Genomic DNA, 57,671 nt, shown 5'->3' on the forward strand with positions numbered 1-57,671 from the left:
CTTCTTTCAGATTCCACCTCGCGATGGACACCCTTGCTGTTCGGCTATGTGCTTCGTCGTTGCCTACGCGCACTCGGGACTTTCACCCGTTAGAGAACGCCCATGCTGGGCAAACAAAAAGTGTCTGCGGCGGCTCCCCCTAGAGCGCAGCAGACACTTGCTTTGATCTCCCATGGCGGCAGAGCCGGCGGCCCTGCACAGCCCTACCGCTCCCGCATAACCGCCGTCAATATTGTTATATCATCTTGCTTTCCGGTCCGCTGCCCCGTATACTGCCTGAGAGCAGCCTGAATTCCGTCTGCCAGCTGCTGTGGATCCTCCTCCTCACTTGCCAAAAGCCACCGTTTTAGCACAAGCTCTGCCTCGCGGCTATTGGGCGTCTGATCCAGAACTCCGTCCGATATCATGACCAAAACATCACCCGGCTGCAGATCCTCCTCATAGACTTCCACATCCACATTTTCCATGATTCCAATCGGCAGCATATCCGAGTGATAAATCCGAACTCGGTCTTGGCTTTTTAGGAAGGTAACAGCGCCGCCGGATTTGGCAAGGTGCATGTGTCCGCTGATAAGATCGATTAGGCCCAGGTCCAGGGTTGTGAACGTCTCGTCCCGGCTGTGGAGAACTAAAACGGAATTTAGAAGCCGTATAGCGTCCACTTCCTCCATGCCCATGTTCAACAATTTTTCTAGAAGATCCAAAGCCAAGGCGCTTTCTTCTTTTGCGTCTTCTCCCGTTCCCATGCCGTCGCTCAGCGCTAGGAGATAGCGTCCATACCGAAGTGGACCACATACGTAGCTGTCCCCATTCACCTCCATCTTTCCAATGCTGACGAGGCCGCAATCAATCTTATATGCAAGCCTCTCCCGCAATCTCCATTTCCAGAGTCCCCTGCCACTGGGGCGAATCTCCATGATCTCCATCTCTCGCTCTGCTAAGTGGGAGATCAGATGCTGCACATCCCCCCTTCGTTTTCCCGCCAGTTCCTGCTCTAAGCACAGCGTGATGTCCATTCGATCATGACAGGTGTCGAAGAGCGCGGATACCTCCGATACCCTGATCCCGCGGCGTATGAGTTCATCCTCGATTCTATGCTCCAGTCTCGCGTCACAGTGGATCTGCCTCGTCATATACTGTTCCATTGAACGCATCTGTCTGGAAATTTCCCTCAGCTGATCCTGGGCTAAATTGACACTTTTTCCCAACCGATTTTCCCAACTTAAGTTCAAGCGGTACACCTCAAAGTGGCGGTTCACCATTCGAACAAATTCTTCCCCTTTTTTACAAAATTGTAAAAACTCGGGCGATACGTCGCCGCGCTCGATTTTTCCCTTGGTCTGTGCTGCATTCACAACGTCAAAAATCGTCTGATACGTACCGTAAAAATTGCTTCCCCAGCAATATGCGTGGTGTTCGCATTCCTGACACGTCCTCCTCGCAATATCCTCAAACAGCTGCGCCATATCTTTCTCTGTCAGCGCCCTTTGCTCCGCTTCTCCCAGGGCTGCGGCGACCATATCGAAGGTCTCCGCCGTGTCCCTCATCTGCCGGCTGATATAGCGCTGGATGCGGCGAGCCTGTCCCGCTTCCTCCTTTCGCCGGCTTCTGAGGCGTCCCCGCGCTGGCAACAGCTTGTCCGGCAACAGAAAAAACGCCGCGCCTCCTATCGCCAGGGCCAATACTTCCGTCGTAACATAGCCGTTGCCCATAAACAGCAATAAAAACAGCAACCCACCCGCAAAGGAGGCGACAAAGGAGCTTACCTTTCCCAACTCCCGAAAAATACCACACAGCAGAACTTCCAGGCAACATACCATCATGATGCTCTCGCCTCCAGCTCCGCTAAGCCTCAAGATCACCATGGCTGGTACGCTGAATAAAAGTCCTCCGGCCGCTCCATATCCATAGGCAAAAAATAGGGAGCCGAAAACCAACGCCGTCTGATAGAGGGAGAACATCCCCCAGTGAAATGGCGCGATGGCCGCCAAAAGCGTGCCGAGGGTTACTGACATACCACCCAACCGTTCTTCTGATAGCCGTCCTCGGAAGCCCCCTTCCTCATACAGCGCGCTGAAACACCGCTCGTATAATATGATAAATCCGTAAAAAATAGCTGTCTCCAGCAAAACCATTACAAAGCTGTAACTCTTTGTGATGCCGATCAGATTGAGCAGGATCGTAGAAAGAGGCAGAACGGCACAGTACCCTACACTCCGCAGCGCAAATGACTTGCCGGCGGTTACCGGCATCGTGTCCCACACAAAATCAGCGACTAACAGTAAGAGCAACAATGCGCCATATTTCCACTGTAGCGATGGCATGTCCAATAAAAAGAGTCCACAGCCTGCCATGAAGGCGCTGATGAATCCGCATCTTTTTCGCTTCATCATAGCGCAGACATACGCCGGCCCAATGACATAGAGATTGACAAAAATCGGCAGCCTCACCAGGAACAGAGCCGGAACCGCCAGCGCTATATCCATCCAAAGGGATTTGTTTATATACGAATGCAGTTTTTTACCCGCGCTTGCTCTCGATAGGTTAACATGTATGTCAGCATTAGAACCTTGCATGGTATCCCTCCTATGTTCCAGGCTTTTTCATTCGAAAGGTTCTTCTATTATACCCCATGCAAAGTTGAAATTTTGTCAGTTCCTGGCACCAAAATGGTAAAATTTTCCTATTTTTTTCTACAAAATAAGCCGCATCATGACATACGGTCATGACACGGCTTATTCCCCGAATACATACAGGCGCTCACCCGGTTTGATCAGATTGAACTTCTCGCGGGCCAACTGCTCTTTGTACTCATCGGATTGGTAGTACTCCTGCATTGTCTTTTCATCCAATTGTCTCTCTTTCTCATCCAGCAGCTGCTGCTCCAGCGCGGTGATCGACTCGTCCAGCCTGGCCGATTCGGCGGACAAGGACTGCAGCTTGAGTAGGCACACGCCACTGAAAACCACAAAAAAGAGTAAGAAAAACATTCTGCGGATAACCCGTATACCCCAGTTTTCTTTTATCGGATGATCATCGGAGTACACCTTCGGCCTGCTCACCCTGCGTCTTAAAAGACTCGTTCTCTTTTTGTGCGCCATCGGCTGCCTCCTGATATTGGACTTATTTTTATTGTACTCCTTCTGCGGGGGATCGTCAATGCGTTTTTTTCTTTTTCCTGAATATTTTTCTGATTTTCTGGATCATCATGCCAATCCCCTTCCAGGGCAACGCCAGGATTCTGATCAAAGTCCGCAGTAGAACTGACAATCCCTTCACGAAGAACCGTCCCAGAGTACAACCATACACCAGAGCGCCAAGCCCCAAGCCTAGCAGACAGAATCCCCTGATTTCACCGTAATTGCTGGAAAACATGAGCCAGTAGCTGGCCGCCCCCACGCCGAGCCAGAATATAATATCTTCCAGCTGAATAATAAACAGCGCATGTGGCACTGCACGGCGGACAGCCCGCAGTGTATCGTACACGACAGCAAAAAGGATTCCAAACAATACCGTATACAGAAATAACCACGCCTGCTGAGCAATCATACTGGCTCCTACCCTTTAAAGAGCTTATTCATCAGGCCGCCGCCTTTGCCCTTTGGCGCCGCCTTCTGCGAATCATCATAAAAAATTTCACCGATATCGCCCTCCAGGGCTATCTGTCCTTTGTCTAGACTCAGGTTGCTCATGTGCAGATCCATCCCGCGTATACTCAATATTCCCTGGGACGTATCGAGAACGATCTCATTCTCATCAAAAATCAACAGATCGATAACGCCTGTGACTTCAACCCGGCCCCGCTCCTCCATGATTACACGATGTCCCGTCATGCTGGAATCCATGTGTCCCCCTCCTTACTTTTCTTTAGAATCCGGGATCGCCTCCAATCCCATCTCTTTATTCAGTATATGAGAGGGCTTATCTACAGTATTCCTATTCCTGAAAAAAAGTGTATGGATTTTATAGAAGCCGGTACATGTCGGACGCTTCCTCTTTTTTGGCATGATCTGCCACGCTGGTTACCTCCGCGCGGACTGTGCTCGAGCCAAATTGGATTTCGATGACATCTCCCACCTTCACATTGGCGCCAGCTTTCGCCACCTTGCCATTGATCAGGACACGGCCTGCGTCGCAGGCGTCATTGGCCACCGTCCTTCGCTTAATCAGACGCGATACTTTTAGATACTTGTCTAGCCGCATTGTTGCGTCCTCCCTCTTCCCTTCCACGTGTTAAAGGCTGCGCCTGGGCACAATGCTCCTGGCGGATTGCCTCTCGGCGGATTTCCCCATAGGATAAGAAAGATCTACACCTGTGTCTTCAGGCGTAGATCTCCATATCCCGTCCACAGCAGCACAGCTGCTGAGAAAAATAGTCAAACTTATTCGTTCACGGCATCCTTCAGCGCCTTGCCAGCTTTGAAGCGGGGAGCTTTGGAAGCAGAAATCTCGATGGGTTTTTTCGTCTGAGGATTGATTCCTGTTCTGGCAGGTCTCTCTGCTACCTCAAATGTGCCAAAACCTACTAACTGGATCTTTTCGCCCTTAATCAATTCTGCGGTAATCACATCCTCGAAAGCCTTCAGGAATTTCTCAGAATCTTTCTTCGTCATACCGGCCTGCTCAGCAATGGCTGCTACCAACTGCGCCTTGTTCATTGTTGTTAGTCCTCCTCGTGAATAAGATAGTAATTTAGGAGTGCTTGGTCTCTTCCCACAGCACGTCCATCTCCGCGAGAGTCAAATCTGCGAGAGACAGTCCTTGCAGCTGGCTCTTACACTCAACTGCCCTAAATCTATTTATAAACTTTTCTATGGCATTTGTCAAGACAATTTCAGGATTTAATGCAAAAAACCTTGAAAAATTGGATAAAACCAGCATCAGATCCCCCAATTCCTCCGAAATTTTGCCATTGTTTCCATTATCTTCCTCATCCTGACAATAGACCTCTGCTTCCAGCTCCTGTGTCTCCTCTTTTATCTTGTCCAACATGGCAGCGGCGTCAGGCCAGTCGAAACCCACCTTTGCCGCTTTTGCCTGTACTTTATAGGCGCGCAGCAAAGCCGGCATACTCGCCGGCACGGATTCCATCTGCTCTGTGATGGATTTGTACTGCTTTTCCTTCTGTTTTTGAGCCTCCCATGTGTCAGGGACCTGTTCTTTTGTCAAAGTCTCCTCGTCCGATCCAAATACATGGGGATGGCGGAACAGCATCTTCTTAACGACTCCGTCGCAGACGTCGTCCATAGTGAAGGCGCCCTGTTCCGCCGCTATCTGCGCCAAAAATACAATTTGAATGCAGAGATCCCCCAACTCCTCCTGCAAACCCGCCATGTCTTGCTTTCGGATGGCGTCTATGACCTCATAGGCTTCCTCCATGACGTATTGTATCAAGTCTTCCTTCGTCTGCGCCCGGTCCCAGGCGCACCCCTGCGGGGAACGCAGATCCGCCACGATCTGACACAAATCCTGAAAATCGTAGGCATTCTTTTGTGGAAATTTCATCTCGACCCTCATCCCTCTCGTGTACGGGCTAGTCCTCCATCTGCCGGCCGAGAAACCCAGCCGCAGTGAGCGCTAGCTTCTTTTCCGTCTCTCCTAATTTTTTATTTTCAGAGCCCAGCAGAAGAACAGCCCCAATGGCATCTCCCTCGCTGATAATCGGCGTAATAATCTCCGATAAGAATACGCTCTCTGTTTTATCTTGCGTCACCTGTATAAAATCGCGCTCGTCCTTGGACGCAACGATGGTCATCCTGTCCGATATTCTGTGCTCCAGCTCTTTACTGATCTCTTTGTCCAGTATCTCCCTCTTTCCGTTTCCTGAAGCGGCAATGAACATATCCTTATCACAGATACAGACGGTCAGCCCTGTGTTTTGCGCCAACACCTCCGCATACTGTTTCGCAAAGGTTCCCAATTCGCCGATAGGAGAATATTTCTTTAATATGATTTGTCCTTCCCGATCCGTAAAAATCTCCAATGGTTCCCCCTCCCGAACGCGCAGCGTACGGCGGATCTCCTTCGGAATTACGACACGGCCCAGATCGTCAATTCTTCGAACTATACCTGTTGCTTTCATGAAGTTGTTTCCTCCTGTTTACTAGAATCATTCTTCCAAATTATGTTTCTAGTATCTACGTTCGAAGAAAATTTATGCCAGCAGAAACAACTTTTTGCCAAAATAATCTGTCCGGTCCCGTTGACGCTGACGGCCTCTCACGGCGCAAAAAAATCGGAAACCGCTTTTGTCCAGAGCTCCTCGTCAATGCTGATGGGCGTTCTCTGCTCAATTTGTTCATATAAATCATTAAATCCTTGAAGTTGAAACCCCGACATGAGATCCTCGCGGTATTGTTTTTTCGCTGTCTCCAGCTGCGACGTGTATTGCCGCCTATCCAGGCCAGCGGTCTCCGGGTACTCCAGGACAAACAGGATGATGAACCCATATTTGACAGAGATAATATCTGTGTGTTCGTTGGCCGGTATTCGGAAGATGCGCTCCGCCAGGTCCGGCTGAATCTGACCTCGGTAGAATACCGTCCCGTCGCCGGCAGCGCGGATTATTCCCTCATTTAACAGCGGGTTATCCGATGGCGATGCATCCTCCCCAAATTGGGCGGCCACTGTCTGAAAATCTTCTCCCTCTTCCAGTCTGCCATAGGCTTCCTCTATCTTCGCCTGCTGTTTTTCCTTTCGCTCCTCTGGATACTCCACCCATGTCCCGTCCGCCCATTCTCCTGTATAGACCATGAGCGGCAGAAGGCGGACTTTTTGAAGGTACGCCTCCACGTCCGTATTATCATACCAAGCGAAAGCCTCATCCACCTTATTCTGCAATTCCTCTTGATCTGTGGTAAACTGCTGCGAGGTTTGATACCGGTCGGCAAAAAAGCTTTCGCGAAGGACTCTCTCCAGGACATCCTCCGTGATCTTCCACTGCTTACAGAATTCCTTTCCCAGCGCTTCCTCCAACTGCCCCCGCATCTCCTCAAGCTCCCGCTGCTCTTCCTGTGTTACATCGCCAGCCCCCTCTCTTGCGAGAACTTTTGTTCGGACAAGGGATTGCAAAGCTCTTTCCCCGACGGTTTGCACCGCATCTTGGCCCGTCAAACTGATTTTCCATATGTCCTGCCCGCCCAGCGCCTCGAAATCCTCTGCCGCCAGCTTCAGATAGATCATGCCTTCCCCCAGCGGAACCTCCTCATTCTCGATCGTCATGAGAATGTCCTCTTTTTTTTCACAGCCGGTGAGCACACCGGTGACGCAGAGGAGCAATAGCAAGATTCTGATTCCTCTCATTGGCCTTCCCCCTGTTGGTCATCCCCACGCAGAGCCATAACATTTTTCAATGCCGCTTTTACATGCTGTAGCAGCTCCCGCTCCTTTTGATAGGGGGGAAGCTGAATCGTCATTTTAACGCCCTTCCCGTTGGATTGTATTTTGGCTGTCTTTTTATACTGGAGCATAAATTCAGCGATCTTAGCTGAATCCAGCGGAGCATCCTGCCGGAAAGAGAGCAACAGCGCTCCCTGCTTGACCTCAATATTCTCAATGCCGGACTGATTTCCCATAGCCTTGATCAGAGAAATCTCCAACAGATTATTGACACTCTGCGGCATGTCGGAATACCGGTCTGTCAGTTCTTCCTGCATGTCGTAGTATTCTTCCTCATTGGCAATCCCTGCAATTTTTTTGTAAACTTCTAATTTCTGCGATTCATTTCCAATGTAGGAGGAGGGGATGAAGGCGTCAACTTTGATGTACACGCCAGTTTCAAACCTTTGCGCCACCGGACGGTTCCGGACTGTGTCCATGGCTTCCTCCAACAGTTTACAATACAGATCATACCCGACGGCGCCCATATGGCCGTGCTGCTCTGGTCCCAATATATTTCCGGCACCGCGGATTTCCAGGTCCCGCATGGCGATCTTGAAGCCAGAGCCAAACTCTGTGAACTCTCCGATGGCCTCCAGCCGCTTCTGCGCAACCTCCTGCAGAACTTTCCCGCGCTTATACAGAAAATATGCGTATGCGACGCGGTTCGAGCGGCCCACGCGGCCCCTCAACTGATATAGCTGCGCCAGGCCCATGGCGTCCGCGTTTTGAATCAGGATTGTGTTGACATTGGAGATATCCAGCCCCGTCTCGATGATGGTCGTGCAGACGAGGACATCGACTTCCCCCTCAACAAAGCGGAACATCACATCCTCCAGTTCCCGCTCCGACATCTGTCCATGGGCAAAGGCGACTCTGGCCTCCGGGACAAGCCGTGACACCATGGCCGCAACCTGTTCGATATTCCGCACTCGATTGTGAAGAAAAAATACTTGTCCTCCGCGCCCCAGTTCCCGGTAGATCGCCTCTCGGATTAATTCCTCTTCTTCCTCCATCACGAAGGTCTGGATTGGGTGTCGCTGCTGCGGAGGCTCCTCCAACACGCTCATGTCGCGGATCCCTGTCAGGCTCATATGGAGCGTGCGCGGAATCGGCGTCGCGGTTAAGGTTAAAACATCCACGTTTTCTTTCAGCCCTTTCATCTTCTCCTTGTGGGCCACACCAAAGCGCTGCTCCTCATCGACCACCAGAAGTCCCAGATCCTTGAACACCACATCCTGACTTAGGATCCGGTGTGTGCCGATCAAAATATCCACCGCTCCTTTTCTCGTCTCTTTGAGAGCTGCCTCAATTTCTTTTTTCGTTCGAAACCGCGACAGCAGCTCAATGCGAATGGGATAGTCCCGCATACGGCTTATAAATGTTTTATAGTGCTGCTGTGCCAGGATGGTGGTGGGAGCTAGGAATGCAACCTGCTTCCCATCCTGTACCGCCTTGAAGGCTGCCCGGATGGCAATCTCCGTCTTGCCGTACCCCACGTCCCCGCATATGAGGCGGTCCATGATTTTTGTGCTTTCCATATCCTGTTTCGTATCCTCGATGGCCGCCAGCTGATCATCCGTCTCCTCGTACGGAAATAGCTCTTCAAATTCCTTCTGCCACACCGTGTCCGCGGAAAAGGCGTACCCCTTTTTCGCTTCCCTGGCTGCGTACAGGGCCACCAGATCCTGCGCCAGCTTGGCGACGCCCTCGCGAACTTTGTTCTTGGTTTTGCTCCATTCCGCGCCGCCCAGCTTATTTAGCTTAGGTTTCGCATCCTCCCCCGCCACATACTTCTGTAGCATGTCCAGGGAGGTCGTCGGAACATACAGAGTCCCGCCATCCTTGTATACGATTTTGAAATAATCGCGCTTGGAATCCTCATCCTCCATCTGGACGATCCCGTGATAGATTCCAACGCCATGATTTTCATGGACAACATAATCCCCCACAGACAGCTCGCCAAAACTGGTAATCTGCTTTCCCTTATATTTCCTGCGCTTTTTTCGCCCTTTCGAAGCACCGCTGCCGTTCAGTTCCTTTTGGGATACCACGGCAAAGCCCGCTTCCGGATACACAAAGCCGCGGCTTAAGCCGCCCCGCGCCACGGCAACGCTGCCCTTGACCAGAGATTGCTGCCAGTCGGTATGTTCATACGCCGGGATGCCCTCCTCCATCAGGCGGGATGCCAACCGCTTTACTCGCGTCTGGCTTTCTGTCAACATCAGAGTCTGGTAGCGCATGGCGGTATACCCTCGCAGCTCATCCAGCAATAGATTTTCTTCCCCTTGCAGGACATTGATAGAGCGGCTTGAGACACTGACCAGCTCCTTTATGGGAAATACATTCTGATTGCCCCCCAGAAGGCTGCACAGATAGAGCTTGGCGAATCCGTCAAACCCTCTGCTGATTTCATCAAAATCCGGAAACATCCGCCCCTGATCCGGAAGCAGATATCCCTTTTGCAACCGGCTCTGTACGCTGTGTCGCAGTTCATCCTGCAATACCCGCACTTTCTCTCGAATCCTGGCCGGCTCTTGAAAAAACAGAACGGCATCCTCCGGCACGTAGTCCAGAATCGTAACGGGATTCTCATAGAAAAAAGGGATATAACTCTCCAGCCCGCGGTACCGATTCTGGGACAGCCGGTATAAAAAAGAATCCGTAATCTCGGCAAGCCTTTGCGCTTCTTCTTCCAATCCCTGCTCTCTCAAAGCCGCACTGGCGGTTTTCTGCTGCTGTTGGATTCTGCTGAGTCCCCCCTCGATATCCTTCTGGCTGAGCGGCACCTCTGTAACGGGATATACACAGATCCACTCGATGTGCTCCACAGAGCGCTGCGTCTCCACATCCAGCGTCTTGATGGTATCGATCTCATCCCCCCACATCTCAAGGCGATATGCCATCACCTCATCGATGGGAAAAATATCGACGATTCCTCCCCGGATGGAAAACTGCCCTGAGTGCTCGATCTGATCCCGCCGCTCAAATCCCATCCGGACCATCCGCTCGGCAAATTCATCCAGTGGCATACGATCCCCAACGCGCTTGCGCAAAATAAAACCGGAGAAGACATCCTTCGGCGCCAAACGGTCGTACAGCGCTTCTACCGAAAAAATCAAGACCTTAGGGGCCTCCTCCAGCAGGGCTTTAAACACACGGATCCGTTCCTCCTCAATGGCGAGGCCCCTCACGTCGGCACTGTAAAATAGGGGATCCTTAGCCGGAAAAAACATCGCCTGCCCGGGAAAATAAAATTTCATATCCTCCCAGACTTCCTTTGCCTTCGTCTCATTGGCCGTTATAACGACCCCCATCGTCCCAAGCCGCTCAGTCAGCGCCGCCGATATATGATTCTGTACCGGATCGCCGGCGCCTGAAACCAAGACCGCCTCCCGCTTTTGCACCCGCTGCACCATGGTGTTGTAGGCCGGCAGACTCTCAAGCGGTTTAAATATCCCTCTTACTTCCATCATGCCCTCCTTGTGGCGCTTTCAAGTTAAAACGATTCATCGCTCTGTCCAACCCCTGGGAGACAATACAGGCGGCCGCCTGAGCTGCCTGATGGATTGTCTCCCCGATAACCGGGATCTCATCCTTTGAAAAATTCGACAGCACATACTCCGCCAAATCCCATCCGGGCGGCTTTTCACCGACGCCAATCCGCACTCTAGGAAAGTCCTGGGACCCCACATGGGCGATAACACTCTTCATCCCATTATGTCCGCCGGCGGACCCGCCCCCTCGGAGCCGGAGCGCGCCGAAGGGGATGCTGATATCGTCATAGATGACAATCAGGCCGTCCACCGAAATCTTATAAAAGTCCATTATCTCCCGGACCGCGACGCCGCTATTGTTCATATAGGTCTGCGGACGGCAGAGAAGGCAGGGTGTGCCCTCAATATCCCCCTGGGCAAGCAGGGCGTGAAATTTTTTCTTTTCCCCTTTAATGTGATATGCCTCGAGAAGGCAGGCAACGGCTTCAAATCCGACGTTATGCCTTGTGGATGCGTACTTCAAATCTGGATTCCCGAGGCCGACGATCAAAATCATATGGGTAGTCCTCTCTATCTTTTTTACAAACAGCACATGCCCTGATTCTAAAATCAGGGCTCACAGCTCGTGTCGCGTCCATCGTAGGGACCATATTGAATCAGGCAAGCAGGCCCGTCCTATCGCTTTCCTCTCTTCTGGACCCAGTCTTCCTTATTGACCTGTCTGGCTCTTGCGATCCCGAGAGCATCCGGCGGAACATCTGAGGTAATGGTGGAGCCCGCGGCGATAAATGCGCCCTCTCCCACGCGCACAGGCGATACTAGATTGGTATTACAGCCAATGAAGGCATGGTCTTCGATCACGCTTCGGTGTTTTTCCTTTCCGTCGTAATTAACCAGCACCGTGCCACACCCAAAATTGATGTTCTTTCCCACATCCGCATCCCCCACATAGGTCAAATGGGAGATCTTCGTACCCTCTCCGATGACAGAATTCTTGATCTCCACAAAGTCGCCAACCTTGACGGAGGGGCCGATAACGCTTCCAGGCCGCACATAGGCGAAGGGACCCACATTGACAAAATCCTGTATCGTGCTGTCCAGCAGCGTGGAATTTTGAATGGTGACATGGTCTCCGATGGTACAATCCACAATGCGGCTGTTGGGACCGATGACGCAGTGTTCTCCAATATGCGTATTCCCCTCGAGAAAAGTGCCCGGATACAGGACCGTATCCCTGCCGATCCTCACGTGGGGAGAGACATAGGTATTCTCCATGGATAGAAGGGTTACCCCCTCCGCCATTAAGCGGCGATTGATTCGCTTTTGCATAATCTGGGTGGCCTCCAGCAGCTGCATCCGGTCGTTCACTCCCAGGATCACGGCGGAGTCCTCACAGATGGCCGCCTCCGCCCTCCCGCCTGCTTCCATAATTTTGGGGACCGCATCGGGAAGATAGTACTCTCCCTGGCTATTTTGATTATCAATCTTCGCCAGCGCCTCCAAGAGCGCCTCGCTCTGGAAACAGTACATGCCTGAATTGACTTCCTGAATTTTTCTTTGCGCTTCCGTGGCATCCCGTTGCTCCACACTATACAAAAAGTTTCCGCCGGCATCCCGCACGATTCTGCCATACCCCGTTGGATTTTCCACTATGGTCGATAAGACTGTCACTGCATTTTTTTCCATCTGATGGACCTGCAACAGCCTCTCCAGGACTTCTCCCTGGACTAAAGGCGTGTCCCCGCATAGAACCAGCACATCGCTGGGCTCTCCCTCGATAAACTTGCTGGCCTGCATAACGGCATGTCCTGTGCCGAGCTGCTCCTTTTGCTGGACAAAGGTGATGCCTGGCGTATCCTGTAAGGCTTCCATAACCATTTCGCCTTTATGTCCGATGACGACGCAGATTTCCTCACAGCCAACTTTTTTCGATGCTTCAATAATATAGTGAAGCATTGGGTAACCTAATATTTCATGGAGGCATTTCGGTTTTTCTGATTTCATCCGTGTTCCCATACCGGCGGCTAAGATCACGGTCTTGACCTTACGGTTCACTAAACGCACATCCTTTCACACTAAACTAGATTGATTATATACTGAAATGATACCCCGGTCAAGTCTAATGCTATACGTTTTATTAAAAAGTTCTCGTTCAGCGAAAACTTACTTTATGCCAATTCTTATAAAATATCCACTGAAAATCATTGTACTTCGAACCTGCGGATGTCCGCCTGTTTTGCAGGGGTTCACCCTTTACATTTCTCTAAAGTATGGTAAAATATAGGTAAGGAAAAAGTCTGTTTGGACAGACAGAAGGGAGCATTATGAAAAAAGTTCATTTTATTGGCATTGGCGGCGTCAGCATGAGCGGCCTTGCGCAGATTATGCTGGCTAGAGGCTATGAAGTCAGCGGTTCTGACCAAAAATCGACTGAAATGACAAAGCATCTGGAGGATCTGGGGATTCGTGTGTATATCGGCCAGAAAGCCTCCAACATCGCAGATGACCTTTCTTTGATCGTATATACCGCCGCTATCCATGAGGACAATCCAGAGCTGGCGGCAGCTCGCGCCAGCGGGGCTACGGTGATCGAGCGCGCTGTGTTGCTTGGGCAGCTCATGGACGAATACCCTGTCTCCATCGCAATCGCCGGAACCCACGGAAAGACCAGCACAAGCAGCATGGCGTCCTACATTTTTATGGAGGCTGGCCTGGACCCGACGGTTACCGTGGGGGGGATTTTGCACAATCTGCAGAGTAATTTTCGAATCGGCAATTCGCAGTACTTTATCGCGGAGGCCTGCGAGTACTCCGACAGCTTCCTCCACTTTCACCCAAAGGTCAGCGTGATTACCAATATTGAGGCGGAGCATCTGGACTACTTTAAGGATCTGGACGCCATCCACGCCTCCTTTCAAAAATTTGTCGCCGGGATGAAGCCAGACGGGACATTGATTCTAGAGAAAGAGCTATTGCCGCTATTCCAATGGTTTTCTGGAACGATCCTCACCGTCTCCTTAGATGGCGATGCGGACGTAACCTGTTCTCAGATTGAGCACCACAGAGAGGGTCTGGGATCTTCCTTTCACATTGTATATCACGGTCAGGATCTGGGCGCTGTGGATCTGTTTGTGCCTGGATGCCACAATATCTTTGACGCTCTCTGCGCCGCGGGAACCGCACTGTGTCAGGGCGTCCCCTTTGACTCTATCCGCCAGGGGCTTTCCCAGTATAAAAGTACAAAAAAACGCTTTGAGTATAAGGGGACCGTCGGCGGCGTTACGATCATCGACGACTACGCCCACCACCCCTCTGAGATTCGCGCGACGCTGCTCGCCGCGAGTGAGGTTCCTCACCGCGAGCTCTATGTTGTCTTTCAACCCCATACCTATAGCCGCACCAAGGCTTTCCTGAAGGAGTTCGCCCAGGCCCTATCCCTCGCCGACCATGTGGTGCTGGCCGACATCTACTCCGCCAGGGAAAAGGATTTGGGGGAGATTCATTCCTCCGACCTCTGCCGGGAACTCCGCAAGCTCGACAAGGATTGTCACTACTTTGGTACTTTCGACGAAATTGAAAATTTTCTCCTAAAAAATTGTTCCCCAAAGGATTTGTTGATAACTATGGGGGCGGGAGATATAGTAATAATCGCAGAAGACCTCCTTGGAAAATAGATATCCACATTATCCACACACTTATACACAGATTGCAATTTTTATTTTGTGAATAAGTCATGCATAAACTGTGGATAACTTCAACCTCTGAATCCAGCTATTTATCCAACTTTCATCCCTTACCAAATATTTGTTCCCAGACTTATCCACCATACGGTGGATAAGTCTCACATCCAGTCTGGTGAATATCGTCCCCCTTCACAAATCAAAAATCTTGTAGTATAATAGCAAGCATCAGACGGCAGGGACGCATTTGTAGACTCCGCTTGCCCTGCCAGCCAGCACCACACGCACGTTCGCTTGTACAACATCGATTTTGCCAGAAAGAGGGGACCCACGTCATGCCGGACATATCATTTCTCAAACAGAATCACAGATCCTGCACACCGATTCCGGATGATTTTATCTTGCGCCACATGCCAGCCGCCAACGGCGCCTATGTGAAAGTGTATCTCTACATATATTACCACTTTTTGAACGCCTCCCAGGATTTTACCACCAAATCGGCCTCCCAGGCGCTGAATCTCATCGAATCCGATGTGCTGGAAGCCCTTTACTATTGGGCCTCCGAGGGGGTGCTCAAACTTGACGCTGAGGATGATCAGCTGACAGTCAGCTTTCCATCCCTCACGTCCCCTGAGCCGAATCCCCCGGCGCCCAAAAAGGAGGAGCCGGAGACACCCCCTGTCAGCAAAGTCGTGCGCGTGGAGCATAAACCCTCCTACACCCCTGAGGAACTGGCTATCTATCAAAACAATCCACAGATCCAGCGTCTTTTCTCCATGGCTTCCGAGGCCCTGGGCGAGATTTTGAGTTTCCCCAATCTGTCGCTGCTGTACAGCTTCTATGACTACTATCGCTTGCCCACGGACGTGATCGAATACTTGGTGGCGTACTGCGTCAGCAATGGAAATCGCAGCCTTCGCTATATGGAAAAGGTCGCGCAGGATTGGGCCGACCGCGGAATTACGTCCCTGGAAAAGGCGCAGGAGCACACAAAGCGCTTTCAAGTGTACCGTCCCATCATGAAAGCACTGGGAATCACCGGGCGCAATCCGTCGGAGACAGATATCCGCACCATGGACCGCTGGGTCGAACAATATCGCCTCCCCATGGAGTTGATCCTGGAGGCCTGCCGCCGCACGGTGGCAAAGACGGGACAAGCCAGCTTTCACTACGCGGAGGGAATACTGGCAGACTGGCACAGCAAACAGATCCACACCCTGGAGGACGTGGCGCGTTCCGATGAGGCTTTCGCGCAAAAGCGCGCCGCCACACAGGAATCCGCTGGTTCCGGGCCGGCCCGGAAGGCATCCGCCAAGAATACCTTCCATTCCTATCCGCAGCGGGATGACTGGGACTACGATGGACTGGAGAAAATGGCGCGAGAACAGCTCTATTCCGGGGAAAGGAAATAAGCGATGCCCGTATCGGATCAAGACTTCAAAAAAATCCTGTTGGAGTACGACGAGCGCAGAGCGCAAGCCGCCGCTGAACAGAGAGCCCATGTCGAGGAGGTTCACCGCAGGCTGCCCCAGGTTCGCGCTATCGACGCTGAATTGGAAAGCTTCGGCATACGGGCGATGAAGGAATACCTTCAGACCCGCCAGGATCCCCGCCGGCTCATCGACGGCGTGCGCCTCCACGTGCAGTCTCTGGTGACGGAAAAGGAAGCCCTGCTGCGGGAGGCCGGATTTCCCGCCGATTATTTGGAGCTCCATTACCTGTGCCCGGAGTGCAGGGATACCGGTTTTGTCCAGCATCAGCGATGCCGCTGTCTCACCCAAAGGCTCATCGATCTGGCCTACTCTCAGTCCAACATCAAAAACTTGCTTGCCCTTGAGAATTTCCAGACCTTTGACATCAGCCTCTTCTCCCCCTCATCCTTTGGAAATGAGCCTGCAACGCCCCGGGAGAATATGCAGCACATTCAGGATACGGTCATGAAGTATATCTGGCATTTCTCCGACACCACAGACGCCAACTTTTTATTTTACGGCTCCACCGGCACAGGCAAGACCTTTCTGTGTAACTGCATCGCCAAAGAAATTCTGGATCAAGGCTATACAGTGCTCTATGAGACCGCCTACGAGCTGTGCAGCCTGTTGGAAAAGCAGCGCTTTCGGGATCGCAGCCGTGAGCGCACTCGCGAGGAGGATCTGGACCTGCCTGACATGATCCTGGACAGTGACCTCCTGATCATCGACGATCTGGGAACGGAGTTTGCCACCAGCCTTTCCGTGGCCGATCTGTTCCACTGCATCAACCATCGATTGCTCCACAGCAAATCCACTATCATATCCACCAACCTGGCGCTCAGCCAGCTGAAAAAGCAGTATTCAGACCGAATGTTTTCCCGGCTTCTGGGAAGCTATCAGCTTGTGAAGTTTTACGGGGACGACATCCGGACAAAGAAAAAGTTCACCCGCCCTGTGCGGGAGGCTTAGGTTCGGCCAACTTTTCGATTGTAAATGTTCGTCTTCGCGGACTCAGAACTAGGTCCTATGGGACAAGGCAAGGGACTGCCCTAACAGATGCATCGCGTTTAGGACAGTCCCTCTATATTGTTGTGTGCTCTCCTGCCGCCGGCTCAGCCTTCGACGGTCAGAGGCTGCCCTGGCACAATGGGGATCCGGCTTTCCCCCAACACCAGTGTTCCACCCTCTGCGTCGGTGGTCACTTGCACCCTTGCGCCCTCCACCTGTACCGTCACGGACTTTCCGTCGGGCAGCGGCACTGTTCCGCGCATAGACGCAAGCCCTCCAAGTTGAGGACGAACCTGAAATTCCGCATAGCCAACCTTGGTTGGCTCCACCCCGAGGAAATAGCGCCCCAACAGATAGATGGGGCTGGCTCCCCATGCATGGCAAAAACTTTTGTCGAAAGGCTGGTTATACATGGCGCACTGCTCTACGCCCGTTAAGGTCGGATCATACTCTTCCCAGAAGGTCGTGGCGCCCTCCTCCAGCATACCGCCCCAATAGGACTCCATCTGGGCCAAAACTGTACGGTACTCTCCCATTTTGCAGAGCGCTTCCAACTCATAAAATTTGAAGTACGGCGTGGTGATGGGCGGCACCTCCTCATTGAGAATCACCGAGGTTTTGATTCGCTGCGCCATCTCCTCGCTGGCGAAGCCAAAGATAATGGCAAAGAGATTGGCGTGCCGTCGAATCTGTTGGGAAGGCTGTAAATCCCGGCATGTGGTCACGAAAGCTCCCCGCTCCTCATTCCAGTATAGCCGAAGGATCTTCCCCCGAACAGTGCTTGCCAGGTTCCCGTATCGCTCCTGATCCTCTTGAAAGTCCAGCAGCGCCGCGCACTGGCTCATGGACTCCAGCGCCTTGCAATACAGCATCTGCATGGCGCACAGGGCGCCATCCTTTTCCATGTCCGCCCAATCGATAAAGACCCAGTCTCCTTGTCCCTCGATCAAGCCATCCTTATTTCCACGGCCGATACAGTATTCCATGAGACTCTTCATCCTGGGATAGATCTGGCTCACGAATTCCCCGTCGCCTGTATGATGATAGTAGTCCCAGACGGAGATCAGCCAGTAAAAGGAGTAATCCACAATGGTGTTGATGTGGGAGGGAATCGGATCTTTTCCGCGCAAGGCCAGCATTGTCCGCTTGATGATGTCCTGATCAAAGAAACTATAGTAATCCAGGAAATAACTCTGATACGCATCTCCCGACCAGACCCAGCGGTCCCGCTTGATTCCGTCTAAGAAAAAGAGCCTGCTGCACAGTTCCAGCGTGTACAGTGACACGTCGTAAATGGTATTCAGTGTCTCATTAGGGCATTGAAAGGCGCCCCGCTTCTCCAGTGGAAGATATTCATAGAGTCCTGACAGCGTACCTGGCTCCCCCTCGCTCTCCACATAGACATAGCGAAAAGCCCTGGCGGGCAAAATATGCTGAGGTTCCTGAATTGTTACACAGTCTCGAATGACTGTCTTTTCTTTGTGTAGAGCTTCTTCCCTGCTTTCGCCGTAATAAATTCGGAGGACAGCTCCGGGTTCCCCGCCGTCAATCACAAGTTTGCTGAAGGTCTCTTTTCCAAAGTCATACAGTTCCCCCTGCTCGACTTTCATCCGCCCCACCGGCTGGACCGGCTTGCAGGGCAGTGAGAATTTTGAGGGCGGAACCGCAGGGTCATCCAAGTTCCAGCATCCCACGGGACTCTTATCTCCGGCCAAACTGTCGGCTGACCAGGTTTCATCGCTGATGATGGTATGGCCCTGAACAAACACGCTTGGCAGCCCTGTGGCATTTCCCACTATGACTGTCAGCACATAGTCGCCAGCCTTGACCAAATGCCGGTTGCCCTCCCGTACCGGCTGGCGTAGCCCGTTGATGGACACATAGCCGACGCCATCCATGGTCACCGCGATGGTCTCATCTTTCTCCAGATGGCCCTTCTTTGTAAATCGGATGAGCCGGTTGCAGTCAAATAGTTTCCAGAAGGCCGGCACAATATTGCCCCGCTCCTCCCTCTGCAGCCCCATCAGCATATGCTGGTGAATTTCAAAATCTCCGTAGTACCAGATCCAAGTCGGTTTCGTCCGTCTAGTTTTCATTTCCATCCTCCCCTTCCATAAGATTGATTCTCCTCTGGTGCCGTTCCTCCCCTGAAAATGGAGTGTGCAGGAATATATCCGCGATCTTGACCGCCAACCCCGGCCCGACGACACGGCCTCCCATGGCAAGAATATTGGCGTCATTGTGCAGTCTCGTCGCCTCCGCGGAAAAGCAGTCGTGGCACAGAGCGCAGCGCACGCCTTTCACCTTATTGGCGGCCATGGAAATTCCGATGCCGGTTCCACAGATGAGAATTCCCTTTTCCGCCTTTCCCTCTGCGACTTCCTTGGCCACAGCTTTTGCATAGAGGGGATAGTCGCACGCCGCTTCCCCGTAGCATCCAAAATCCTTATAGGGAATCTTCTGTTCCTGCAAATAGCGGAGTATCTCCTGCTTCAACCCATATCCGCCGTGATCACATCCGATTGCTATCACTCTTCCTCATCCTTTCCTGTCGCAGTATCAACATGTAAAATCCGTCCCGCCGCTGCTTTGCACAGACGGTTCATAATGGCCTCGCCCACCCCATCCCGGGGCAGCGCCTCGCCGTATATAGCCTGACAGCCGCCCTCATCAAACCTTCGGAGCGCTCTAAATAGATTGGCGGCTATCTGATCCGGCTGCTTCCGGCTTCCGAGGATCTCAACCTGCACGGCAGCCGGTATGTGCCCCTGAAAGTATTGCGCCTGCATCTCCGCCGTGATGAGCAGACCTGTCTTGTATCCCTTTCCTATAGACTCGGCTACCTTTTCCTCCATCATGGCTCTGACTCGCTCCAACGGACCCTCCAGCAAAATCAGCTCCCCCTTGGGTGCGTAATGCTTATACTTCATACCCGGCGCCTTGGGGACTGCGGAGGATTTCAAGGCGATCCCCGGATCCATCCTCACATCCCCGATAACCTGCTGGAGCATCTCCCTCGTCACCGCCCCCGGCCGCAGGATCATAGGCTTGTCCGACGTGACATCCAAAACAGTGGACTCCAATCCGATGGCGCAAGGTCCGCCATCCAGGATTAGAGGAATGCGCCCCGCCATGTCCTCCTTCACATGCTGCGCCGTAGTCGGACTCGGCCTCCCAGAAGTGTTGGCGCTCGGGGCCACAACGGGAAGCCGGCACGCCTCAAGCAGCGCCTTTGCCACTGGATGGGAGGGCATACGAATCGCTACGGTGTCGAGGCCTCCTGTGATAGCCTTTGAGATCAAAGGCCCCTTTGGAAAAATAAGGGTGAGCGGGCCTGGCCAGAAACGCTCCATCAAAGCTTCTGCGCAGGCCGGTATCTCGGATATCAGTCCCTCCAGGGTAGCACCTGGCCAGATATGCACGATTAACGGGTTGTCGGCCGGCCGGCCCTTTGCCTCATAGATCCTGGTGATTCCCTCCTCCGACATGGCCCAGGCTCCTAGACCGTACACCGTTTCCGTTGGAAATGCAACGATCTGCCCACCTCGCAGCAGGGCGGTCGCCTCGTCAAAGACTGTGGCCTCCAACCGCCCTTCCTCAACTTTCGTGACCTTTGTGTCCCACATCGTATGTTGATTCCTTCTCTCTTTTGAACTAGGGGGTACGATTACGGAGATGACGACTCCTCCCCACTGGGGCAGTTTCCCGCCTCTATATTAAAGTATGCCGCAATGCCCGCGTAGATCCCCCACGCCACCTTTTTCTGGTAGCTCTCATCATTTAAGCTTTCTTCTTCCTTCGAATTCGTGAGAAATCCACACTCCACCAATACCGCGGGAATCTCGCTCTGTTTTAAGATATAATAGCTGTCGTTCTGCTTGATCACCCTGGTATTGTCCGGGGATGTAAAGGAATTCAGCTGGTCCTGGATTTCCGTCGCCAGGCGTTTTGCCTCTTCTGAATTCTCCTGGTAAAATACCTGCGGTCCCCAGTATTGGCTTTCGGGAAAACTGTTTTGATGGATGCTGACCATGAGGTCTGCACCGCTCTCATTGATCATGTCCCGGCGCTTCTGCATGTCCGCGCGTTTTTTATTCTGGTCCTGCTCCGTATATAATCCTTCATCTTCCAAACGGGTGACAACGACCTGCGCTCCCCCGATCTCTAAGTACGCCTGCAATTTCAGAGCGATGGCCAGATTGATGTCTTTCTCGTCAGCGCCGTTGGTTCCCGGCTTTCCAGGATCCATGCCGCCATGACCGGCATCCAGGTAGATCAGCTTGCCGGCCAAGGGCAGTCCCCGGGTGCTGATGACCGTGTGCGCATAGGATATGGTCAGCGCGCTCAGACATACGACTAGCACCGGGATTACAATTCGATATACTGTTATGGTTTTTCTGGACATGGTCCCATCCCCTTTTTTTCCTATTCTATTCGGGGATACCTCTGTCCTATGCCTGGACCTGAAAGGCTCCAACCATAGACGCATATTTTTTCTTCGTCCGGACTCGAAGAAAAATCCCGTCCTCCCGGAATTCCTCCTCCAAAATCTGTCCCTTTCTTCGGATCATATCGTGGAGCCGTCCCTCTGAATAGGGCAACAAAACGGAGATCTCCATCTGCTGAGCGTCCAAAATTCGATCCACCGCCTCCAACACGGCGTGCCGGTCTTCATCGGAAAAGGCCGATATCTTTAAGATTTCCTCCGAGGCATAGGGGACATGCACCGCCATCTCACTGGCGCCAGCTTTATCCTGCTTATTTAGAAGCGTCACAACGGGCTTATCCCCTGCTCCCAAGTCCTCCATCGCTTTCGTGGTAACCGTCATGTTGAGCTGCGCCTTCTCATCCGATGCGTCCACCACGTGCAATAGGATATCGGCATATACAACCTCCTCCAACGTCGCGCGAAAGGCTTTGACTAACTGGTGCGGGAGCTTATGGATGAAGCCTACCGTGTCCGTCAATAGCGCTTCCCGGCCGCTGGGCAGCAGGATCTTCCGCGTTGTCGTGTCCAGTGTCGCAAACAGCTTATCCTCTTCCAGCACGCCGGCGTTGGTAAACCGGTTGAAGAGTGTAGATTTTCCCGCGTTGGTGTATCCCACCAGCGCCAACACCGGAATCTCATTCTCCGTTCGCTGGGAGCGCAACAGTCCCCGCTGCTGCTCCATGTCCTTCAGCTGCCGGTTGAGCATATCGATCCTGCGCCGGATATGCCGACGGTCTAGCTCTAGCTTCGTCTCCCCCGCGCCTCGAGTGTGGGTCCCCACCGCGGCGCCCTGCCTGGACAGTTCCGTCCCAAGCCCCGTCAGCCGCGTCAACCTATAGTTTAGCTGTGCCAGCTCAACCTGCATCATGCCTTCTTTTGTCACAGCGCGCTGAGAAAAGATATCCAGGATCAACAGCGTGCGGTCTACAACCTTGACGCCAAGCTGATCTGTCAGAGCTTTCAATTGAACCGGAGTCAGTTCATCGTCGGTAATGACCCCATCAGCCCCCGTCTCGGCAATCTTTTCCTTAACTTCCGCGATCTTGCCTGTACCGAGATAGGTCTTAGGGTGCGGCGAGTCCAGCTTCTGTATTATACGGCCCACACTGACGGCCCCCGCCGTCTCCAGCAATTCTTCCAGCTCATGTAACGATTTCTCCGCCTCGATTGGCGCGGCGTCTCCCTCGACAGCCAACAATACAAACCGTTGAACTTTTTCCTGTGTCTCGACTGCCCGTTTATCCGTTTCCATATGGCCTCCTTACTGCACATACTCTTGAAATTCTCTCCACACGCTGGCTCGCTCCAAACCGATCTTCCAAGCGGCCACGCCGGCTAATCCATTCTCTTTTGCCATGTCAAGCCGTATTTGGGTGGAGCGTTCTTCCTCTAACCAAATTTGACATAGATTGTTTCCCATTTTATATTCAACGTAATACTGGCCTATCTCATCCCGCCAGACCATCTCGCCACCGTTCTCCTCCGCCAAATCTAAGGCCCTCTCCATGCCCATGGCTTCTGTCTCGAGGGTGGTTGACCCATCTTGGCTTTCCACCGTCGTCCAGAGCCTTGTAAAAAATGGCACCCCTAACACGGTCTTCTCCGCCGGTACCTGGGCCAGCGTGTCTGCGATGCCGTCCGCGACAAAGGTTTTTGAGGCCACACTTCCCGCTTCCTCAGAGCCTGCATAATGTTCATCGTATCCCATGATGATCACATAATCCGCCACTCTCCCCAAAATATCCCGCCGGTAGTGTTCTGTCCACGGTTTCGGCACATAGCAGTCCACAGATAGGGAATACCCCGCAGGCCGCAGTACCGCTGACAGCTCGCGCATGAATTGGACGAAAAAAGGTCCTGTCTGTGTGGAGATACCCTCAAAGTCCACATTGATTCCGTCAAAGCCATACTCCTGACACAGTGCGGCCAGCTCTCGGGCCAGGGCCTGCCTCTTCTCGGTATCCTGTAAAACCGCCATCGTCTTCTCATCCTCGAAATCATTGTCAAATAAAGGCCATACCTGATATCCCTCCCCGTGTGCCCAATCGATATAGTCCCTATTGGCCAGGCATTGAACCTCTCCGTTATCCTGAAATTTCAGCCATGTGGGTGAAATGACATTGGCGATTCCGGAAGCATTGGAAAATAGCTCCGCTGTGGAAGCATCAAATCTCCCCGTATAATCCTGATGCCAGGCCATCACGATCTTGCCTTGTACCCGTCTCTCTTCTGGAATTTCAACTTCCGGCTGCGCGGGAACCTCCATCGAGTACTCCTGCCACTCCTGGACGGCATCTTCTTGAATGTATCCCACAAGCCCGTCCTGAGTCAGGACCTGTGCATACCCGCCAGCTTCCCCGAGCCGATACAGCGTCTCCCCAAGTGCAATCTGCCGGTAATACTGAAACCCTTCTCTGTGTCCCATAATGGAGTCTATGAAGTCACCGCTTTGGGGATATGCTTTCAGATAGGTGCCCTCGACAGCACAGACCCCCTTTTGTCCCTGCAGCGCCTGAACGCTGATTATATTATACTCCTTATTTTCAATCCAGTCCAGCCCAAACATGTCTCTCGCCTCATCCATTCTCATGTAGATCCGCTGGCCCTGGCGGACAAACCATACCTCCCCCTCCATCTGCACTCCATTTTTTACCATACCCGTCTCCCCGCAGGTAAAATTTAGGATTGTGTTGGCGTTGGTATAGATGACCTCTTCGCCGCCGTCCTGGTAAAAAAAGGCCTCGCCGGCAAAATTTTCGTTGATGAAGGTAAGGTCAATATAGTACTGTCCATCCCGCAGTAAAATCGAATCCTCTGCATCCATCTCCCCGCAGTATTGCAAGAGGGAGAAGCCCTCCGAGACGGCTGGATATACTTCTTGCGGTGTTATCTTTTTCATGGCAGTCAATGCGGTATACCCCCATAGACTCCCTAGTATGATGGCGAAAAGGATAAAAAAAATAAGTAGAATCAAGATCGATTGCGTCTTTTTCTTCATACGGCGTCCTCTCTCTTCAACTGTACTGCGCGGCCGGCGCATATAATCGCTAACGCGATTATTATACCATAGTTTTTTCATGGAAAATCTTACATTTCTCTGACTTTCCACTTGATGTGGCGTGTGTCACTGCTGATTTGTGATGCGCTGCTTGCTACCGCTGTGGAAAAGCTCACATCCCTTTGACTTTCCCCTGGGAGTGCGGTATACTTAGGGTACCGTGGACTGGATTTTGTTGATTTGGAAGGGGCGATCTCTGTGTTTGATATCAAGGAGGAACTAAAAAAACTGCCAGAACAGCCAGGCGTCTATATTATGAAGGAGGGCGACACGATTCTGTACGTGGGAAAAGCGGTCAATTTGAAGAATCGTGTCCGTCAGTATTTCCAGAGTCCGAAAAATAAGACAGCCAAGATTCTGCGCATGATCAGCCGCATCGAATATTTTGAATATATCGTGACGGATACGGAGATGGAAGCGCTGATCCTGGAAAACAACCTGATCAAGGAACACCGTCCACCGTACAATACCCTGTTAAAGGATGACAAGCAGTATCCCTATATCAAGGCGACAGTCTATGAGGCATTTCCCCGCATCTTTATCACCCGTAAGGTGGCAAAGGATAAAGCCCGCTATTTTGGCCCATACACCAGCATGTTTGCCGTGCGCCAGACTTTGGATCTGATGCAGCAGATCTGGCCCCTGCGCCATTGCAATCGCGCGCTGCCCAAAGATATTGGAAAGGAACGCCCCTGCCTCAATTACCACATCGGCCGCTGCATCGGTCCCTGTACCGGCAAGGTTACTCAGGAGGAATATCATGCGATCTTGGAAAAAGCCATGGATTTTCTGAGCGGGCATCATCAGGAGGTTATCCAGGACTTAAAAGCGAAAATGATGGACGCATCGGAGGCGTTAGATTTTGAGCGGGCCGCAAGGCTGCGCGATCAGATCAAAAGCGTCGAGTTTCTCTCCCAGCGCCAGAAAATCGATGACGCCGGCTCCGATGAGAACCGGGACGTGATCGCCTATGCCACAGCTGGCGATGATGTGATCGTCCAATCATTTTTCATACGAAATGGCCGTCTGATCGGGCAAGAACATTTCTTTATGGACGGCGCTGAAAATCAGGAGGCGGGGGAAATTCTGGCCGCCTTTATCCAACAATTTTACGCTGGAACCCCCTATATTCCCAAGGAGCTTGTGGTCATGGCGGCCCCCGATAACTCCCCTATTCTGGAGGAATGGCTGACCTCGCGGAAGGGGCAAAAAGTCCATATCACCGTTCCCCTTCGAGGTGAAAAGGCCAAGCTTATAGGATTGGCGAGGCAGAATGCCCAGCTCTATCTCTCCCGCTTTGGAGAAAAGATGAAGCAGGAAGAGAAAAAAACGCGGGGGGCTGTGCGGCAGCTCGAACAGATTCTGGGGGCCGACCCTGACGAATCCTACGAGCGAATTGAAGCCTACGATATCTCCAATACCTTTGGCTTCCAGTCCGTTGGCTCCATGGTGGTTTTTGAGGGCGGAAAACCCAAAAATCCGGACTATCGAAAATTTCGGATTCAGACTGTACAGGGGGCCAACGACTACGCCAGCATGGCAGAAATGCTTCGCCGCCGTTTTCGGCACGCGTTCTCCGAAATTCGGGAGCTGGATGAGAAGGATGTGGATCTCTCTCTCGGCCGGTTTACCCGTCTTCCGGATCTGATTCTCATGGATGGGGGGCGTGGTCAGGTTCATGTGGCGCAATCCGTTTTATCGGAGTTTAACCTGGACATCCCCGTTGCCGGCATGGTAAAGGATGACCGGCATCGGACGCGGGCGCTGTACTACCAAGATCGGGAGCTTACCGTGGATCCCCACTCCGATGCCTTTCACCTGATCACGCGAATCCAGGATGAGGCCCACCGCTTCGCGATCACCTACCATAAAAAATTGCGCTGGGATTCCCAGATCCAATCCCTGCTGGATCAAATTCCAGGAATCGGCCCGAAGCGAAGAGCGTCCCTCCTTCAAACCTTTGGCTCTGTAGAAAAAATACGCAGTCTCTCCTCCGAGGAATTGATGAAGGCGGATGGGATCAACCAGAAGGCGGCTGACGCTATCTTTCAGTTTTTTCACCAGCCCTCAGACCCACCAGCTGCCTCTGAAATCCCGGATAATCAATAGTTGCTTTTTTGCCGTTCCTGTAGTATAGTAGAATCAATTGAAAGAATCTTGTACCATTAGAAAGGAAGACGACGTTGATTACTGATCCGAATGTTTTAGCCACCGTAGGGGACCGCCCTATCACACGCCAGATGTTGGAAGAGATGAAGAAAGCCATCCCCCCGAAACAGAAGGCTTCATTTGAGGGGCCGCAGGGCGAGGCGCGAATTCTCAATGAGCTCATCGCCAGAGAACTTTTGTATTTGGGAGCCAAAGAGGAAAAACTCGATGAGGAGGACGCGTATAAAGCCATGGTCGCCAATGCGGCGGAAGAAATCCTCAAACAATATGCGCTGGAACAGATTTTACGGGATATCCAAGTTTCTGACAGCGAGGTTGAAGCCTTCTACGATGAAAACCGGAAAAATTTCATCACGCAGCCGGAAATCCGGGCTCGGCATATCCTCTGCGACGATGAGGAAACGCTCCGACAGGCTGCGGAGGAGATCAAACAGGGGAAAGATTTTGCCGAAGCCGCCAGAGAGTACTCCACCTGCCCTTCCAAGGAAAAGGGCGGAGACCTCGGCTTTTTTGGCAAGGGGAAAATGGTCCCCGAGTTTGAAAAAGCCGCCTTTTCCCTGTCTGTGGGGGAGATGAGTCATCTGGTTAAGACTTCTTTTGGATGGCATCTGATCGAGGTTACCGAGCGCAAGGAGGCGCATATTCAACCCCTGGACGAAGTCAAAGATCAGATTCGCATGTTTTTGCTGCGCCAGAAACAATCGGACGCGTACAACCGCCACGTACAGGAATTGAGCCAGGATTATCCAGTGCAACGCTATTAAGACTGTGCAAAGGATGTGATCGTATGTTTCGAACGCTTCGTACTTTATTTTATACCATCGGCGTTCTACTCCGCAACGCGGGCTACAGCCGCCGCTGTGCGAAACTTCCGGAAGAAGAGCGCTGGAAGGTTTCCCATGACTTTGTCAAGCGCGCCTCCAAGGGATTGATCAAAGCGACGGGGGCTCGCGTTATTTACCACGGGCTGGAGAATTTGCCGGACCGGCAGGGAATCCTCTTCGTCAGCAATCACGAAAGTTATTTCGACATCTTGATTCTACTGCAGGTGATGGAATCTCCCACCGCCTTCGTCGCGAAGAACAGCATCCGAAAGGTCCCCTTTCTGAGCAAATGGCTGGAGAATATCGGCAGTGTCTACATCAACCGCGATGATCTTCGTCAATCCATGGAGGCCATCATCGCCACGGGCAATCAAATGAAACGCGGGCTGAACATGGCCATCTTTCCGGAGGGAACCCGGAGCAAGAGCGATACCGCTGGAGAATTTAAAAAAGGCAGTCTGAAGCCCGCCTCCATGGCGAAGGCGCCCATCGTGCCAGTCTTCATCGATGGTTCGCACCGGATTTTTGAGAGCAATCCCGGCATACGGATTCGCCCGGCGGAAGTCCACGTCTATATGGGAACCCCCATCGATATGGAGGATATGCCCCGCGCTGAGCAGAAAGAATTAGCCAACCACATCCGGGACGTGGTGCTCAATCTGAAAGATACGGTGCAGTGACGGCGTGGACAAAAGTAAGATTTCGATTCGCATTGCGACGATACAGGATGCAGAAGCCCTGCTCGCCATTTATGCCCCCTATGTTGAGAATACCGCCATCACGTTTGAGTATACGGTTCCTTCCGTGGAAGAGTTTGCCCGTCGAATCCATCGCGTGATGACGCGATATCCCTATCTGATTGCCGAGGCCGAGGGCGAGATACTCGGCTACGCTTATGCCAGCGCCTTTCACAGCCGGGCCGCATACGATTGGGCTGTGGAGGTCTCCATTTACGTAAACCGCCATAAGAGACGGATGGGAATCGGCGGAACACTGTATAAGGCATTGGAAATGAGTCTCTCTGCCCAGAACATTCTGAACCTCAATGCCTGCATTGCGTATCCCGAGGAAGAAGATGAATATCTGACAAAGGATAGCGTGGCTTTCCATCAGCACCTTGGATATCAAATGGTAGGAGAATTTCATCAGTGCGGTTACAAATTTAACCGATGGTACAACATGGTCTGGATGGAAAAGCATATTGGAGCCCATGTGGAGAACCAATCGAAGGTCAAAACCTTCGATGAAGTCCGCGACACACTTCAAAGCCAGTACGGAATTTGAATATCGTGCCGCAAACTTTGGAGGAACCTTCGGTTCTTCGGATTGAACCGCCTCTCGGCGGCCTTTCCTATAAAGATAAAAGCCGATGTTGTGGCGTTTCCCTTGGGAAACCGCAACACCGGCTTTTCATTTACGGTCCTTCTTATTTGTGGTCAACGGAATACATATGCTTGATCAGCATAAGCACTTTATTGGAATACCCCCACTCGTTGTCATACCAGGAAACCAGCTTGACAAAGGAATCGGTCAGGGCGATACCCGCTTTCGCATCGAAGATGGAAGTTCTGGGATCCGTGATGAAATCGGAGGATACAACGTCATCTTCCGTGTAGCCCAGGATACCCGCCATCTCGCCCTCGGAAGCTTCCTTGATCTTTGCGCAGATCTCTTCATAGGTGGCAGGCTTCTCCAGATTGACGGTCAGGTCTACCACCGATACATCCAGCGTCGGCACGCGGAAGGCCATCCCTGTCAGCTTTCCGTTCAGTTCCGGAATAACCTTGCCCACCGCTTTCGCAGCGCCGGTGGAGGAGGGAATGATGTTGCCGGATGCAGCACGGCCACCTCTCCAGTCCTTCTTGGAAGGTCCGTCAACGGTCTTCTGCGTCGCGGTGGTGGAGTGAACTGTGGTCATAAGGCCATCTTTGATTCCGAAGTTGTCGTTGATGACCTTGGCAAGAGGCGCCAGGCAGTTGGTTGTGCAGGAAGCGTTGGAGACAACGTTCATGCTGGAGTCATATTTATCATTGTTGACGCCCATGACGAACATGGGAGCGTCCTTACTGGGAGCGGAGATGACAACCTTCTTCGCGCCGCCTTTGAAGTGAGCGCTCGCCTTGTCGGTGGTGGTGAATACGCCGGTGGACTCCACAACGTACTCAGCGCCGCATTCGCTCCACGGAATCTCTTCGGGATTCATGCAGGCGTACACATTGACAGCGCGGCCGTTGACCACAAGCTTTCCATCAACAGCGGATACCTCTCCCTGGAATTGTCCATGGATGCTGTCATACTTCGTCATATACACCATGTAGTCAAGATCAATGAATGGGTCATTGACGCCGACGATCTCATACGTATCGGGTTGAGCCATGGCGGCACGGAACACTAAACGTCCGATACGGCCAAAGCCATTGATACCAATTTTAATAGCCATATTTATTTAACCTCCTAGATATTCATAATACTCTACTATTTTATACCAAATGCGGTCAGAATACAAGCCCTGCTGTTAAATTTTTAGCATTTTCCTGTAAATTTTAGTTACCGGGTTCTGCTCCCATCTTCCTCTATTCGTCGTCCTTTGCCCTCTTCTCCTTGCTCCTCTCCGAATCGGAAGTGGCCTCCTCAGCGGGAGGGTTGAGCTTGCAGACTAAAGTCCATAGAATGCGGCGAGCCTCGATCCGTTCGATTTTCACCTGCAACCCATACAACTCCATGGGAGGAAAATTCGATCCCTCCTCGGGGATCATTCCCAACTCGTCAAAGATCAAGCCTCCGAACGTGTCATAATCCTCATCGGGCAAGTCGAGGGAGAGGGCCTCCTCCACATCCCGCAGCGGCGTCGTGCCGCGAATACGCCACGTATTGGCGTCAACTGCAATGATATCGTCCTCTTCCTCCTCGGCGCCGTCCCAGCTGTCGCCCACGATGCCGATCAGTTCCTCCAGAAGGTCATGGATGGTGACCACTCCGTTGACGCCGCCGTACTCGTCGATGACCACAGCGAAATGGTGCCGGCTTTTCTGCATATTGCTGAGCAGAGTTCCGATTTTAACGGATTCCGGGACAAAATAGGCAGGCCGCACATACTGCATCATGGCCTCTGTCTTGTCGACCCCCTGCCGCAGCGCCATGTAAAAGTCTCGAATGGACAGAACCCCCAAGATGTCGTCCACATCCTCACCGCAGACGGGAAGGCGGGAGTGATTGCCGGATTGGATCTCCTTCTCCCAGGTCTCTAACGGATCGTCAGCCCAGAGCACCTGTAGATCCGTGCGGTGGGTCATAATATCGGCGGCCGATTTATTGTCCAGCTCAAAAACATTCTCGATATATTCCCTTTCCTGGGGATCGATGGTCCCTTTCTCGCTTCCGATATCGACCATCATGCGGATCTCTTCCTCCGTGACTTCCTCCTCCTCCTCCTGAGGGTTGATTCGGCAAAGCCGCAAAACTACATTGGTGGAGTTCGTCAGCAGCCACACGAAGGGGGCGGCGACCTTCGATAAGACATAGATAAAGTTCGCAACCAACATGGCCAGCGATTCCGCCTTCTTCATTGCAATCCGCTTCGGCACCAATTCTCCGAACACCAGTGTAAAGTAGGACAGAATCAAGGTTATGATCACAACTGCGATGGAATTCAAGGTTTTCTCTGGTATCGCAACACCCAGGTCTAGGAGCCAGTTCACTAGGTACTTGGAGAAGCCGTCTGCGGCGAAGGCGCTGCCCAGAAAGCCAGCCAACGTAATCCCAATCTGGATGGTCGATAAAAATTGGGTCGGCTGTTGGACAAGCTTCGCGAGCCGGCGGGCCTTTTTGTCTCCACTCTCCGCTTTGCGGGCAAGCAGAGCTTCGTTCAAAGAAATAACCGCGATCTCCGTGCTGGCAAATACCGCATTCAGTGCGATAAGCACAACCTGTAGTAGTAGTTGCGAGGGGAGGTGATCCAAACATATCATCCTTTCATTATTCAAGACGTGAGGGCGCTCGATGGCGGCCACAGATTAAGTAGGTTTTATCATACCATACTCAAAATAGAAAAGCAAGGCTGAAAAAACGCCGAATCCCGGTAACAAAAAGGATGTATCCCCTTCTGGCGGGCGGCAGAGTGGCAAACCTTTTCTTCTGAGGATTTCTCACGCCGGATCTTGAAGCATCTTTTGAGCTCATTCTCCCCTACGGAAGCTCCCTCTGGCACGGCAGGGTCAGGGTGACGGTGGTTCCTTGGCCGGGTTGACTCTCGATGGAAAGACCGTAAGGCTCCCCATAGCGCAAGCGCAGACGCCGTTGGATATTCTGTAAAGCATGTTTTCCATCCTGATTGCCAGCTATGGCGCTGCGAATCTGTTCTTCGTTCATACCGGTCCCATCATCCTGGATCATAATCAGCAGATGGTCCTCCACGCACCGGGCAGACATCTGGATACTCCCGGCATTGCCGTGAAAGACAGCATTCTCAATAAACGGCTGTATGATCAGCTTCGGCACATAGAGCTCCACGGTCTCGGGGCCGATATCCATTCGGATATCCAGCTGGGAGTCAAAACGAAGCCGGCAAATGGCTAAATAGGAATCCAGGATGTGCAATTCATCCTGCAAGCGGATGGTATCAGCCCCATGGCTCAGCGATAAGCGGTAAAAATCCGCCAGATTCAACAGCGCATCTCGGATCCAGTAGGCTTCAATGTCGTAGGCCATGGCGGCGATGGCCGATAACGCGTTATAGAGAAAGTGCGGATTAATCTGCTCCTGGAGTGACTGCAACTCCATGGCGTAGCGTTCCTTCTCGATTTTCTGATTGTCGCGGATTAGCTGCCGCACCATCTCCAAAGTCTCCTGTAAAAAGGAAGAGAGAACTCCCACCTCATCATTGCCTGAAATCTCCGTGTTGAGCACTAAATGATCCTTATCCACCTGTCTTACGGCCTTCGTCAGCTGGACGAGCCGCTTCGTCATAACGCGGGAAGAGAATAGCAGCATGGCGACAGAAAATGCAACGGTGACGAGAATCAGGATCATATATAGCCAGAGATACGGCGTGTTTTCCAAAAAACTGTTGTTCTCTACAATGTAGAGGATCTGCCAGTTCATCTTGTCATAGGGCTGACAGTAAACCGACTTGTCCTCCCCCCTGACCTTCGCCGCCACAACTCCCGCCCAGTCTGCTTCCGGCTTTGTGCCCTCTGTCCATTGAAGATCAGCGAGAGAAAGCCTTTTGTCCGGGCCTGCGGAATACAGCATAGCGCCGCCGGCATCCAGAATCATCATCTGCCCTCTCTCCACATCGAGAACGCTCCGGGCACCGTCACACACCACTGAAAGGCTCTGGGTAAGCCGGGCCACAACCTCCTTCTCCTCTTTCAGCCCAAGCTTCAACACAATGGAGATGCGATATTGCTCGTCCTCCCAGACACAATCCCAGATCATCTGATGGCGATTGAAAGCAATCGCCTCCTGATACCACGGTTCGTCCAGCACTGTCTGGCTATCCTGAACGGTTCTCGACTCCCCATAATATACGCGAGAATTTTCACTCGGAGTCCAGTAGAGGGTAAGTTCTGGGCGATATTGATAGGGGGAAACGAGGGACGTCACATATTTATCGATGTTGGTGATCACCTGATTTGTCTCTGTATAGCTCATCCCGCTCAGATCCGTCTCCAGATATTGGTGCAGCGGTTTTCCCAGATATATGCTCTCCATAAGCTTTTGCAGCGCCCGCACATCTGAATCAATATTCCGCACCGCATAGCTCATTTGCTGTTCCGTCTTTTTGTGGGTCTCTTTCAAAAGGATTGAGGAATACACATAGGCGGAAACCGTGATGAGGACTACAATGACCATGAGCAATGTGGCGCCCACAAACACGAGAAATTTATTTTTTGCCTTCAGATTCTCGATCCAGTTTCGTTTCATAGTATCTCCATTCTATCTTGCTACCTGGAATGGTAGTTCTCCCGGTATTCCCTGGGGAGCATGCCGGTCTCATTTTTAAAGGCGGCGGAAAAATAGGGGGCGCTGTCATAACCCACCTGGCGGGCAATCTCATGAATTTTTAAATCGCTGTTGCGCAGAAGCCCCTTCGCCCGGGCAATCTTCTGCTGAATCAGGTATCGGTTCAGGTATTCGCCGGTCACTTGATAGAAGATTTTGGCCGTATAGCCCCGGCTCAAATTGATTTTGTCCGCGATAATTTCCACCGTCAGGCCCTGATCCATCTCCTCCTCCACTAAGGTCTGGATGCGGCTCACAATGGCAATATATCTGTCGCTGGCTGACTGCGTCACGAAACGGCTTAGGGTACAGAGCGATGCCTCAATCTGCTCGGCGATCTGCTGCAAAGTCCCCAGAGAAAGAAGGGTTCCATAGGGCGAGGCGTCCGCCAAAAACGCTTCCGTCGGCGCGGCGCGCAGAGTGCCGACGCTGGTGATCACGGCGCTGAGAAGCTCAATGCACATACAGCGGAGCATCTCGGCGGAAAGCCGCACTTGGGAAAGTTGCTGCATCCAGCGGCGGGTCAGCGTCTGGATCTCCTCCACATTGCCACAGAGTACAGCCTGGATTAACGCCTCATGGCAAGGATTGATAGACGGCAGAAGCCGTCCATCTTTCGGGGAGACGCCGTGATAGATAATGACCTGACCCTTTCCGGCAAAAAATCGGTCTTCTACGGCCGCAAGCGCTGTGCGGTACGATTCCGGAGCCTGTCTGTACTCCGACACAAGAACCCCGATCCCCGCCGTCATGCTGATTCCATAGAGCAGCCCAGCCTGCCGGATGAGTTGTCCGGCGAATTGCGCTAGCTCGGGGTACGGCTCCGCTGTCTCACAGCCTGTGAGGATAGTACAGTCCCGCGAGTCCTCCCAGAAGCAGCAAGCCATCTGACGCTCCGCTGTCAGCTGCTGTATAGAGTTTTGCAGCTCCAGGCGTATCCTCTGCCGGCTGTACTCATCCGTCTTAATCTCCGGGTCATCGGGCGATAGCACAAGCACACAAAAGCGGTCCACCGGCACCGGTATGTGGTAGAACTCCAGCTGGTTTTGAAAAAGTTGCGGGTCTGGCTCCGGGGACGTAATCCACCGGCGCAGGAATAAATCCCGCAGCTGGGGCATTTGCTGGTGCAGCTGCTGCTGAAACAGATTTTTTTCGTAAAAGCTCCTTTTATCCGCGATACATTGGGCTGCCACCTTCTCCAATACTTGGCGTAGCTCCTCCTCTCGAACCGGCTTCAGGATATAGGCATCCACCTCCGCCGCTATGGCCGACCGAGCGTACTGAAAATCCTGATGCCCCGACACCAGCAGAATGTGGACATCCCGGCGCCGCTTTCGGATATGCTGTGCCAGCGCCACGCCGTCCTGGTGAGGCAATACAATATCGGTAATGATAATGTCCGGATGAATCTGTTCATCCATGTCCAAAGCTGCTTTGCCGTTCTCCGCAGCCCCTGAGAAGACCAACCCCAGTTCATCCCACGGGATCAGCTTCTTTAACAATTGAAGATCCTTTTGTTCATCTTCCACCAGCAATACGCGCAGCATGGGATATTTTTCCTCCAAATCTTTTGATTGATCTCCCTTAGTATAGCATATTTCCCACAAAAAGTCTAAAGTGTCTACAAAAACGATAGAGATTTTACAAATCTCTTGTTGCTTCTTGCCAACTACTTTCGATACAATAGAAATAGAAAGACTGCAGCCTTCCTAATGCAAGATAAAGATTGTATCAACACGAGGAGGAAATACCTATGGTAAATAAGAAGTTGATCTGTACATTGCTCTTAGCCACAATGCTGGTCACCGGATGCAGCGGGGGCAGCGCGGACTCTTCCCAGGAGTCAAGTGGGACCTCCAGCGCGCCGCTCTCTTCCTCTGGTGAAGACAGCAGCAGCCAGCAGGCAGGGCCCTCCGGGTGGCCCACGGTCTACAAGGAAGATCCGGAGCACCTGGAATGGATGGACGATACAAGCCCCATAACCCTGACCATGTTCAAAGGGGAAGTCATCACCGATGGCTGGAACTGGGGCGACGACAGAGTCACAGAATATATCACAGAGCGCACTGGGGTCAAGCTGGACGTGCAATTTGCCCAGAGCAGCGATAACAACGAATTAACCCTGATGCTGGCCTCCGGCGAGAAACTGCCCGACATCATCGCCACGGTTTACCCCAGTTCCATTCAGTATAACGAGATGATACAGGGGGATTACATCCACAAAATTGACGAGCTGATCGACGAATACTGCCCCTCCATGTGGGATCTGCTATATCCGGAGGAAATCGAATTCAGCAAAATGGAGGATGGACATATCTATTATGTTTCCCGGCAGACCCAGTCCGTCAGTTATTCCAATTCCCCCTACTTCTATATGAACGGCCATATTGCCACCCGCACCGATATCCTCAACGATCTGGGATACAAGATCGATGAGATTACATCCACGGACAAATGGATCGAGGTCATGGACGCTTTTATGGCGCGCAAAGATGAGTGGCCTGAGGTTAATTATCCCATCTACATCTACCAGCCATCCTTGACCAGCGGCGCTTTCGACGGAATGTTCGGCGGCGAGACAACCTCCTCTCCCTACCGCTACGACATGGAGACGGATACCCTCTCCTACTGGTTTGAGAGTGAGCGCGGCCTTGAGCAGCTGAAATTCTGGAACCGCATGTATAAAGAGGGCTATCTGCCCAAAAATGTTTTTACAGATGACTTCGCCTCCATCGTTCCTCAAGGCAGCTTTCTGTTCTTGTTGAAGAATAATGCCTGGGAAGTGCCGGCCAATAAAGCAGCGATTGCAGAAAATGTGGAGGGTGCCACTGTCTCCTTTATCGCACCCATAACCAATGCTCCGGATCAGGAATGGTCCATGGCGATCTCCATGGTGAGTCCAATGATCATGCCGAACACGGTTATCACAAAGGACTGTGAGCATCCCGACAGAGCCATCCGCCTGATGGAGTTCCTCAAGACCGAGGAAGGAAATCTCGCCGTGACCGCCGGCATCTACGGCGAGCATTGGGAGCTGGGCACCGATGATCAGGGCGTTAACTATCCGAATCCCATAGGTGAAGCGGCGCAGGCTCATTTCGATATTGCAAAACTAAACACGCTAGGCATCTATAACAGCACCAAGACTTGGATTGCAGTGGATACTCTCTATGATGACATCGCAGGATACCCACAGCGGTTCGACGAGGAGAATGAGGAGATTACGGCAGGCCGCGATCTATGGAAGCCCTATGTCAAGACCAACCTCGCCTCAGCCCTGCCCGACCTGGTGACCATCGAATCCGGCACGACGGAAGCTGATATCGAGGGCAACTGCTCCGATATCTATGAAAATATGATCATTGACATTATCCTGGCGGAATCTGAGGCGGAATTGCAAAGCCTGTACGACAAAATGATCGCAGACATAAACAGCGTTGGAAAAGAAAATCTATTTACCATTCTGCTGCCCAAAATACACGACGTGAAAGCTTCCCTGGAAGCCTCCGGCATTGTGTTTGAGTAAGCGGCTGCCGCTGGCCTCGCCGCTGCTCTCAGCGAGGCCAGCCTTTATAACATGCAAGGAGGATTCTCTGTGGCACAACAAATCAAAACTTTACAGCCAGCCGCTGCGCGGCGGCGCAAAGGCTATGGCATCCGGCGATTTAAGAAGGAGCTCCCCTATCATTTCATGATCTGGCTTGCCATGGTCTTTGCCCTGATTTTCAATTACATCCCCATGGGAGGGCTGATGATCGCCTTTAAGGATTACCGCATGCGGGATGGTATTTTGGGAAGCGCCTGGGTTGGACTGAAACATTTCCAGAACATATTGAGTGACTTTTATATGGGCAATGCGGTGATGAATACCATCGGACTGTCTCTGCTAAGCATTCTGATCTCTGTTCCTGTCACTCTTATCTTTGCCATCCTGATTAAGGAGTTGTCCAACACCGCCCTAAAAAGAACCGTTCAGACCATCAGCTATCTGCCTCACTTTATCTCCTGGGCCATCATGGCGGTGCTCCTGGATAATTTTTTGAATGTCAACGACGGGATCATAAATATTGTGATCAAGGCCCTGGGGGGAGAGCCAGTCCACTTCTTAGGCTCGAAAAACCTTTACTGGCCTCTGATCCTTATAGTGGACCGGTGGAAAGAGACTGGCTGGAGCGCCATCATTTATTTGGCGGTCATGTCCGGCATCGACGAATCCCTGTATGAGGCCGCCAAAATAGACGGCGCAGGCCGACTGGCCCGGATTCGATATATCACGCTGCCGTCCCTCTCCAACATCGTAGCCATCATGCTCATTCTGGACATGGGCAGCATGGCGGGAACAGGGTTTGACCAGGCTTATTTTCTCAGCAACCCGTTGAACTTTGAGCGCTCCAATGTTCTATCCTACTACGTATACGAGATCGGCCTCCGAAAGGGGAACTTTTCCTATTCCACAGCTATCGGGCTCATCACCTCCACGGTTTCCGCAGCTCTGATGCTGACAGCCAATGGCTTAGCAAAAAAAATAAATGGATCGGGGTTGTTCTGATATGGCGAGAAAAAGAAAAGCGAGTCTCCTATCTGCGACTACATCGGAAAAGATCTTTGAAGTTGTCAACTCCATTTTTCTCATTCTGGTCAGCCTGTTGATCCTCTACCCCTTTTGGAACTGCATTATTCTCTCCTTCAATGACGGGGTTGACGCCTACAAAGGCCCTATTTTCTTTTGGCCGCGGAAATTTACCTTGGACAATTACATCTACTTATTTCAAAACAATTTAATGCTAACCGCCTTCCGAAATTCCCTGCTGCGGACCGTGCTCGGCACAGTGCTGCATGTAGGCTTCACCGGGCTTGCCGCGTACGGGCTGAGCAAACGATGGATCATGGGCCGGAAATGGTATATGCTCTATTTCGTGATCACCATGTACTTTAGCGGCGGCATGATACCAAACTACCTTCTGATGAAAAATTTGGGGCTGCTCAATAATTTCTTGGTCTACATCATACCCAGCATGTGGGGATTCTACAATGCCATTCTCTTTATGTCCTTCTACGATTCCATCCCGGAATCCTTGGAGGAGGCGGCGACCATCGACGGCGCTGGAAAATTTCAGATTTACTTGCGGATCATTCTGCCAGCCTCCATGCCCATCGTGGCAACCATCATCATCTTTCAAGGTGTGAATCAATGGAACTCTTGGCTTGACACCCTGATCTACACGAAATCCAGCAGCCTTGTGACTCTGCAGAGCATCATGGCGCGTATGACCGAGGAAATGGAATACCTACAAAATATGTCTGAAAAAATGGGTGCCTCCGCCACACAAGTCACCATAAAGCCGGCGACCATTCGGGTCGCGACTCTTGTGCTCACCACCTTTCCCATTACAGTCATCTATCCCTTTTTTCAGAAATATTTTGTGGGTGGCATCATGCTGGGGGCTGTAAAAGAATAAGTGATGCCGCCTACTGAATCAAAGGAGTCTCCTCTATGAATTACTGCTTTCTATTCCTCACTGTGGCCACGCTGGCAGCGCAAGAGGTTTTCACTAAGCAATACAGTACAAAAAAGACGGCGGGAGCGGTGACCTATGCGGCCTTAGTCTCCATCTCTGCCCTTTGTATGTTTGTCCTATCCTCTGGTTTCAAATTCCGATTCCGCCAGGAACTATTGGGGTATGTCCTGTTGTTTACCGCCGCCTACTGCGCGGCCACTGTTTTTCTCACCCTTGCCATGGGGTGCGGTCCTCTCTCGCTCACATCCCTTATCCACTCCTACTCCCTGATGATCCCCACCCTGTATGGCATTCTTTTTCTGCATGAAAAGCTCAGGGTCAGCATGTGCATCGGGATGGCGCTTCTCGTCCTCTCTCTTGCCCTGATCAACTACGCCAAAAGTGACAGGAAAAAGAATGTCCGATGGCTGCTCTATGTCTTCGTGGCCTTTATGGGGAATGGACTCTGCTCCACAGTCCAGAAGGCTCAACAGGTGGCTTTCGGCGGCCAATACAAAAATGAATTCATGATCGTATCCCTCGCCGGCGTTTCGGTGATCCTGCTGATTTGCAGTTTGTTTCTGGAGAGAAAGCAACTGCTTTCCTCCATCCGAAGGGGTTGGTATCTGGCTGTGCCATGTGGCATTTTAAACGGGCTGACCAACCTTTTCGTGCTATTGCTCTCTACTAAAATCGCGGCCTCGCTTATGTTTCCCATCCTTTCAGGGGGCAACGTCGTTCTCACCTCCCTCATCTCTGTATGGGGTTTCCACGAAAAACTGAATCGACGCCAACTGGCGGGGATCGCGCTCGGGGTAGCGTCCATCATTCTTCTCAGCCTATAGCACCTTTTCATTTTGCCTCACAGCGGACTTTCCTAGAGTTCCCACTTTCTTTTGAACGATCGCAATCGATACTATAATCCAAGGAGGAACCATGAACGACAAATATACGTTGACGATCCCCCTCATAAATGCGCTCTCCACTCCGTCCACCCGCGAAACCTATTACGGCGAGCTAAGCCGTGCCGGTGCGCAGCGCGTGCTCCTCTGCCCTCCCCGGCTGTTAGGCAGCGCGGACGAACGACCTGCCGTGCTGGAATCGCTGGATGAAAACCTTCGTTTTTACGCTGCCAAAGGCCTCGAGGTTGGCGTCTGGCTGGACGGACTGGGACATGGCGCGCCCCTGACCGGCCCGGAAACATATTTGGCCGGCTGCTACACCCCCATCTGTAGCCTGGACGGCGTCGAATCCCAGGATTCCTATTGTCCGCTGGATCCTAGCTTTGCCCAGGCCTACTGCGCCATGATCCGGGACGTAGCCGCCCTACATCCGGCGCTGATCCTGATCGACGATGACTTCCGCCTCTCCCTGCGCAATGGCCATGATGTAGGCTGCGCCTGTACACGCCACCTGGACGCCTACACACAGCGCCTTGGAAAAAGGATCACCCGCGACGCCCTGGCACAGCAAATCTTCTCCGGCGGGCCCAACCGGTATCGCGATATATGGCTTGACCTCATGGGCGACACACTGCGTGATTTTGCCCGCCTGCTACGCCAAACCGTAGATGCGGTGGATCCCTCCATCCGCCTAGGCCATTGCGCCTGCATCCCCACCTGGGACACGGATGGCGTGGACAGCCTGGAGCTAGCCCAGATCTTTGCGGGTTCTACCCGGCCGCTGCTGCGGCTGATCGGCGCGCCCTACTGGGCCGCAACCCGCAGCTTCGGTATGCGCTCGCCTGCGGAGCCCGCGGAGCTGGAACGGCTACAGCTGCATTGGTGGCGGCAAAAAGGGGAGGACTGCGAGGTGTTCTCCGAATGTGACTCTTTTCCCCGCCCGAGAAATGTGGTCCCCGCCGCCTATCTGGAGGGCTTTGAGAGCATTCTGCGCGCTGATGGATTGGCCCAGGGATGTCTCAAATATATGCTGGATTATCACGGCTCGCCGCTCTACGAAACGGGCTATGTGGATCGCCATGTCAAATACCGCAGGCGCAATGACGAGCTGGCACAGCTGTTTGACGGAAAAGTAGCTGTGGGGCTCCAACTGTATGAGCCAATCCACAAACTTCGGGGCGCGTGGTTTGAGGGGAATGGCCTTGACCGCGTGGTGGATAGCTTTTTCCCGGCCGCCCAGCGCCTGGCGCTGGGGTGCTCCATGCCGGTCAGCTATGAGGAGGACCCACATACGGCTACCCTGGTTTTCGGAGAGAGCGCCCGCTACGCCGCGGACAGCGATTTTGCCGGGCGGCCCTTGGTGTTGGACGCGGCCGCCGCACAGATCCTTTTGCAAAGGGGCTGGGACATTGGCCTGGAGATGTGCAGCCCCTGCGATGCCCCCCTATGGGAGCATTTTCCCTCGCAAGGGGAGCGACTTCCGGTGGACGGGGCGGTAGGCTTCTTCCACCTCCGGCTCAAACCCGGAGCCGAGGTGCTGAGCTGGTTCGAGACAGAGCAGACACGGTGGCCCGCCGTTTACCGCTATTCCAGCGACACAGGGCGCCGGGTGCTGGTGTTTGCCTTTGACGCGGCGCAGATGAAAAGGGGCATCAACGGTCTGTTTTGCTCCTACTGCCGCCAACGGCAGCTGAATGAAACTTTGACCTGGCTCCAGGGACGCCCACTTGCTGCCTTCTGCGAAAAGAATCCGGGCTTGTACGTACTGGCAAAACAGGATGCCGCAAGGCTAGCCGTGGCGCTGTGGAACTTTTCCGAGGACGAGGTGCTTGCGCCGCAGGTTGTGCTCGGCCGTGCTTATACCCAGCTACGGTTTCCGCCCTTCTGCAAAGCTTCCGCAACCCTTTGCGGGTCCAAAGTGACCTTTGATCGTGACCTTGCGCCCTTTTCCTGCACAGCCTTCGAGGTATGGTAGTCTTTTCCCGCAGAGCCGTTGATCCGGCGGCGGGATACAGCAATACAAACAAAAAAGGAAGGAGAAAAGAAATGAACAGAACTACATGGACGCGACGCGGGCTCGCCCTGGTCGTCGCAGCGCTGATGATCCTTAGCCTACTGCCAGCACCTGCGGCACAGGCCATCACAGGGGACCATCTCATCGTCGAGCGTTATCAACCTGCGGGCTATGAAAACCTCTCGACCGTAAACTCCACCTCTTCCACCCTGGAGGCGTCATCCCACGGAACCTTTTTTAAGCTAAACGAGGCGCAGACTGCCCCGCTGTATGACTGGCAGCTGGAATGGCTGTGCGACGACGATCTAGACGCTGGCTGGAGTACTGCCTTTGACGAAGGGATCACCGATCCGGAAACGCCCGCCTGGGCCACTGTAGACCTGGGAAAGACGGCCCAATTGCGGCGCATCGTCCTCTTCCCAGTCCGGGAAGAGGAATATGCCGCAAATTTCCCCCGCGCCCTTGAAATCCGACTGTCGGACGATAACATAAGTTGGGAAACGGCCTATACCAACGGCCAGGTCAGCGCATCCGCCGACGAACCGCTTGTTGTCGACCTAACCGAGCTTCCCACCGCCCGCTATGTGCAGGTATATGTAACCCGCCGAACCGATACGCCCATGACCAGCGAGTACGGCGAAACCCTGCCAGTACAGATAGGAGAAATGGCTATATTTGGAAGTGAAACCATCATGACCACCGACGATTTTGACTCCTATATGCCAACCGGCTGCATAGCGCTTTCGCAGGGGAAAACCGTGGAGATATCATCCGGCTCCGATGGAAGCAACCTTACGGATGTGGACCTGGCCACGACCTGGGCCCCAGATGATACCGATGCCGCCCCCTATGCCTGCATTGACCTTGAAGCGCCCTATGCATTGCGCCGCGTGGTGCTTTTTCCCCATAATGATCCCTATGGCGAGGATTTCCCCGCCAGCTATACGGTGGCGATCTCGGAGGACATGGAGAGCTGGACAACGCTCCACGAGGCTTCCGGCACAGCCATGCCGGAAAAGCCGGTGGTTATCGAACTGGAACAGCCGTTGGTTGGGCGCTATGTGCGTATATCCGCCGCCGATGGAGAGCCGCTGAAGTTGGCCGAGTTTGCTGTATTTGGCGAATCCCCGGAAGCCCATATCGAGCTGGATCGCACCGCGCTTGAACTGGTGCCGGGCGATACCGACCAGCTCAAGGCCACCCTGGTCAACGATAGCGCCCTGCCCCTTACCCAAAAGGACTGGGCCTCCAGCGATGACACCGTCGTCACTGTGGATGCGGACGGTAATCTCACGGCTGTGGGCGTGGGGGAAGCAGATATTACTGTCTCCAACCACGAATACGGTCATGACATCAGCGCCTCCTGCCACGTTTACGTTGTATCGGCCCGGCGCGATATCTTCAATGAGAACATCCTGATCAGCATGTTCTGGCCGCCGATTGGGCCCGACTACATCACCGAGGAACAATACCAGTGGTTGGCCGAAGCTGGCATCAACTACGTAATGGGCGCCGGCGAGGAAGTCGGCTTTAAAGAAACCCAGCTGCAGATGCTGGAATACTGCTACAAATACGGCATGCGCATGACAGTGGGCGATGACCGCCTGGGGCCAAGCTTGCAGAATCAGTCGCAGGACTATATCTCCAGCGTTCTGTCTGAGTACAAGAACGTTCCCGGCGTGGGCGGCTATTGGCTCTGCGATGAGCCGGCCTTCCCCACTTCTTACGTCAATGCCTACCAGTCCCTCAAAAGCCTGGACCCCGACAAATACGTCTACCTGAATTTCCTGCCCGGCGTTTCCGAGGGGATCATTGACGACTGGCTGAAGCTCAACGCCGGCGCCGGCTACCCGTGCGATTATTACATGTATGACTATTACCCTTTTTATGAAGGGGGAACGACCACAAGCCAGATGCTGGCCTGCATGAAAACCGGCTGGAAAGCCGGCCTCGCCAACGACGTAAAAACCGGTCTCTTTATCCAAACCTCCAGCATCCAGGGCCATCTTCGCCTGCCGACCCAGGATGAAATTCGCTGGGAAACCAGTATCGCCCTGGGATTTGGCTACAAATACCTGTCCTATTTCACCTGGTTCCAGCCACCGTCGTCGGGTGAGGGCTTTACCGGCGCAATCATCAGCCGCGATGGCACGAAGACGCCCCTGTACGACGCGGTCAGCGATATCAACCATCAGATCCTGGCCATGGGGAGCACTCTGGTAAATCTGGACGCTATGGAAGTATACTTCAATGGCAATACGTATGATGGGGTCGTTTCCTCCATCCCTCAGAGCTTCTTCGCACAGCCCCAGGACAGCACCGACTTCCAGGTAACCCTGATGCAGCATAAGAATACTGGACGTAACTACCTGATGATCGTCAACAACAGCTTTACCGACCGTGCTACCATTGCGCTGAAACTGGACGGCGCCGTATCCAGCCTGGAACTGGCCGGCAAGTCTGACGCCGGCACCTCCACCTGGTCATGGGAGAATGGCCTTTTGAGTATCCAGGCCGACATCGGCGGTGCTTACCTATTTGCGCTGCCTGAGGGCGTGGATTTTGTCCAGGGAGCAGAACAGCCTGGCGCACAGGACAACTTGGCACCTGCCAGCTATATCACCGCCTCTTCCTCTCAGAGCAGCGACCAATTCTTTATCAAAAACCTGATCGACGGGGAGCGCGCCTCGACCGCCTCCTCCCGGGGATGGCGCACCGATGACGGTAACGCCTCCATCACCTTTGATTTCGGCACGCCCACTACTTTCAACCGTGTCGATCTCTACCCCTCAGAAATTGCCGGCGTATATGGCGGCGAGATGCCCACCGGCTTTGTCCTGGAAGCCTCTGACGATAAGGAAAGCTGGTCCTCCATCACCGAGGTGACCGGCTATACCCAGAAGGATTATATACCCCCTATCTGGAGATTTGGCGAGACAACAGCTCGCTATCTGCGCATACGCTTCACGGGCTCCAACGCCGAAGCGCTGAGCCTGGCCGAGGTGGAGATCTATCACGACGACGGCACAGTCCCCCTGCCGGAGGAGGTCACCTCCGAGCCCAGCCGTATGGATGTCACCTCCTATGTTCCAAGGGGACAGCAATGGCTCTCTGACAACACGCCGGTGGAAGCATCCTCCCATTATACTGAGTATACCGACGATCAGCATGACTGGCAGAAGGAATGGCTGACCGACGCGCATCCCTATGCGGGATGGGCCACCGCTCCGGAGGAGGAAGGGCCTGACGGCGGCGCCTATGATGAAACCTATCCGGCCTGGGCCATGACAGACCTGGGCGAAATCTGCCGCATCAAGCGAGTCGTGCTCTTCCCCTGCGCTGCTCCCTATGGGGATAACTTCCCCCAGGATTTCAGAATCCAGGTTTCCGACGATGGAGAAACCTGGAATACGGTCAAAGAGGTGACCGGTGCGGCCTCTCCGGCTGAGGATCCCTATGTGATCGATTTGGACCGCTATGCCGTAGGGCGCTACGTGCGCATCTACGTAACCCGACGCGCCTCCAATGCAGAGGTAACCGGAATCAACGGCCCCATGGTGCAGCTGGCGGAAATGGGCGTCTATGGCCTGTACGGTGCGCCGGATCCGGCGGATAAATCCGCCCTTGAAGCAGCTGTCGCCGAAGCCAGCCAAAAATCCCTGGAAGGGTATACGGAGGCCTCGGTTTCTGCCTTCCGCGCGGCGCTGGAACAGGCGCAACGTATCTTAGCTGAGCCCTATGCCGCCCAGGAGGATGTTGAAGCCGCCCTGTCTGCACTTTTAGCTGCTGATAAAGCGTTGACGCCTGAACCCTCTGACCCATCTGATCCATCCGATCCGTCTGATCCCTCTGATCCATCTGATCCCTCTGATCCGTCTGATCCCTCTGATCCATCTGATCCCTCTGATCCGTCTGATCCATCTGATCCGTCTGATCCATCTGATCCGTCTGATCCATCCGATCCATCCGATCCCTCCGATCCGTCTGATCCGTCCGAACCATCTGATCCATCTGATCCATCTGATCCATCCGGGCCCTCTGAACCCTCTGAGCCGTCCGGGCCCTCTGACATCCCCAAGACCGGCGATTCCACACCGCTGCTGACCCTTATGCTGGTGGCACTGACAGGAGCCATTGGGGTCGTCATACTCATTCTCTGCCGGCAGCGCCGAAGATGCCATTAGGGCAACGCCTCGCCTGCAAGGCTTGTACGCAAACTCGCATCGGGGAGTTTCATTTCCCCACTCGAAAAAACAAGGGACTGACGTTTAGCCAACGCCAGATAAGGAAGTTTTTATGTAGGGGTATGGTGTAACTCAGTAAAATGGGTTACACCATATCTTTTTTGTTATGCTACAAAACGGAAGTCCTGCGGATTTTTCCGTATTTCTTTTATCATAGCAAGGGTATGCTGCTTGCGTTCTGCTCGAAAACCTTTTCAATCAGCCTGCCGATTTCGGATATTCTCCTTGTACCCTGTTCCACCGTCTGTTGGAGCTTTTTGTATTCTTTCTGACCCATAGCGTTGATTTTCTTCGCCAGCATATACAGAAATACCGTTTCGTGGCACTTCACGAAATCCGCTAAAGTGTTCTCTTATTGGAATTTCAATATGATATAACTATTATATATAACGGCTGAGCATCATTTCGAAATGACAGATGATTTTCTTTTTGAAATGACGATTTTTTGGCTCTTTTTCATAATTTGTGTAAACACGGAAAATGGTATAAAATATAGAATGGTAGTCGGGCGGAGAAGTCGCAAGGCTGCTTACCGCCCATAGTTGCATATTAGCAGAAATAACGGGGCATGTCAAGGGCGGCTGCTTACGGCAGCCGTTCATATACCCTTGTCAGGCGACGGGATTTCTGCTTTCATTTTCTCCTACATACATTCCAAGAACTTCTTTGATTCCGTCCATATTGAGTCCGATCGCTATGTATACGGCTTTTTTCACAATGCGCCCCTCGCAGCGGACGTTATAGTGTATTGCGTCCATAAAGACTACGGCATAAATACTCTGTTTCGGTCACGCGGTACTGCAATTTCAACCTCTCCGGCGCTGGTTTTCATTGTTTTTCGGCTGTGTCCGTTTCTGCTGTTTTCGGTATCCTTGTTGCGGTAGTCGTACCTGCTGTGGCCAAGCTCATCGTCGAGCTCCGCCTCAAGTCCGTTTTCCAGAACCTCTCCCACCATCTCCTTGAATACCGACCGTAAGTCGCTCATGTCCTCTACTTCTAGCAGTGACAAAAACTCTCGTAATTTTTCTTTTCTCTCTTTTTGGCTGCCCGTACCTCCGGGCTGTCTTTGTACTTTGGCATTTTTTTAACCTCCAAAATGTTATTTCTATTCTATACCATTTCGGAGGTTTACACAATATCTAAAGAAGTCTCAATAATTTTAAATCGTTAAAACGACCTTTCCAATGTTTTGACCTTGATAAAGAATATCGTGTGCGGCCTCAGCTTCCTCAATAGGTAACGTTTTATAAATCGTAGGCTTCACTTCACCCGATTCAACCTTAGGCCATACATTTTGAACTAAGTCTGCTAAAATTTGTGCCTTAACTTCAGGTGTGCGCGAACGGAGCGTAGAGCCAATAATTCGAACATTTCTGACATATATATTCTTAAGATCGATTTCGGTTTTTTGTCCTGCAAGTGCGGCTATCATAATCCAGCGGGCACCGTGCTTTAAATAATGGATACATTTACCCATTATTTCTCCGCCCAAACAGTCGATAGCAACATCTACAGGATGTCCGTTTTCGAGTTCTTCTTTTAAAACCTCTGCAATATCCTCTTTGGTTGTAATCACAACTCTGTCAGCATTTAAGTGCTTTATACTGTTAGCGATTTCTTCACTCAAAACAGTTGTTATCACTCTTATACCAAATGCTTTTGTCATTGGTATAATTACACTGGCCAGTCCCGATGCGCCTGCATTCATAAGCAGAGTGTCGCCCTCTTTGATATTGCCTTCAATGAATAAATTAAGATAAGCTGTTGCAAAAGCTTCGGGAATTGCGGCAGCTTCAACCATAGAGCAGTTTTTCGGAACAGGCATTAGCATATCGTATTTTATATTAGCGTACTGGGCATAACCGCCGCCTCCGAGCAAAGCGCAAACCTTATCTCCTATTTTCCAATTGGACTTTTCTTTTGCCCCATCAGCGATTTCTACTATAGTTCCTGAGATTTCAAGTCCCATCCATTCAGGACAACCCGCAGGTGGCGGATAATCGCCCTCTCTCTGCATTAAATCAGCACGGTTAAGGGCTGCTGCCTCAATTTTTACAAGGCAGTCGTCATTACCTAAAATAGGATCGGGTACATTGTCCCATCTTAAAGATTTGTCATCATTTACAAGGATTGCTTTCATTCTATATTATCCTTTCTGTTTTTAAAGATATATCGTGGCAGGTATGCAAACGGTATTTTTTATTGCTGTACTTTTCTATAAATTCTTTGCTTTTTTCTAAATCGTAGTAACAACCTGTGGGTATTTTACGGGTGATGCAATCATTTATGTAGCCTTCATCTCCTGCAAGTATATAAGTTATATCTTTAGTCGTTATCTCTACTATAGCCGAGCCGACAGAATGACCGCTCCATTTCATAACCTTGATTTGCTGGTCAATTAGGATTTCTTCTTTGAAAACATTAATAGGCATATTATCGGGAATATATTTTTTCCGTTCAAATATTCTTCCTCGGTTATGTGTACTACAGCATTTTTTAAATGCCCTAACGCTTCAATATGGTCGTGATGAGCATAAGTAATTATAACATTGGTTATTTCGTCGGCAGATAAACTGCAAAGGAAATGGGAATTACTTTTTCTTTCGAACCACCAAAATAAGCCATATTTTCAGGCAATACCGATTCTGCGTATTTTAAGCAATATAAAGATAATGATTTTTTTAACATATCACATTTCATCATAAGACACGATACCTGATTTAAAAATCAATACTGTCTCTTACGATTTTCATAATACTTAAAAGCGGTTGAGAAGCTGTCGAGAGAGCATCATGCTCATAAACACAAAGAGCCATTGAGCAACCAAGTTTTATTCCAAGTCTCCTATGCAAAGAACTTACTCCGCCCGACAAAAATAAAAACGGCGCTCCGAGTTCCTGTTTTAAAAGATTTGTAATACGCAGGTTTTCAATTTGTTGCTCCATAGTGTTTGCAGCGGTTACGATTTTAATAATATCCGCGCCCCTACGCTTTTGTTCAAATGCTATTTCAAGAACTTTTTCCGCAGGAGCAAATTTGTAAAGATGCGATGACATAAGCACTTCTGCATCCAAACTATGCAGCCTTTCAATAAGCTGCATTTGCTTTTGTATGGCTTCATCATTGTCGGTGAGTTCTTCAGGGTGTTTGCAAAACAAATCACCCATAACATCACAAAGAGTTGCTCCGTTTTCAGCAAGGGATATGATTCCGTCTGCTAACTCATCATCAGTAAGATTTTGATTAAAAGCGTATCTGTAATTTGTGACATAGCAAGGTCTGCCTTGCATTTCTGTAAATATTTTTTTATATGTATCGGGATTTTGAAATTCAGGCATTAAAGTTTCAACCTGCAATCCGTATGCATCAGCACCAAGACAGTTTGCATTTCTTATTCTGCCAATCGCTGTTTCGGGTGTTTTACATTGAAGCATAACTGTGAGCATAGGATTACTATGATTTAAAAAAGTTTTTTTCATTACCAACACCTATTCATAGCATTTCTGCCGCCGTCTATCATAATGTTTTCTCCGTTTATAAACTGACCTTTATCGGATGCTAAGAAAAGACACAAATCAACTATTTCCTGAGGTTCGGCAGCTCTGCCTAACAGGGTTTTCATATTTGCCATAGCAGCTCTTGTCAGAACCGGACCGGGTGACACACATACACAGCGTATTCCGTACTTAGAACCATACTGAGCGATAGATTTTGTAAGCCCGTACATAAGTCCTGCTTTTGAGGTGGGATAATCAATTCCGTATCCGTCACCTTCTGCACCTGTAATAGAGCCGATATTAATAATAAGACCGCTTTTTTGCTCTCTCATTTGCTTTAAAACAGCATGTGAAAAATAAAAAGGACCTTTGAGATTTACATCAATTCCCCAATCATAAACATCAATCGGCACATCGGGGAATTCAGGGTATTTTTCTCTGTCAACATTTTGTATACGCACCGCAGTACCGCCTGCAAAGTTTACCATAACATCAATAGTGCCGAATGCCTCTACAGCTTTATCTCTAGCTATGCAAACTTGATTATAATCTCTTACATCGCAAACAACGCCAATAGCCTTACCTTTTCCTTTTGCATTAATCTCACAGACCTTTTCTTTTAAAACATTCTCATTAACATCACACAAGACAGCATTTCCGCCAAGAGAAGCAAAGCTTTGCGCAAAAAGAAGACCCATACCTGATGCGGCTCCTGTTGATATTGTTACCTTACCTTCAAAATTCATACTTATTCCTCCTTTGGTTCTATTATACACTGAGTGTAAATAGCGAAAATAATACATTTTTAACTTTTTTGATACTTTGCAGCTATAAAACTTGAAAATTATTGATAAAAGTGGTATGATTTGTACGGTGATATGAATGAATTTATTTAAAAATATAATCGTTGCCGAAATTCAAAAACCTTTTACGGTTTTTTCAAAAAAAGGAAGAACAGAGCATACCGAGCAGCGCCCTTTTTACGGATTGTCATTCTGTCTTGGCGGACAAATTACTTATATGTTCAACGGCAAGAAAATTGTATCCAATAAAAATAATGCTGTTATTTTACCGATGGGTGCAACATACTCACTTCACGGGGATAAAGAGGGTCTGTTTCCGCTTATAAATTTCAAAGCGCAAAATTTTTCTTGCGATTCTTTTATTGTTATTCCGTTAGACGATTCTACGCAGCATATAAACGATTTCAATAAGCTTTCAGATTATTTCTTGCGCGAAGATAAATATCTTCAAATATTCAGCTTGTTTTATCACATGTTAGAACGCCTGAATCTTGAACAATCACATACTCAAAATCCTCTATATCCTGTAATTAATTATTTAGAAAAAAATATTTCAAATCCTGAAATCACTAATATATTTTTAGCAAAAAAGCTTGGAATCAGTGAAGTCTATTTAAGAAAATTGTTTTCAGCATACTATGGAACTACTCCAAGACAATTTATTATAGATATGCGAATCCAAAAGGCTAAATCACTGCTAACCAACGGAACACACACTATTACCTCCATTTCCGAGGAGTGCGGTTTTTCAAGTTTGTATCATTTTTGCAGAGTATTTAAGGATAAAACCGGAATGACCCCCACTGAATACGCCAAAGCTGGAAAGATTTTCCAAATATAGGTTATCAAATATTTTAGACTTGTATTTTGAAGTTTGAAACAAAGATTTGATTTTGTTTCGATAAAATAAGCAGTTATCTACAAATAAATCGGATGCCAAGAGGTGAAATAAGAAAATGAAAGAAATTAAAGTCCAAATTAATCCTTGCCTGGAATTAATGAATAGTATTCTCTTAACAAGTAGATATAATGAGTTAACTAAGCCTTACATTGGATATGGGCTTATGACAGATACAGAAAATGAATATACCGACTCAATAAAATCTTTTTTTCAAAATTATAAAAATCATAAAATTTATGAAGTTATAGAAAATATGATACCCCATGGTTTTACTTTTTCACGGCCTGTGGAAATAGCTTTATCATTAGATAGCAGAGAGCTTTCTATTCGATTCCCCTTATCACCACTATGCATTGAATATAGTGGTGGTATTATAAAAATTAATGAACTATTAGAATTATTAAAGGATTTTGTTAAAGAAAGTAATTATTTTAGATTTTACGAAAGTAAATTGTACTTCTATGACGCTTATATAAGGAAAGCAAATCAAACAGTCCGATCAAATCCGTTTGTATCAATATTAGAAAATGAATTCGGAAAACAGCAGAATTCGTATAACTATGTTATTTCATCTCTTATGAAAGGGAATTTTGGCATTTGTTTTCAAAATAGTGTAACTAAAAAAGCAGATATATTTTCCGTTTTTTCTTCTGATGATTTCAGCCTTTCACCTGCTATTTTACTTCATGAGTATTCACATTCTTTTATAAATCCATTAACAGAAAAATACCATGACATTGTGCAAAAATATCAAGGAACTTATGAAATATTAGCTAAATATAAATTACCTAATTATCTGTCAGGTTATGAAGGTTGGGAAGAATGTGTTAATGAACATTTAGTTAGAGCAATGACTATATATATACTCAGAAAATGTCAATATACTGAATTGGCAGATCAGTTATTGAATAACGATTTATATTGTGGGTATAGGTACATTCCTCAAATTCTTGAAAGATATAAATATTATGACAGCAATCGTAATTTGTATGCTAATTTTGAACATTATTATCCTATACTATTAAATGTTTTTTCTAATTATATTACCTCTGCCGAATAAATGTTTTGTATTTAAAAAAACGGTGCTACTCTTTGGAGGGATATTTCCCTTTGTGAAAACGGGATACAAGAGACATCGACTTTTATATGAACTATATCGGAATGATACAGTAAACGGAAGGCATATCCGAAAATATGCCTTCCGTTACAACTCAACTATACATCCTTATTAAGCCGGGGCTTTTTCCCAGCCCCTTGTTTTTGTTGCGCCGATCCCTCTTCTCAGCCTCTAAAATAAGCCTGTCAAGGCTCGTGACCCTCTTCTTTGGCCTGAACCTGCATAGCCCGAAATCGTTTATTCCAATGGGCCATATAGAGCATGGTTGCCAAATTGACAATTCCGTCCACGATCAAAATACAGTAGGCATATCGGTCATGGCCCCTATCCGTTTTGAATGGATAGACCAAAATCGCCAGGGCCAATCCCGCCGTCATCAGGGAAATCAGAAGTACGATCCACCATTTTTTGCTTTTCATCCGCAAGAGATCCATGGAGTATTGGAGCTTCACAATACTGTCCAAGATCATACAAAAAGCTAAAATTTGGAAAAAGATTCGGGTGAACTCCTGATTGTTCAACACGGCGAAGAGCCCAATGAGCACACAAGTCACCCCAGCCGAAAATCCGTACCGTTCCGGCTCTACGTACTGTCCGCGAATAAAATACACTGCAATGTTGATGATACCAGCCATGAGCAGCACAATTCCCAAGGCATAGCAAAGATCCATCAGCGACACATTGGGAAATAACAGTAGAATGATTCCAATGACCAAATAGCTGACGGATACACATAGGATGTTCAACCTCATATTCATTTCCCATCATTCCTCCCTTGTCAAATCAACAGAAGCTTGAGCAGCCGCCCAAGGCTAGACCTGCTGCACTCTTTGGAAAATCATGATGCCAGCATGATTTTCATAGGCCCCCAGTGGAATTTTGAGGCCGGATTTCATTAACTCCTCGCCGTAATAGCGCCGTCCGTGGTATTCATAGCAGGCGTCTTGATCCAGCCCTTTCAGCCTGAGCTTCCACTCTTCCCCGTTGTTCTTACTCTCTGTCTGAAAATGAAATAGAATCGCTCTGGAATCGTCCACAAACATCCACGCTAGGAGGTCCCCCTCAAATGGGCTTTCTAAGCGGAACATGGCGCCAAACAGAACCGTTTCCCGCAGCTGTTTATACAGCCGGACATACCGCAATGCCTGCTCTTTCACCGAATCGTTGATTCGGCTCAAGTCAAATTCAAATCCGAAGACACCTGACATGGAGACAAGGGCACTGGAATTCAGATACGGATCCTCCGGCTCTGCGTCGGGATTGATTTTGGCAATGTGGGCCGCCATGGAGCAAGCCGGGTATACAACGGATGTACCATATTGAATCCTATACCGGCCGCGCACCGTGGTATTGTCGCTGGTCCAGGTCTGCGGCATGTAGTAGAGCATCCCCGCGTCGAACCGACCTCCCCCTCCGCTGCATCCCTCAAAAAGCACATGGGGGAATTGGGATGTGAGGCGCTCCAGAACCTCATACAGCCCCAAGACATATTGATGGTATTGCATCTGCGTCTGCGTTTCCGTGATATTGCGATTGCAGTCCCACTTGACATACTCGATATTGGCCGAACCCAGCACCCGACTGACGCTTTCAACCAAGTATTGGCGCACCTCCGCGCGGGAGAGATCCAGCACCAGCTGATTCCGATTCTCTGTTCGGCCTCGCCCCTCACAGTGGAGACACCAATCCGGGTGCCGGCGGTAAAGATCGCTGTCCGGCGAAACCATCTCCGGCTCAAACCACAACCCCAACTTCATCCCCATGCCATTTATTTTTTCGGCGATTCCTTTCAGACCGGAGGGAAGTTTTTTCTCATTGACGGTCCAGTCTCCCAGCGAGGAGTTGTCCGAATTTCGCTCTCCAAACCAGCCGTCGTCGATTACAAAAAGCTCGCACTCCAGTTCCGAGGCCTTTTGGGCGATCGCCAACAGCTTGTCCTCGTCAAATTTCATCTCCGTCGCCTCCCAATTGTTGGCTACAATCGGACGGACCGCTTTTCGGTATTGGCCTCGCATCAGCCTTTCCCGGAATATTGCATGATACGTACCGCTCATGCCATTGAGGCCGGCCGGAGAGTACACCATGGCCACCTCCGGAGTTTGAAAGACGTCGCCGCTATTTAGGGTCCAGTCAAAATTAAAGGCGTTGATTCCCATGGTCACCCGCGTGGAGCCGTTGGAATGCCCCTCTATTTCAGCGCTAAAGTTGCCGCTGTAAATCAGGGCAAAGCCATACACGCTGCCGGTGGATTCATCCGCGTTTTGGTCCATCAGCGCTACAAAGGGATTGTTCATATGGCTGCTCATGCCCCGCTTGCTGTCCACCGTATAGATTCCATGGGTCACGGGCACAAATTCTATATTCGTCTCTCTCAGCCAGTCGCCGTGCAGGTGAAGCAGCTTGTAGCGGTTCCCGCTGAAATCCACGCAGCAAGACTGGGCGGAGAGAAGATGGATCGCCCCCTTGCCCTCATTGCTATATCGGACGCTGCGCGTCAGAACGTCATAGTCTTCGAAGATTGTATAGGATAGGATGACACGCACCTTAGCCAGCCTGTCATAGAAGGTAAGCTGTAGGGTTTCCGCTTCCCCCGGCTCCTCCGCATAAATATGTGGAAGGCCCTCCAGTCCAGGCTTCCCCTCCAGAACTTCATAGCCCACGTACTCCAATTCCGTAACGGTTGAGGCATCCTCATGCCGGATATGGCAAGTGGGAACTCGATAATCCCCGCCGCCAAAAACGCTGAACTCAAATTTCTGGTCCGTGAGAAAGACTTTGTTTTCGCCGGGCAGCGGGACGTGAAAGGCTGACGCCCGGTTTACCCCATATTCGTCCGGCAAATGGGTGAGATCCATGTCGTGTTCCAGCCGTTCGCCCCAATATAGGTGGACTAAATAGCGGTTTTGATAGATTGACATGACATAGCTTGTATTTTTTCCTCGGATGTGGAATTGTGTTCCGCTTACAGTAATCATGAGCACACGTCTCCTTTTCTACCAAACTTTATTGTTCCAGGCCCTATCAAGTATACCATACTCCAATGAAATGGACAACGAGAATCTAGTTTTTATCTTTTGGATTGCTTCCAAAAGCTGAAAGCAAAATCCCCACACCAGCATGGAACACTGGGATGGGGATTTTATGGAAGCGCGGCCACGGTCCGGCGCTTTATTTCGTATCCAGAAGTCCTCGCAATATCTCTTGAATTTGAGCTGGATCTCCCTTGCCCTTTGTCTTCTTCATTGTCTGACCTACCAGCGCCTGGAAAGCAGCTTTCTTGCCGCCGACATAGTCTCTCACGATCTTTTCGTTTTCCGCTATGACCTCCTGTGCCGCTGCGGAGAGGATAGCGGGGTCCTGAATCTGCTCCAGCCCTTCCTCCACAACGAGAGTCTCCGGATCGCGGTCGTCCTCCCACATCATCTGCACAAGCCGTTTGGCGGTGCCGCTGTTGATTCTGCCACTGCCAAAAAGCTGGGCGGCCATAGCCATATGCCCCGGATTGATGGGAATTCGGATCGCCTCCTTATCCGTGTGCCGCGCAATCTCAGACAAAATCAGATTCGCCAAAAGCTTAGGATACTGCGTTTTTCCCACTGCCATCTCGAAATAATCTGCCGTGGCGCGGTCAGCCGCCAGGAGTTCCGCATCATGGGCGCTAATTGCATACCGCTGCACGTATTCCTTTTTCCTCTGGTCCGGCAAAATCGGGATACTGGCCTGGATAGCTTGCAGCCGCGATGGCAAAACGCGGATGGGCACAAGGTCCGGGTCCGGAAAATAGCGGTAGTCCTGGGCATCCTCTTTGGATCGCATGGAATATGTCTTCCCCGAAGCCTGATCAAACCGCCGGGTCTCCTGCACGATGGCCTCCCCCTTTTCCAACAGCTCCACTTGCCGGCCAAATTCGTACTCAATAGCCTTTTGGATGAATTGGAATGAATTCAGATTTTTCATCTCCGTCCTCGTTCCCAGCTCTTTCACCCCTTTTTTCCGCACCGATAGATTTACGTCACAGCGGAGAGACCCTTCATTCATCTTACAGTCGGAAACTCCCGTGTAGAGCAAAATCGACCGCAATTTCTGCACATACGCCTTGGCCTCCTGGGACGACCGGATATCCGGCTCTGAGACGATCTCAATCAGGGGAACCCCGCACCGATTGCAGTCCAGAAGGGTCCCCTTCTGTTCATCATGAATCAGCTTGCCGGCGTCCTCCTCAATATGAATTCGCGTAATGCCCACGCGCCGGGTTCCCTCCTCCGCCTCCACATCCAAATATCCGTGCTCACAGAGAGGTAAATCATACTGTGAAATCTGATACGCCTTGGGCAGATCCGGATAGAAATAATTTTTCCGGTCCTGCTTGGAATAGGATGCTATGGTACAGTTCAGGGCCAAACCCGCTTTCATGGCATACTCCACCACCTGTTCATTGAGCACGGGCAAAGTTCCCGGCATCCCCATACAAACAGGACAGCACTGGGTATTGGGCTCTGCCCCAAAGGTTGTGGGACAACTGCAAAATATCTTCGTCGCGGTCTTCAGTTCCACATGAACTTCCAAACCAATGACCATCTCATAGTCTTGCCGCATTTTTGACACCTCCACTTTCTGTCCCGTTCATCTCTTGTTCCAGCGCATAGGCGGCCCTGTACAGCGCTGCTTCCGAGAGGGTCGGTCCCATAAGCTGAACCCCGATGGGCATGCCATCCGCATCCACGCCGCAGGGCATGGATATGGCGGGTATTCCGGCAATATTCACGGGTACTGTATAGATATCGCCCATATACATTTCCAGCGGATCACTGCATTTTTCTCCCAGGCCATAGGCCGTTGTCGGCGCCACAGGTGACAGGATGACGTCGCACCGGTCAAAGACGCGCTTGAAATCGTTCATGATCAGCGTCCGCACCTGCAAGGCTTTTTTGTAATACGCGTCGTAATAACCAGAACTTAGGGCGAAGGATCCCAGCATAATGCGCCGTTTGACCTCCCGCCCAAACCCTTCGCTCCGGGTCTTCTTGTATAATTCGTCAATATCCGCGTACTCCGCCGCCCGGTATCCATACCGGATGCCATCGAATCTGGCCAGATTGGAGGAAGCTTCCGCGCTGG

45 protein-coding genes and 1 pseudogene (1 of these 46 running past the window's edge) are annotated in these 57,671 nt (G+C 51.0%); 15 read left to right on the forward strand and 31 right to left on the reverse strand.

Features of this window, described 5'->3' with window-relative positions; translation table 11 throughout:
* Positions 1-203: 203 nt before the first annotated feature.
* The 12 genes from H8730_RS10140 to glmU form a co-directional block, all read right to left on the reverse strand.
* Entirely contained in the window at positions 204-2,576 is a 2,373-nt protein-coding gene (locus H8730_RS10140; RefSeq protein WP_177720001.1) for a SpoIIE family protein phosphatase, read from the reverse strand.
* 159 nt (positions 2,577-2,735) lie between these two features.
* Entirely contained in the window at positions 2,736-3,101 is a 366-nt protein-coding gene (locus H8730_RS10145) for a septum formation initiator family protein (protein ID WP_177720003.1), read from the reverse strand.
* A 55-nt stretch (positions 3,102-3,156) separates the two neighbouring features.
* A complete protein-coding gene (yabQ, locus tag H8730_RS10150; RefSeq protein ID WP_177720004.1) occupies positions 3,157-3,549 on the reverse strand; it encodes a spore cortex biosynthesis protein YabQ in 393 nt (130 codons plus the stop codon).
* 8 nt (positions 3,550-3,557) lie between these two features.
* A complete protein-coding gene (gene yabP / locus H8730_RS10155) occupies positions 3,558-3,845 on the reverse strand; it encodes a sporulation protein YabP (RefSeq protein WP_177720005.1) in 288 nt (95 codons plus the stop codon).
* 118 nt (positions 3,846-3,963) lie between these two features.
* On the reverse strand, positions 3,964-4,203 hold the full coding sequence (locus H8730_RS10160; protein WP_177720006.1) for an RNA-binding S4 domain-containing protein: 240 nt from the start codon (positions 4,201-4,203) through the stop codon (positions 3,964-3,966).
* Between the two features lie 179 nt (positions 4,204-4,382).
* Positions 4,383-4,658 (reverse strand): HU family DNA-binding protein, encoded by a 276-nt coding sequence (locus tag H8730_RS10165; protein WP_177720007.1) that lies wholly within the window; start codon positions 4,656-4,658, stop codon positions 4,383-4,385.
* A gap of 34 nt (positions 4,659-4,692) precedes the next feature.
* A complete protein-coding gene (gene mazG / locus H8730_RS10170; RefSeq protein ID WP_177720008.1) occupies positions 4,693-5,505 on the reverse strand; it encodes a nucleoside triphosphate pyrophosphohydrolase in 813 nt (270 codons plus the stop codon).
* Between the two features lie 28 nt (positions 5,506-5,533).
* Complete coding sequence (gene spoVT / locus H8730_RS10175; protein ID WP_177720009.1) at positions 5,534-6,082, reverse strand: stage V sporulation protein T; 549 nt, start codon at positions 6,080-6,082, stop codon at positions 5,534-5,536.
* Between the two features lie 137 nt (positions 6,083-6,219).
* On the reverse strand, positions 6,220-7,302 hold the full coding sequence (locus H8730_RS10180) for a peptidylprolyl isomerase (RefSeq protein WP_177720010.1): 1,083 nt from the start codon (positions 7,300-7,302) through the stop codon (positions 6,220-6,222).
* The gene (mfd, locus tag H8730_RS10185; RefSeq protein ID WP_249289792.1) at positions 7,299-10,850 is read right to left on the reverse strand and encodes a transcription-repair coupling factor; all 3,552 of its coding nucleotides are present in this window, start codon (positions 10,848-10,850) and stop codon (positions 7,299-7,301) included. Before mfd ends, H8730_RS10180 begins: the two co-directional genes overlap by 4 nt.
* Entirely contained in the window at positions 10,828-11,430 is a 603-nt protein-coding gene (gene pth, locus H8730_RS10190; RefSeq protein WP_249289793.1) for an aminoacyl-tRNA hydrolase, read from the reverse strand. Before pth ends, mfd begins: the two co-directional genes overlap by 23 nt.
* A gap of 119 nt (positions 11,431-11,549) precedes the next feature.
* A complete protein-coding gene (glmU, locus tag H8730_RS10195) occupies positions 11,550-12,929 on the reverse strand; it encodes a bifunctional UDP-N-acetylglucosamine diphosphorylase/glucosamine-1-phosphate N-acetyltransferase GlmU (RefSeq protein ID WP_346726576.1) in 1,380 nt (459 codons plus the stop codon).
* Between the two features lie 269 nt (positions 12,930-13,198).
* Between glmU and murC the strand changes: the two genes are divergently transcribed.
* From murC to H8730_RS10210, 3 genes are all read left to right on the forward strand, one after another.
* Positions 13,199-14,548, forward strand: a complete 1,350-nt coding sequence (gene murC / locus H8730_RS10200) for a UDP-N-acetylmuramate--L-alanine ligase (RefSeq protein WP_177714302.1) — start codon at positions 13,199-13,201, stop codon at positions 14,546-14,548.
* A 341-nt stretch (positions 14,549-14,889) separates the two neighbouring features.
* Entirely contained in the window at positions 14,890-15,966 is a 1,077-nt protein-coding gene (locus H8730_RS10205) for a DnaD domain protein (RefSeq protein ID WP_177714301.1), read from the forward strand.
* Positions 15,967-15,969: 3 nt separating this feature from the next.
* The gene (locus H8730_RS10210; RefSeq protein WP_177714300.1) at positions 15,970-16,995 is read left to right on the forward strand and encodes an ATP-binding protein; all 1,026 of its coding nucleotides are present in this window, start codon (positions 15,970-15,972) and stop codon (positions 16,993-16,995) included.
* A 143-nt stretch (positions 16,996-17,138) separates the two neighbouring features.
* Here H8730_RS10210 and H8730_RS10215 read toward each other — a convergent pair whose 3' ends face one another.
* The 6 genes from H8730_RS10215 to H8730_RS10240 are packed head-to-tail and all read right to left on the reverse strand — an operon-like array spanning position 17,139 to position 24,521.
* Complete coding sequence (locus tag H8730_RS10215) at positions 17,139-19,130, reverse strand: alpha-L-rhamnosidase-related protein (protein WP_177714299.1); 1,992 nt, start codon at positions 19,128-19,130, stop codon at positions 17,139-17,141.
* On the reverse strand, positions 19,120-19,566 hold the full coding sequence (gene rpiB / locus H8730_RS10220) for a ribose 5-phosphate isomerase B (RefSeq protein WP_177714298.1): 447 nt from the start codon (positions 19,564-19,566) through the stop codon (positions 19,120-19,122). The genes H8730_RS10215 and rpiB overlap by 11 nt, the downstream gene beginning before the upstream one ends.
* Positions 19,563-20,660, reverse strand: a complete 1,098-nt coding sequence (locus H8730_RS10225) for an L-threonylcarbamoyladenylate synthase (RefSeq protein ID WP_177714297.1) — start codon at positions 20,658-20,660, stop codon at positions 19,563-19,565. The genes rpiB and H8730_RS10225 overlap by 4 nt, the downstream gene beginning before the upstream one ends.
* A gap of 41 nt (positions 20,661-20,701) precedes the next feature.
* Entirely contained in the window at positions 20,702-21,439 is a 738-nt protein-coding gene (gene cwlD / locus H8730_RS10230; protein ID WP_177714296.1) for an N-acetylmuramoyl-L-alanine amidase CwlD, read from the reverse strand.
* Between the two features lie 46 nt (positions 21,440-21,485).
* Positions 21,486-22,775 carry a GTPase HflX gene (gene hflX, locus H8730_RS10235; protein WP_177714295.1) on the reverse strand — a complete coding sequence of 430 codons (1,290 nt, stop codon included), beginning with the start codon at positions 22,773-22,775 and terminating at the stop codon, positions 21,486-21,488.
* 9 nt (positions 22,776-22,784) lie between these two features.
* On the reverse strand, positions 22,785-24,521 hold the full coding sequence (locus H8730_RS10240; protein WP_177714294.1) for a glycosyl hydrolase family 18 protein: 1,737 nt from the start codon (positions 24,519-24,521) through the stop codon (positions 22,785-22,787).
* Between the two features lie 258 nt (positions 24,522-24,779).
* Here H8730_RS10240 and uvrC point away from each other — a divergent pair, with 258 nt between their 5' ends.
* From uvrC to H8730_RS10260, 4 genes are all read left to right on the forward strand, one after another.
* Positions 24,780-26,690: an excinuclease ABC subunit UvrC gene (uvrC, locus tag H8730_RS10245; protein ID WP_249289794.1), complete on the forward strand. Its 1,911-nt coding sequence runs from the start codon at positions 24,780-24,782 to the stop codon at positions 26,688-26,690.
* Between the two features lie 74 nt (positions 26,691-26,764).
* Entirely contained in the window at positions 26,765-27,514 is a 750-nt protein-coding gene (locus H8730_RS10250; RefSeq protein WP_177714292.1) for a peptidylprolyl isomerase, read from the forward strand.
* Positions 27,515-27,537: 23 nt separating this feature from the next.
* The gene (locus H8730_RS10255; protein WP_177714291.1) at positions 27,538-28,254 is read left to right on the forward strand and encodes a lysophospholipid acyltransferase family protein; all 717 of its coding nucleotides are present in this window, start codon (positions 27,538-27,540) and stop codon (positions 28,252-28,254) included.
* Between the two features lie 4 nt (positions 28,255-28,258).
* Positions 28,259-28,858, forward strand: coding sequence for a GNAT family N-acetyltransferase (locus H8730_RS10260; RefSeq protein ID WP_249289795.1), 600 nt, complete (start codon positions 28,259-28,261; stop codon positions 28,856-28,858).
* 142 nt (positions 28,859-29,000) lie between these two features.
* On the opposite strand, the gene gap is transcribed toward H8730_RS10260, so the two are convergent.
* The 4 genes from gap to H8730_RS10280 form a co-directional block, all read right to left on the reverse strand.
* Positions 29,001-30,014 (reverse strand): type I glyceraldehyde-3-phosphate dehydrogenase, encoded by a 1,014-nt coding sequence (gene gap / locus H8730_RS10265; protein WP_177715146.1) that lies wholly within the window; start codon positions 30,012-30,014, stop codon positions 29,001-29,003.
* Positions 30,015-30,147: 133 nt separating this feature from the next.
* A complete protein-coding gene (locus H8730_RS10270; protein ID WP_177715144.1) occupies positions 30,148-31,542 on the reverse strand; it encodes a hemolysin family protein in 1,395 nt (464 codons plus the stop codon).
* A gap of 217 nt (positions 31,543-31,759) precedes the next feature.
* A complete protein-coding gene (locus H8730_RS10275) occupies positions 31,760-33,499 on the reverse strand; it encodes a sensor histidine kinase (RefSeq protein ID WP_177715142.1) in 1,740 nt (579 codons plus the stop codon).
* A gap of 20 nt (positions 33,500-33,519) precedes the next feature.
* The gene (locus tag H8730_RS10280; protein ID WP_177715140.1) at positions 33,520-35,124 is read right to left on the reverse strand and encodes a response regulator; all 1,605 of its coding nucleotides are present in this window, start codon (positions 35,122-35,124) and stop codon (positions 33,520-33,522) included.
* Between the two features lie 206 nt (positions 35,125-35,330).
* Here H8730_RS10280 and H8730_RS10285 point away from each other — a divergent pair, with 206 nt between their 5' ends.
* The 6 genes from H8730_RS10285 (at position 35,331) to H8730_RS10310 (ending at position 46,175) form a co-directional block, all read left to right on the forward strand.
* Positions 35,331-37,103, forward strand: a complete 1,773-nt coding sequence (locus tag H8730_RS10285; RefSeq protein WP_177715138.1) for an extracellular solute-binding protein — start codon at positions 35,331-35,333, stop codon at positions 37,101-37,103.
* 69 nt (positions 37,104-37,172) lie between these two features.
* Positions 37,173-38,126, forward strand: coding sequence for an ABC transporter permease subunit (locus H8730_RS10290; protein WP_177715136.1), 954 nt, complete (start codon positions 37,173-37,175; stop codon positions 38,124-38,126).
* 1 nt (position 38,127) lies between these two features.
* Entirely contained in the window at positions 38,128-39,036 is a 909-nt protein-coding gene (locus H8730_RS10295; protein ID WP_177715134.1) for a carbohydrate ABC transporter permease, read from the forward strand.
* 35 nt (positions 39,037-39,071) lie between these two features.
* A complete protein-coding gene (locus H8730_RS10300) occupies positions 39,072-39,920 on the forward strand; it encodes a hypothetical protein (RefSeq protein ID WP_177715132.1) in 849 nt (282 codons plus the stop codon).
* A 91-nt stretch (positions 39,921-40,011) separates the two neighbouring features.
* Positions 40,012-41,952, forward strand: coding sequence for a hypothetical protein (locus H8730_RS10305; protein WP_249289797.1), 1,941 nt, complete (start codon positions 40,012-40,014; stop codon positions 41,950-41,952).
* A 71-nt stretch (positions 41,953-42,023) separates the two neighbouring features.
* On the forward strand, positions 42,024-46,175 hold the full coding sequence (locus H8730_RS10310; protein ID WP_177716945.1) for a discoidin domain-containing protein: 4,152 nt from the start codon (positions 42,024-42,026) through the stop codon (positions 46,173-46,175).
* Positions 46,176-46,864: 689 nt separating this feature from the next.
* Here the strand turns inward: H8730_RS10310 and H8730_RS18050 are convergent.
* From H8730_RS18050 to H8730_RS10335, 5 genes and pseudogenes are all read right to left on the reverse strand, one after another.
* A pseudogene (locus H8730_RS18050) lies at positions 46,865-47,244 on the reverse strand (transposase); the annotation flags it as partial.
* 150 nt (positions 47,245-47,394) lie between these two features.
* The gene (locus H8730_RS10320; protein ID WP_177716953.1) at positions 47,395-48,375 is read right to left on the reverse strand and encodes an NAD(P)H-quinone oxidoreductase; all 981 of its coding nucleotides are present in this window, start codon (positions 48,373-48,375) and stop codon (positions 47,395-47,397) included.
* A 1-nt stretch (position 48,376) separates the two neighbouring features.
* Positions 48,377-48,613 carry an MBL fold metallo-hydrolase gene (locus tag H8730_RS10325; protein WP_177716955.1) on the reverse strand — a complete coding sequence of 79 codons (237 nt, stop codon included), beginning with the start codon at positions 48,611-48,613 and terminating at the stop codon, positions 48,377-48,379.
* Between the two features lie 342 nt (positions 48,614-48,955).
* Positions 48,956-49,714, reverse strand: a complete 759-nt coding sequence (locus tag H8730_RS10330) for a type I 3-dehydroquinate dehydratase (RefSeq protein WP_177716957.1) — start codon at positions 49,712-49,714, stop codon at positions 48,956-48,958.
* Positions 49,714-50,478 (reverse strand): SDR family NAD(P)-dependent oxidoreductase, encoded by a 765-nt coding sequence (locus tag H8730_RS10335; protein WP_177716959.1) that lies wholly within the window; start codon positions 50,476-50,478, stop codon positions 49,714-49,716. Before H8730_RS10335 ends, H8730_RS10330 begins: the two co-directional genes overlap by 1 nt.
* Before the next feature lie 136 nt (positions 50,479-50,614).
* On the opposite strand from H8730_RS10335, the gene H8730_RS10340 reads away from it, so the two are divergent.
* Both H8730_RS10340 and H8730_RS10345 read left to right on the forward strand, forming a co-directional pair.
* The gene (locus H8730_RS10340; protein ID WP_177716961.1) at positions 50,615-51,376 is read left to right on the forward strand and encodes a helix-turn-helix domain-containing protein; all 762 of its coding nucleotides are present in this window, start codon (positions 50,615-50,617) and stop codon (positions 51,374-51,376) included.
* A 115-nt stretch (positions 51,377-51,491) separates the two neighbouring features.
* On the forward strand, positions 51,492-52,496 hold the full coding sequence (locus H8730_RS10345; protein ID WP_177716963.1) for a DUF4932 domain-containing protein: 1,005 nt from the start codon (positions 51,492-51,494) through the stop codon (positions 52,494-52,496).
* 242 nt (positions 52,497-52,738) lie between these two features.
* Here the strand turns inward: H8730_RS10345 and H8730_RS10350 are convergent, their stop codons facing one another.
* From H8730_RS10350 to gatA, 4 genes are all read right to left on the reverse strand, one after another.
* The gene (locus H8730_RS10350; RefSeq protein ID WP_177716965.1) at positions 52,739-53,311 is read right to left on the reverse strand and encodes an HdeD family acid-resistance protein; all 573 of its coding nucleotides are present in this window, start codon (positions 53,309-53,311) and stop codon (positions 52,739-52,741) included.
* Between the two features lie 54 nt (positions 53,312-53,365).
* Positions 53,366-55,528: an alpha-galactosidase gene (locus tag H8730_RS10355; RefSeq protein ID WP_177716967.1), complete on the reverse strand. Its 2,163-nt coding sequence runs from the start codon at positions 55,526-55,528 to the stop codon at positions 53,366-53,368.
* Between the two features lie 193 nt (positions 55,529-55,721).
* On the reverse strand, positions 55,722-57,149 hold the full coding sequence (gene gatB, locus H8730_RS10360) for an Asp-tRNA(Asn)/Glu-tRNA(Gln) amidotransferase subunit GatB (protein ID WP_249289798.1): 1,428 nt from the start codon (positions 57,147-57,149) through the stop codon (positions 55,722-55,724).
* Positions 57,133-57,671, reverse strand: partial view of an Asp-tRNA(Asn)/Glu-tRNA(Gln) amidotransferase subunit GatA gene (gene gatA / locus H8730_RS10365; RefSeq protein WP_249289799.1) — the final stretch only. 940 nt of this gene lie beyond the right edge of the window; only the last 539 of its 1,479 coding nucleotides appear in the window; its start codon lies off the right edge, out of view; it ends in the stop codon at positions 57,133-57,135. Before gatA ends, gatB begins: the two co-directional genes overlap by 17 nt.

Origin of the sequence: Bianquea renquensis, assembly GCF_014384895.1 — a bacterium.
GTDB lineage: Bacteria > Bacillota > Clostridia > Lachnospirales > Bianqueaceae > Bianquea > Bianquea renquensis.

Bases quoted from the DNA above. Each gene is read 5' to 3' on its own strand.
- H8730_RS10140 (WP_177720001.1), bottom strand. From the start codon at position 2,576: ATGCAAGGTTCTAATGCTGACATACATGTTAACCTATCGAGAGCAAGC.
- H8730_RS10145 (WP_177720003.1), bottom strand. From the start codon at position 3,101: ATGGCGCACAAAAAGAGAACGAGTCTTTTAAGACGCAGGGTGAGCAGG.
- yabQ (WP_177720004.1), bottom strand. From the start codon at position 3,549: ATGATTGCTCAGCAGGCGTGGTTATTTCTGTATACGGTATTGTTTGGA.
- yabP (WP_177720005.1), bottom strand. From the start codon at position 3,845: ATGGATTCCAGCATGACGGGACATCGTGTAATCATGGAGGAGCGGGGC.
- H8730_RS10160 (WP_177720006.1), bottom strand. From the start codon at position 4,203: ATGCGGCTAGACAAGTATCTAAAAGTATCGCGTCTGATTAAGCGAAGG.
- H8730_RS10165 (WP_177720007.1), bottom strand. From the start codon at position 4,658: ATGAACAAGGCGCAGTTGGTAGCAGCCATTGCTGAGCAGGCCGGTATG.
- mazG (WP_177720008.1), bottom strand. From the start codon at position 5,505: ATGAAATTTCCACAAAAGAATGCCTACGATTTTCAGGATTTGTGTCAG.
- spoVT (WP_177720009.1), bottom strand. From the start codon at position 6,082: ATGAAAGCAACAGGTATAGTTCGAAGAATTGACGATCTGGGCCGTGTC.
- H8730_RS10180 (WP_177720010.1), bottom strand. From the start codon at position 7,302: ATGAGAGGAATCAGAATCTTGCTATTGCTCCTCTGCGTCACCGGTGTG.
- mfd (WP_249289792.1), bottom strand. From the start codon at position 10,850: ATGGAAGTAAGAGGGATATTTAAACCGCTTGAGAGTCTGCCGGCCTAC.
- pth (WP_249289793.1), bottom strand. From the start codon at position 11,430: ATGATTTTGATCGTCGGCCTCGGGAATCCAGATTTGAAGTACGCATCC.
- murC (WP_177714302.1), top strand. From the start codon at position 13,199: ATGAAAAAAGTTCATTTTATTGGCATTGGCGGCGTCAGCATGAGCGGC.
- H8730_RS10205 (WP_177714301.1), top strand. From the start codon at position 14,890: ATGCCGGACATATCATTTCTCAAACAGAATCACAGATCCTGCACACCG.
- H8730_RS10210 (WP_177714300.1), top strand. From the start codon at position 15,970: ATGCCCGTATCGGATCAAGACTTCAAAAAAATCCTGTTGGAGTACGAC.
- H8730_RS10215 (WP_177714299.1), bottom strand. From the start codon at position 19,130: ATGAAAACTAGACGGACGAAACCGACTTGGATCTGGTACTACGGAGAT.
- H8730_RS10225 (WP_177714297.1), bottom strand. From the start codon at position 20,660: ATGTGGGACACAAAGGTCACGAAAGTTGAGGAAGGGCGGTTGGAGGCC.
- cwlD (WP_177714296.1), bottom strand. From the start codon at position 21,439: ATGTCCAGAAAAACCATAACAGTATATCGAATTGTAATCCCGGTGCTA.
- hflX (WP_177714295.1), bottom strand. From the start codon at position 22,775: ATGGAAACGGATAAACGGGCAGTCGAGACACAGGAAAAAGTTCAACGG.
- H8730_RS10240 (WP_177714294.1), bottom strand. From the start codon at position 24,521: ATGAAGAAAAAGACGCAATCGATCTTGATTCTACTTATTTTTTTTATC.
- H8730_RS10255 (WP_177714291.1), top strand. From the start codon at position 27,538: ATGTTTCGAACGCTTCGTACTTTATTTTATACCATCGGCGTTCTACTC.
- gap (WP_177715146.1), bottom strand. From the start codon at position 30,014: ATGGCTATTAAAATTGGTATCAATGGCTTTGGCCGTATCGGACGTTTA.
- H8730_RS10270 (WP_177715144.1), bottom strand. From the start codon at position 31,542: ATGATATGTTTGGATCACCTCCCCTCGCAACTACTACTACAGGTTGTG.
- H8730_RS10275 (WP_177715142.1), bottom strand. From the start codon at position 33,499: ATGAAACGAAACTGGATCGAGAATCTGAAGGCAAAAAATAAATTTCTC.
- H8730_RS10280 (WP_177715140.1), bottom strand. From the start codon at position 35,124: ATGCTGCGCGTATTGCTGGTGGAAGATGAACAAAAGGATCTTCAATTG.
- H8730_RS10285 (WP_177715138.1), top strand. From the start codon at position 35,331: ATGGTAAATAAGAAGTTGATCTGTACATTGCTCTTAGCCACAATGCTG.
- H8730_RS10295 (WP_177715134.1), top strand. From the start codon at position 38,128: ATGGCGAGAAAAAGAAAAGCGAGTCTCCTATCTGCGACTACATCGGAA.
- H8730_RS10300 (WP_177715132.1), top strand. From the start codon at position 39,072: ATGAATTACTGCTTTCTATTCCTCACTGTGGCCACGCTGGCAGCGCAA.
- H8730_RS10305 (WP_249289797.1), top strand. From the start codon at position 40,012: ATGAACGACAAATATACGTTGACGATCCCCCTCATAAATGCGCTCTCC.
- H8730_RS10310 (WP_177716945.1), top strand. From the start codon at position 42,024: ATGAACAGAACTACATGGACGCGACGCGGGCTCGCCCTGGTCGTCGCA.
- H8730_RS10320 (WP_177716953.1), bottom strand. From the start codon at position 48,375: ATGAAAGCAATCCTTGTAAATGATGACAAATCTTTAAGATGGGACAAT.
- H8730_RS10325 (WP_177716955.1), bottom strand. From the start codon at position 48,613: ATGAAATGGAGCGGTCATTCTGTCGGCTCGGCTATAGTAGAGATAACG.
- H8730_RS10330 (WP_177716957.1), bottom strand. From the start codon at position 49,714: ATGAAAAAAACTTTTTTAAATCATAGTAATCCTATGCTCACAGTTATG.
- H8730_RS10335 (WP_177716959.1), bottom strand. From the start codon at position 50,478: ATGAATTTTGAAGGTAAGGTAACAATATCAACAGGAGCCGCATCAGGT.
- H8730_RS10340 (WP_177716961.1), top strand. From the start codon at position 50,615: ATGAATTTATTTAAAAATATAATCGTTGCCGAAATTCAAAAACCTTTT.
- H8730_RS10345 (WP_177716963.1), top strand. From the start codon at position 51,492: ATGAAAGAAATTAAAGTCCAAATTAATCCTTGCCTGGAATTAATGAAT.
- H8730_RS10350 (WP_177716965.1), bottom strand. From the start codon at position 53,311: ATGAATATGAGGTTGAACATCCTATGTGTATCCGTCAGCTATTTGGTC.
- H8730_RS10355 (WP_177716967.1), bottom strand. From the start codon at position 55,528: ATGATTACTGTAAGCGGAACACAATTCCACATCCGAGGAAAAAATACA.
- gatB (WP_249289798.1), bottom strand. From the start codon at position 57,149: ATGCGGCAAGACTATGAGATGGTCATTGGTTTGGAAGTTCATGTGGAA.